General features: G+C 57.1%; 35 protein-coding genes and 6 pseudogenes (2 of these 41 running past the window's edge). 15 read left to right on the top strand and 26 right to left on the bottom strand.

What is annotated here, in order from left to right; translation table 11 throughout:
• Both FHX03_RS25910 and brxL read left to right on the top strand, forming a co-directional pair.
• Positions 1-1683: the 3' portion of a PglZ domain-containing protein gene (locus FHX03_RS25910; RefSeq protein WP_183856123.1), read on the top strand. It extends 870 nt beyond the left edge of the window; the window shows 1683 of its 2553 coding nt (coding positions 871-2553); its start codon lies beyond the left edge, outside the window; its stop codon occupies positions 1681-1683.
• Positions 1684-1685: 2 nt separating this feature from the next.
• Entirely contained in the window at positions 1686-3728 is a 2043-nt protein-coding gene (brxL, locus tag FHX03_RS25905; protein WP_183856121.1) for a protease Lon-related BREX system protein BrxL, read from the top strand.
• 24 nt (positions 3729-3752) lie between these two features.
• Here brxL and FHX03_RS25900 read toward each other — a convergent pair whose 3' ends face one another.
• The 3 genes from FHX03_RS25900 to FHX03_RS25890 all read right to left on the bottom strand — a co-directional run bounded on the left by FHX03_RS25900 (position 3753) and on the right by FHX03_RS25890 (position 7848).
• Positions 3753-4439: a hypothetical protein gene (locus FHX03_RS25900; RefSeq protein ID WP_210298725.1), complete on the bottom strand. Its 687-nt coding sequence runs from the start codon at positions 4437-4439 to the stop codon at positions 3753-3755.
• Positions 4436-7420 carry a class I SAM-dependent DNA methyltransferase gene (locus tag FHX03_RS25895; protein ID WP_210298723.1) on the bottom strand — a complete coding sequence of 995 codons (2985 nt, stop codon included), beginning with the start codon at positions 7418-7420 and terminating at the stop codon, positions 4436-4438. The genes FHX03_RS25900 and FHX03_RS25895 overlap by 4 nt, the downstream gene beginning before the upstream one ends.
• A gap of 140 nt (positions 7421-7560) precedes the next feature.
• Positions 7561-7848, bottom strand: a complete 288-nt coding sequence (locus FHX03_RS25890) for an XRE family transcriptional regulator (RefSeq protein ID WP_183856118.1) — start codon at positions 7846-7848, stop codon at positions 7561-7563.
• Positions 7849-8024: 176 nt separating this feature from the next.
• On the opposite strand from FHX03_RS25890, the gene FHX03_RS25885 reads away from it, so the two are divergent.
• Positions 8025-9169 (top strand): IS3 family transposase gene (locus tag FHX03_RS25885; RefSeq protein WP_183856116.1). Its coding sequence is split into 2 segments (ribosomal slippage): positions 8025-8274 and positions 8274-9169, totalling 1146 coding nucleotides; the frame shifts between segments, so codons are not numbered across the junction.
• A 35-nt stretch (positions 9170-9204) separates the two neighbouring features.
• Here FHX03_RS25885 and FHX03_RS34665 read toward each other — a convergent pair.
• Positions 9205-9511, bottom strand: a pseudogene (locus FHX03_RS34665) (nucleotidyltransferase); the annotation flags it as partial.
• A 179-nt stretch (positions 9512-9690) separates the two neighbouring features.
• Here FHX03_RS34665 and FHX03_RS25880 point away from each other — a divergent pair.
• The 3 genes and pseudogenes from FHX03_RS25880 to FHX03_RS25870 form a co-directional block, all read left to right on the top strand.
• Positions 9691-9876: pseudogene (locus FHX03_RS25880) on the top strand (MobA/MobL family protein); the annotation flags it as partial.
• Positions 9877-10493: 617 nt separating this feature from the next.
• Complete coding sequence (locus FHX03_RS25875) at positions 10494-12266, top strand: DUF262 domain-containing protein (RefSeq protein ID WP_183856114.1); 1773 nt, start codon at positions 10494-10496, stop codon at positions 12264-12266.
• Positions 12263-14587 (top strand): DUF262 domain-containing protein, encoded by a 2325-nt coding sequence (locus FHX03_RS25870; RefSeq protein ID WP_183856112.1) that lies wholly within the window; start codon positions 12263-12265, stop codon positions 14585-14587. The genes FHX03_RS25875 and FHX03_RS25870 overlap by 4 nt, the downstream gene beginning before the upstream one ends.
• 497 nt (positions 14588-15084) lie before the next feature.
• Here FHX03_RS25870 and FHX03_RS25865 read toward each other — a convergent pair whose 3' ends face one another.
• The 6 genes and pseudogenes from FHX03_RS25865 to FHX03_RS25845 form a co-directional block, all read right to left on the bottom strand.
• On the bottom strand, positions 15085-16194 hold the full coding sequence (locus tag FHX03_RS25865) for a hypothetical protein (RefSeq protein WP_246699296.1): 1110 nt from the start codon (positions 16192-16194) through the stop codon (positions 15085-15087).
• 101 nt (positions 16195-16295) lie between these two features.
• Positions 16296-17089: pseudogene (locus FHX03_RS25860) on the bottom strand (NYN domain-containing protein).
• Between the two features lie 71 nt (positions 17090-17160).
• Positions 17161-17364 carry a cold-shock protein gene (locus tag FHX03_RS25855; protein ID WP_183856110.1) on the bottom strand — a complete coding sequence of 68 codons (204 nt, stop codon included), beginning with the start codon at positions 17362-17364 and terminating at the stop codon, positions 17161-17163.
• 287 nt (positions 17365-17651) lie between these two features.
• Positions 17652-18251 (bottom strand): hypothetical protein, encoded by a 600-nt coding sequence (locus tag FHX03_RS34660; protein WP_246699295.1) that lies wholly within the window; start codon positions 18249-18251, stop codon positions 17652-17654.
• Between the two features lie 35 nt (positions 18252-18286).
• Positions 18287-18724, bottom strand: coding sequence for a hypothetical protein (locus FHX03_RS34655; RefSeq protein ID WP_246699294.1), 438 nt, complete (start codon positions 18722-18724; stop codon positions 18287-18289).
• Between the two features lie 272 nt (positions 18725-18996).
• Positions 18997-19494: a hypothetical protein gene (locus tag FHX03_RS25845; protein ID WP_183856108.1), complete on the bottom strand. Its 498-nt coding sequence runs from the start codon at positions 19492-19494 to the stop codon at positions 18997-18999.
• 367 nt (positions 19495-19861) lie between these two features.
• On the opposite strand from FHX03_RS25845, the gene FHX03_RS25840 reads away from it, so the two are divergent.
• Entirely contained in the window at positions 19862-20188 is a 327-nt protein-coding gene (locus FHX03_RS25840) for a hypothetical protein (protein WP_183856106.1), read from the top strand.
• 295 nt (positions 20189-20483) lie between these two features.
• Here the strand turns inward: FHX03_RS25840 and FHX03_RS25835 are convergent.
• Both FHX03_RS25835 and FHX03_RS25830 read right to left on the bottom strand, forming a co-directional pair.
• A pseudogene (locus tag FHX03_RS25835) lies at positions 20484-20675 on the bottom strand (SOS response-associated peptidase); the annotation flags it as partial.
• Positions 20676-20699: 24 nt separating this feature from the next.
• Positions 20700-21335, bottom strand: coding sequence for a hypothetical protein (locus FHX03_RS25830; RefSeq protein ID WP_183856102.1), 636 nt, complete (start codon positions 21333-21335; stop codon positions 20700-20702).
• Between the two features lie 199 nt (positions 21336-21534).
• Between FHX03_RS25830 and FHX03_RS25825 the strand changes: the two genes are divergently transcribed.
• Positions 21535-21828 (top strand): hypothetical protein, encoded by a 294-nt coding sequence (locus tag FHX03_RS25825; RefSeq protein ID WP_183856100.1) that lies wholly within the window; start codon positions 21535-21537, stop codon positions 21826-21828.
• Between the two features lie 16 nt (positions 21829-21844).
• On the opposite strand, the pseudogene FHX03_RS34650 reads toward FHX03_RS25825, so the two are convergent.
• The 7 genes and pseudogenes from FHX03_RS34650 to FHX03_RS25790 form a co-directional block, all read right to left on the bottom strand.
• Positions 21845-22096: pseudogene (locus tag FHX03_RS34650) on the bottom strand (hypothetical protein); the annotation flags it as partial.
• Between the two features lie 238 nt (positions 22097-22334).
• A complete protein-coding gene (locus FHX03_RS25820; protein WP_183856098.1) occupies positions 22335-27464 on the bottom strand; it encodes a hypothetical protein in 5130 nt (1709 codons plus the stop codon).
• Positions 27465-27755: 291 nt separating this feature from the next.
• A complete protein-coding gene (locus tag FHX03_RS25815; protein ID WP_183856096.1) occupies positions 27756-29312 on the bottom strand; it encodes a serine protease in 1557 nt (518 codons plus the stop codon).
• A 12-nt stretch (positions 29313-29324) separates the two neighbouring features.
• Positions 29325-30266: a hypothetical protein gene (locus FHX03_RS25810; RefSeq protein ID WP_183856094.1), complete on the bottom strand. Its 942-nt coding sequence runs from the start codon at positions 30264-30266 to the stop codon at positions 29325-29327.
• A gap of 209 nt (positions 30267-30475) precedes the next feature.
• Positions 30476-32266 (bottom strand): di-heme-cytochrome C peroxidase, encoded by a 1791-nt coding sequence (locus FHX03_RS25805; protein ID WP_183856092.1) that lies wholly within the window; start codon positions 32264-32266, stop codon positions 30476-30478.
• A gap of 52 nt (positions 32267-32318) precedes the next feature.
• Positions 32319-34319, bottom strand: a complete 2001-nt coding sequence (locus tag FHX03_RS34645; protein WP_246699293.1) for a hypothetical protein — start codon at positions 34317-34319, stop codon at positions 32319-32321.
• A gap of 45 nt (positions 34320-34364) precedes the next feature.
• A complete protein-coding gene (locus FHX03_RS25790; protein WP_246699292.1) occupies positions 34365-36338 on the bottom strand; it encodes a cytochrome c in 1974 nt (657 codons plus the stop codon).
• A gap of 761 nt (positions 36339-37099) precedes the next feature.
• Between FHX03_RS25790 and FHX03_RS25780 the strand changes: the two genes are divergently transcribed.
• The 6 genes from FHX03_RS25780 (at position 37100) to FHX03_RS25750 (ending at position 46999) form a co-directional block, all read left to right on the top strand.
• Positions 37100-38926: a caspase family protein gene (locus tag FHX03_RS25780; protein ID WP_183856087.1), complete on the top strand. Its 1827-nt coding sequence runs from the start codon at positions 37100-37102 to the stop codon at positions 38924-38926.
• A gap of 17 nt (positions 38927-38943) precedes the next feature.
• Positions 38944-39888: an alpha/beta hydrolase gene (locus tag FHX03_RS25775; protein WP_183856085.1), complete on the top strand. Its 945-nt coding sequence runs from the start codon at positions 38944-38946 to the stop codon at positions 39886-39888.
• A 1227-nt stretch (positions 39889-41115) separates the two neighbouring features.
• Entirely contained in the window at positions 41116-42027 is a 912-nt protein-coding gene (locus tag FHX03_RS25765; protein WP_183856083.1) for a DUF3616 domain-containing protein, read from the top strand.
• Between the two features lie 112 nt (positions 42028-42139).
• On the top strand, positions 42140-43699 hold the full coding sequence (locus FHX03_RS25760; protein WP_183856081.1) for a DUF2272 domain-containing protein: 1560 nt from the start codon (positions 42140-42142) through the stop codon (positions 43697-43699).
• Between the two features lie 209 nt (positions 43700-43908).
• Entirely contained in the window at positions 43909-44868 is a 960-nt protein-coding gene (locus FHX03_RS25755; protein ID WP_183856079.1) for a lipase family protein, read from the top strand.
• Positions 44837-46999 (top strand): hypothetical protein, encoded by a 2163-nt coding sequence (locus tag FHX03_RS25750; protein ID WP_183856077.1) that lies wholly within the window; start codon positions 44837-44839, stop codon positions 46997-46999. The genes FHX03_RS25755 and FHX03_RS25750 overlap by 32 nt, the downstream gene beginning before the upstream one ends.
• 863 nt (positions 47000-47862) lie before the next feature.
• On the opposite strand, the gene FHX03_RS25745 is transcribed toward FHX03_RS25750, so the two are convergent.
• The 6 genes from FHX03_RS25745 to FHX03_RS25725 all read right to left on the bottom strand — a co-directional run bounded on the left by FHX03_RS25745 (position 47863) and on the right by FHX03_RS25725 (position 55254).
• Positions 47863-50058: a patatin-like phospholipase family protein gene (locus FHX03_RS25745; RefSeq protein WP_183856076.1), complete on the bottom strand. Its 2196-nt coding sequence runs from the start codon at positions 50056-50058 to the stop codon at positions 47863-47865.
• A gap of 227 nt (positions 50059-50285) precedes the next feature.
• Positions 50286-51443, bottom strand: a complete 1158-nt coding sequence (locus tag FHX03_RS34225; protein WP_210298720.1) for a DNA/RNA non-specific endonuclease — start codon at positions 51441-51443, stop codon at positions 50286-50288.
• Between the two features lie 29 nt (positions 51444-51472).
• Positions 51473-52177, bottom strand: a complete 705-nt coding sequence (locus FHX03_RS34220; protein WP_210298718.1) for a hypothetical protein — start codon at positions 52175-52177, stop codon at positions 51473-51475.
• 47 nt (positions 52178-52224) lie between these two features.
• A complete protein-coding gene (locus FHX03_RS25735) occupies positions 52225-52389 on the bottom strand; it encodes a hypothetical protein (RefSeq protein WP_183856074.1) in 165 nt (54 codons plus the stop codon).
• Positions 52390-53182: 793 nt separating this feature from the next.
• Positions 53183-54544 carry a DUF4435 domain-containing protein gene (locus FHX03_RS25730; protein ID WP_183856072.1) on the bottom strand — a complete coding sequence of 454 codons (1362 nt, stop codon included), beginning with the start codon at positions 54542-54544 and terminating at the stop codon, positions 53183-53185.
• A gap of 464 nt (positions 54545-55008) precedes the next feature.
• Positions 55009-55254, bottom strand: coding sequence for a DUF5334 family protein (locus FHX03_RS25725; RefSeq protein ID WP_127431526.1), 246 nt, complete (start codon positions 55252-55254; stop codon positions 55009-55011).
• Between the two features lie 365 nt (positions 55255-55619).
• Here FHX03_RS25725 and FHX03_RS25720 point away from each other — a divergent pair.
• A pseudogene (locus FHX03_RS25720) lies at positions 55620-55945 on the top strand (cytochrome); the annotation flags it as partial.
• 294 nt (positions 55946-56239) lie between these two features.
• Here the strand turns inward: FHX03_RS25720 and FHX03_RS25715 are convergent.
• Positions 56240-57671, bottom strand: the 3' portion of a protein-coding gene (locus FHX03_RS25715; protein ID WP_183856070.1) for a UvrD-helicase domain-containing protein. 1313 nt of this gene lie beyond the right edge of the window; only the last 1432 of its 2745 coding nucleotides appear in the window; the start codon falls outside the window, past its right edge; the stop codon is at positions 56240-56242.

Genomic DNA, 57671 nt, shown 5'->3' with positions numbered 1-57671 from the left:
GACGTAGGCGTCCCAGCCTCGACTCTCGGGTCGATCGACACGTTCCGTTTTGAGGAGCGGGTGCTGCTGGCGCATTGCGGGGATCTGGTCGCGGCGAAGAAGTTCAACGAGGCCCTCGATGTCATCGCTGAGCGGGAACATAGCTTTTGGCTTGATCGTGATGTGGGACGGAAGGCTCAGTGGGAGGCCTGCCGTCGCATGGCCGAGCTGGGAAGCGTCGGAGTGGCTGTGCGAGCAGCAGTCGGGAAAGCCGGCAGTGACGCTAACGCCTGGATCGACGCCTACGTCGCCAAAGAGGGATGGTTCCGATTGGACCAGGCTCAACGCCGCCTTGAGGCTTGGGTCGCCAACCTCGACGATGAACCGCAGGAGCGCCCGCTGGGTATCGTTCGGGGTGTTTACGAAGACGCGTGCCGCGCGATGGCCGATGGCTTTACTAAGGCTCTCGTCGCGGCGAAGTGGACCGTCTCTGCCTCCCTGCACCAGACGCGTATCTACAGCGAGGTCGTCTCAGCGCAGCCCAAGCCCGTGGCGTACTTCTTCGTTGACGCGATGCGTTTCGAGATGGGCGTCGAACTCTCAGAGCGGCTTCCAAAGTCGGCAGAGGTAAGCGTGCGGCCTGCTGTCTGCGCGCTACCCAGCATCACTCCGATTGGCATGGCCGCGCTACAGCCCGGAGCATCGTCCAGCTTCAGTGTTATCGAACAGGCAGGCACGCTTGGGGTACGAATCGACGAAGCATTCCTTCCCGATCTGACAGCACGGAAGAAATTTGCGGCCTCACGCGTGCCTAGATTGGCCGACGTCGCTCTGGATGAGCTCCTGAGTCTTCAGCCCTCGAAACTTGCCAAGAAGATCGATGGCGCCCCGGTGATCATTGTGCGGTCCCAGGAGATCGACCATGCCGGTGAGCGCGGGTTCACGTTCCAGGCCCGCCAAGTGATGGATACGGTTATCGACAATCTAGCCCGGGCGATCCGCAAGCTCGCCGCGGCCGGCGTGGAGCATTGTGTGCTGACCGCTGACCACGGGCATCTTTTCTTCCCATCGGACCGCGACGATTCAATGCGGATCGACGCGCCGGGCGGCGATGAGATCGACCTTCATCGCAGGTGCTGGATCGGGCGCGGCGGAGCGACGCCGCCAGGTTGTGTCCGGGTCGCCGCCTCGGCGCTCGGGTATGACTCTGACCTGGACTTCGTATTCCCCTTCGGAAGTGGCGTCTTCAAATCAGGCGGGGACCTCGCCTTCCACCACGGTGGCCCATCATTGCAGGAAATGGTCATACCCGTGGTCACGGTCCGTATGAAGGCGCGAGAGGCAGAGAAGTCGACCGCTGGACCCATGACAGCAACAGGTCTGCCCAACGCAGTGACGAACCGCATTTTCAGTGTGACGATCCAATTCGACGAGAAAAACCTCTCCCTTTTTTCGAACGAGCTGGTGGTTCGGCCCCTATTGGTTTCAGCGGGAAAGCAAGTTGGCGGTGTAGGCATGGCAGTCGATGGCGACTTTGATCGCGCGACAGGCTGCGTGACGCTGCAGGCCGGGAAGCCCGTTACGGTCGCGTTCCTGTTGAGCGATGAGAGTTCACCGTCGCTCCGTATGGTCATTCAGGACCCGACAACAGATGCCGAGCTGTATCGCTCACCCGTCGACATCCCCGTTCGTCTTGGAGTTTGAGCATGAACAGTGGATCACCGCCGACCCGCGATGGACTCGACAACAAGGCGAACCAATTGTTCGCCGGAAAAGTCGTCCGCAAAGATCTCGTCCGGAAGGTCAAAGTCGGAGCCAACGTCCCAGTGTTCGTACTTGAGTTCCTGCTGGGAAAATACTGCGCCTCGTCAGATGAAATTGCGATTCAGATGGGATTACAGGTCGTCAATGACACGTTGGCAAACAACTATATTCGACCCGATGAGTCGGCAAAAGCGCAGAGCAAGGTCAAGGAGAACGGAAGGTACTCCTTCATTGACAAGGTGAAGGTTCGCCTCGTGGATTCTGATTACTGGGGCGAAGGCGTCAATTTTAACAATAAGTTTCTTCATATCCCCAGTCAGTACGTGCGTGATTATGAGCGCCTGTTAATGGGCGGCGTCTGGGCTCAAGTCGACATGCGGTTTGAATCCGACGAGGAGACGAGAGGGAAGAATCCGTTCTGGATCGACAAACTGGTCCCTATCCAGATCGCAACCTTCGACCTTGATGAGTACCGCAATGTCCGTAAGCAGTTTACGACTGACGAGTGGGTTGATCTCATCGTCCGAAGCATGGGGTATGAGCCTGGCGAGATGTCTCGACGGCTGAAGCTGCTGTTCTTGGTACGACTGATCCCGTTAGCGGAGCGAAACTACAACCTCGTGGAACTCGGTCCACGCGGCACCGGTAAGAGCTACGTCGTTCAGGAAGTCTCGCCTTACACCGCGCTTTTGACAGGTGGGACCACGGTCGCCAATCTGTTTGGTCACATGTCGGGCCGACAGAAGGGCATGGTGCAGATCTGGGACGTTGTGGGTTTCGACGAGGTTGCGGACCTCCAGAAGATGCCGAAAGAAGTCATCACGACGATGAAGACCTACTGCGAGTCCGGCACATTCCAGCGGGGTCAGGAGGCCGTCGCAGGTGACGCCAGCATTGCGATGTTCGGCAACACCAATCAGTCTATCGACGTCATGGTTCAGACTGGCCACCTTTTTGCGCCGATGCCCGACACCATCCGCGACGATATGGCGTTCATCGATCGACTACATTTCTATCTCCCGGGCTGGGAAATTCCGCAGATGCGGAACGAACTGTTCACAGACCACTATGGGTTTGTTGTTGATTATCTCGCTGAGGCGCTGCGCGAGATGCGCAAACACAATTTCACGGAAATCATCGACAGATATTTCTCGATGGGCGCTCACCTCAACGCCCGCGATCGTAAAGCCGTCCGGAAGACAGTGTCGGGTCTAATGAAGATTCTATTCCCGCATGGCGATGTGACCCAGGAAGAACTCTCGGAAATCCTTGGGTTGGCTCTTGAAGGACGCCGTCGCGTGAAAGAGCAGCTAAAGAAAATGGGCTCCTTTGAATATTATCAGACTTCGTTCAGCTACACGCTCCAGGAGACTGGAGAGGAAAGGTTCGTAGGTGTACCCGAACAAGGGGGGCGGGACCTAATCTCCCTGGATCCGCTTTCTCCCGGGACGGTATACACCGCGGGCGTAACGTCCGACGGAACAGTTGGACTCTACCGCTTGGAGGTTTCAGTTTCGAGCGGAACAGGGAAATTGAAGATGGCTGGCGGCGTTTCGGGAGCAATGAAGGAATCGGTTCAACGAGCATTCAGCTATATCCAGGCGAAGAAGACCGAGTTCGGCATCGGCCGCGAGTTGGACAGTTCGGATATTCATGTTGAAGTAATCGATTTGCTTGGCAATCGGGTGGAGGCTGAAATTGGAGTGGCCTTCTTTGTCGCATCCTATTCAGCCCTTAGAAAAACACCTGTCAGCCCGGCACTACTCGTGCTGGGAGACATGAGCGTTCAAGGAAACATTAAACCTCTACGATCCCTCACGGAGCCGCTGCAAGTTGCTAAAGATAACGGTGCGAAGCGCGCACTTATCCCGATCGAGAACAAGAGGAATTTCCTCGATGTGAGCGGCGACATTATTGAACAAGTCGACCCTATTTTCTATGGCGATCCTAAGACAGCAACAATAAAGGTGCTCGGAAACATCTAGTCTAGATGTATGCACATCCATTAGTCATTCGAGATGCTGGCCTTCGACCAAGACGCGTTGTAGCCCATGGAAAGACAAGACAATGTGATAGCAGTCGAAGGTTCGTGGATAAGCTTTCCCAGGCGGCACAACACGACTGTGAGTCGATTTCGACGAGGCGCGCGCGTGTTGAGTTCCAACTGGCACTAAAGGAGAGTTCAGCCGCGCCTCAACGTTCACTAGTACGTCTGAAGTGCGGCCCGCGAGAAGGTAAGCAAGCATCGCGCCGGACGGGGAAAATGGACCATAGCGACATGTTAGAAACTCGTTGCGGATATCAGCAAGATAAGGAGCTAGTGTCCTTGGGGTTTCTAGCACCTTGGCTTCGACGGGCCACATGACGCGAGGATCCGCGCGAAATACGAAGGCGAGATCGTATGCAGGTGGCTGGGCCGGAGGGCGGGCCATTGTCTCGCGCTCGTAAGGCCCGTGCTGAATGTAGTAAGGCTCATCTCCCGACATCTCGTCGCGGATCATATTATCGAGAATCTGCGTGATACTGCGTTCGAGGTCTCGCCCGTCGACTGGTGGGCGCGTTCGCTCCATCACCTCGTAACCTGCCCAGATATGTTCAATGAAAGCCTCTTCAGAGAACCGCATCCAGTCGACGACAGCAGCCACGAAAGCGTCGTCGAATTTGGTGGCGAACGTGGTCCATTCCGGTTGCTTCATGCTGGGGTTCTGCTCCCGACAGATGCTCGCATCCAGCTAAAGAAGTCCATTGCAACGTCATCTGCTTCGTTCAGTGCCGCTGTGCGCGTCCAGTACCGCACCGCGTCCGGCTTTAGGATATAGATTGTTGGATATTCGCCTTGACGATCATAGATGCGAGCAGTGCGACGGAACAGGATTGACCGATAGTTGCTCAACCCTCCCTCGGAAAGAGATTCAAACTTCTCCAATAATTCCGGGGCATCCATGGGGAGGCTGCGTATAATGCCCTCGTCGTTGTCGACGAGCTCGAACGCAACCAGCCGGTAGGGGAACTGTTCCAGCTCGGGGGGCACGAAAATTGAAGAGCGGACAGCTTTTTTCTTACCGAAACCTGCTTTAAGCACTCGGGTGAAATATTCGCAATAGTTTTCCAAGACCGTCTCGCTACCATCAGTAGAAGTCGGGAGCTGGCCCGGCCGATCATACTCGCTTCTCAAATCCGCCATGGTGATATTAACCATGTCCTCGATCAATGCGCGCTCGGCATCCTTTAAACGGAAGGCGGCGAATATTCTGGTGTCAATGTCTAGCTGAGAGCTTACCGAGGCAATGTCTACCGGACCTTCTGGCAGAGGCACCTTAAGAAGATCCCTGACTGCGACCTCCGGGCGATATGCGGCCATTCTGCCACTTGAGAGCTGCAAAAAATAAGTGGCAAGCATGCTGTTGTAGACTAGGCAAGCTGTTTCCAACAATTCCTCGGACCCGTGCACGGTTACGTAGCTCTGGTTACACAGAATCCCTTGGCTATCCGGGGAGCGGACGATACGTGCCTGAAACCGCCTAGTAGCAAGCTGCCATCCCTGCTTAATGATCAATTGGGGCATCGCAAAGGCTTCAAAGTTCGTAGAATCCCGGCTATGGACAAACAGCTCACCCGCTAGGGGCAAGACTGAAGCCATAAGTTCAGTCATCGATCCTTCCGGAAAGGACCTCCCCTTGAGAATGTGACGATCTGCCATGGAGGCGAGATGCCTCTTCTCGTCCCCAAAAATGATACCTTCGCGGGTCAGAACTGACCGGTCGATCTTGGCTGCTTCAAGGGTTTGGCATCTACGCAGTCGCTGCATGAGATTGAGGTCACGCGGCGTTCCCCACATCATTGTGGTCCAGATAAAAGGATCATTCAATGCGTCGACGGAAGAGACCCAGCGATAATCGTTGGGTTCGATTACGATCGAGAAGTCGTCGACTACCGTCGGAACCGTCTTCGGACTAACGTAAGCGATGAGCCGGTCGGCCTCCGGTGCTATCGCCTGCAAAACCACTATACAGGATGGTGACGAAGATACGGCCGTCGTATGACTTTTGCGCTTGAAGACTTTGAACCGAAGTGCTGAAAGGTTGTAGATAGCCTCGACGGCATGTGTCTCGAACAGCTGTCGTCTGAAGCCGACTGCGTTGTCGGATGAGTTAAAAAGCAGAGAGCTCGCTGATTGAATCAGTGCCAGCTTTCCACCGGCGGCAAGCAACATTGCGCCCTTCGCAAGGAAGAGGCTGCCGATGTCCTTGTTTGGGATCGGCCATTCGTGGGATGGGTCGCCTGCCCATACTTTGGCAGCATTGGTTGCCAGGTCGCTTCCCCAAGGTGCATTTCCGATGATCAAATCAAAACGATCGCTTTTATCTTCGGTGTTAAACCCCTCGGCTTCCACGAAGAAGTCTGAGCAGACGAGCTGACGATTCCGCATGGAGGGAAACCGCACCTGCGTCCAATAGTGCCGCGGTTCGATCTCGTCGCACATTGCGAGGTAAAGACTAAAGCAGGCGACACGAACGGCGTGGGGATCCTTGTCTACGCCCAGCAAGTTTCGCTCCAGGATACGGCGCAGCAATTTTGCCGGAATCACCTGCTCGCCGGTCTTGTATCTCCACCGGTGCACCAAGCGTTGGAAGGATTTTACCAAAAATATCCCAGATCCGCAGGCTGGGTCGAGGACGCGAATATCCCATGCTTCATCGTTCCATGGAAGAACGCGGTCAAGTACAAAATCTACAAGGTGCGTAGGTGTATAAAAGATCCCGTCCTGGGCCGCGCGCTCAACGACGAAAGTTTCATAGATGCTACTGATGAATTCCAGCGGAATGACGTCAAACGAATATTGCGGCCACAGACTTGCTTGACCGGTTGGAAGAAAAATATTACCTGCGATAAAATCGGCAAGGAGTGCTAGATGCTGAGCTTTTACCAGCGCCTGTTCGGCGATCCATCCCGCCGCGCGTTCTTCCGCCGTCTCGCCCTTTCCAGGAAAGAGGTCGCCGTTAAACTTGCTATTCAGCCAATCGAATAGGCGATAGCAATCGTCGTAGTCATGCAGAATTTCAGTAAAGCTCGAATATGATCGAGAGAGTGTGCCATCTGCATAGAGGAGCTTCAGCTTCTCGGCATTAAGAGCAGCGATTCCATCGCTGTCCTTGCGATCAAATAGAAATTGAACAAAGATCACGCGGGCTAGCAAATCGTGACAAACGTCGTCGTTTTTGAGGCCTTTGTTACCCAGTTCAGTACGGATGAAGCGCAGGTTGCTAAGCAAGGTTTGATCGGCGCGGCCATCGCGGCTGAACCGCGATGCGTGATCATTGAAGAACTTGCCAGAAACAAGATTGAGCCAGTGCAGGGCACGCAGAGCCCCTGCTTGGAGGCGATTGCTTGGGCTTCCGAAGAACTCCTCCGCAGCGATTGAATGGACCACAAAGTCTTCGATTAGCGTTTCGTTAGAGGGGGCCTCGCAACAGCTCCAAACTCTTACCATGTCTGGTTCGATTGTAATTAGTGTAGGTGCGTGCGAAAAATTCCACGCAAGTCGATGAAGTTCGCGCAGCGTTCCCGCTGACACCCGACCTCCGAACTCCGCCACCAGGGCGAACGGCGGATCTGTTTCGGTGCCGTCGGGATTCGCGACAAGGACACCGATCCGCTTAAATCCGTCGCTGGTCAAGCGACCAAGGCCTCTGCCGACCTTAACTTTAACGAGCCGTGCAAAGTGCGCTGGTCCCGCTCCGCTCGGCTCAACGAGAGATTTTACTGCCGGCCAACCAAGCGTTGCAGATACCCGTTCTAGGGTGAGTGGATGTACTGTCATTTTGACAGGTCCAGCACTTGCTGACGATCACCACCGAACCGTCCACGCGCAGCCCCGCCGCGAGGTTTCTTCTCCGGCATTGCGGCCCGGCTCACCGCTTCCGTGTAATCTATTCCGTGGCTACGTAGGTCTGCCATCAAGGCTGCAATCAATCCAAGGTGTGCAGGAACTTCGCGGCCCGCATAATTTGAGACAGAGTTTGGATTCATGCGCACAAGCTCCGCAAATGCGCGCACGCTGAGAGAGGCACGGTTTAATTCGGCGATGAAATCGTCGTAAATCATATCCGTCACAAAACACAGCAATTTATTGGTAGTAACACATTAAACGCTGTGCAGCGGCAAGTAAAGTGGGCCTAGCCGCCGACTGGGAGAATTCGCTAATCGCTATCCCGTTGACCTTGCCCCGTTGAAATAATCCATTTTGAAGTAAGCTCTGGCCCATTTGAGAGGACCAGAGGATGAAGCGCAATCGTTTCACAGACAAACAGATCATCGGCATATTGAAGGAGCACGAGGCAGGCACGCCGGTCTCGGAGCTTTGCCGCAAGCATGGCGTTAGCGATGCCAGCATCTATAAATGGAAGGCCAAGTTCGGCGGCATGGAGGTGTCCGAGGCCAAGCGGCTGAAGACGCTTGAGGACGAGAACACGAAGCTGAAGCGGCTTCTGGCGGATGCGATGCTCGACAATGCTGCCTTGAAAGACCTTTTGGGAAAGAAGTGGTGACGCCCGCGGCCAAGCGGAAAGCTGTTGCGCATCTGATGAGCCATCATGGGATGAGCGAACGGCGGGCGTGTAAAGCCATTGGTTTTTGCCAAATGACGGTCCGTTATGAGACCAGGCGCAACAATGATCATGAGCTTCGCGAGCGAATGAAGGCGTTGGCGCATGAACGTCGCCGCTTCGGATATCGACGCATTCATGTGCTGCTCCGGCGGGAGGGTCACCTCGTGAACCACAAGAGGCTCTTCCGGCTCTATCGGGAGGAGAAACTGACGGTGCGCAAGCGCGGCGGTCGCAAGCGAGCGATAGGCACGCGAGCGCCGATGCTGGTGCCGATGGTGGCCAATGATCGCTGGTCGCTAGACTTCGTGTCGGATCAGTTCACCGATGGGCGCAGGTTGCGGATCCTGACCGTCGTCGATGATTGCACGAGGGAGTGCCTGGCGCTCGTCGCCGATACATCGCTTTCCGGTCTTCGCGTCGCACGGGAGCTTGACCGGATTATCGAGGTGCGCGGCAAGCCGAGGATGATCGTCAGCGACAACGGCAGCGAGTTCACCAGCAACGCGATCCTGCAATGGGCGGACCGGACCAAGGTTGACTGGCATTACATCGCGCCTGGAAAACCGATCCAGAACGCTTTTATCGAAAGCTTCAACGGGCGGCTGCGAGACGAGTTCTTGAATGAAACTCTGTTCTCGTCGCTTGCTCATGCCCGGTCTGCGCTTTCAAACTGGCGTAGACCGGCCGAATTCGCTCAGACACTCAACCCGCGACGTGATGCGGTGCTGCGCAGCCGAAATGGCTCCGCACCGCAACCCGCCGCTACCGAACCAACAACAGCAACCAAAAACCGCTGGAGCGAACTCAAAACTGGATAAAACTGGGGGCAAGGTCACCGTTCAAGCATTTAAAGTTACTCCGCGCATACGTCTTTGACCATCGCGAGCAGGGGGCTGGTCCGCTCCCCCAGCCACGAGAGCATCTCCTCGCTGATCTCGTAGTGCTTCGAGTGCCGCGCCTTCACATAAGCCTCGTTCAGCGTGTTGAACCAGGCACGCTCGCGATGCTGATGCTGATCGCGCGGAAAAGCCTCGGCAAGTCGACGGTCCTGTTCTCGGCAAGGGAGCGGGCTTAATGTTGCGCGAGGGTGGGCCGTAATTCGTGAGCGTGATTAGCACGCAAGAACAAGCTTGCTCTAACGCCTGATGGAGTGCGAATGCTATGCTGGCGATCCGGAGGTTCCGCCACGGTAACCTGGAGGATAAGCCCCGCGATCGGCGCCCTGGCCTCCTCGTTCCAATACGCGTCACCGGCCATTCCCGGTTCGTCGAACACGAGGGCGTCGGCCAGCATGTTGGCGTTGTCGGCGACATCGAAGCGAAGGAAACCGGAAGGGCGCACTTACGAGTTTGCGCGGGATCTCGGGAACCTTCACGGCGCAGCGGTGGACTTCGCCATACACCAGCCGCAAGGGGAGGGCGATGTCCGTAATGTCCATGCGCATGTGATGATGACGACGCGGATGGTCGGGCCGAAACGTCTGGGCGACAAGACGCTGATCGAGCGGGAGAACAAGTGGCCGCTGAACCGTGGTCAACATCGACAGCATCTCCTCGTCGGACCAGTCACGCCGACGGTCGATACCCGTCGCAATCTTCATGCGGCCCATAGTTCATCCCTGATGACGTCTCAAAATGACGGAATTAGCGACGTAACTTCAGGTGTTCGCCGGAAATCTCAAAAGTGGTTTCACCGGTCGCTTGTTCTCGAAAGCGGGTGGATCACTTTCACGGGCTCCGCCAAGGATGAGGTGGGAGCCGAATTATTGAAACGATGGAAGCCGAATGTGCAAGAGCCTGTTACGCGGGTTCTTGCACCTGAGCGCTTTCCTGCTGCCAGGCCTCTCATCATCGGGTCAAGACGTTGTCTGGATTATCGATGAAGACGAATCGCTGGAATTTTCAATTCGCCGTCAATTGGGGGCAAAAAACTCGTATCTCGACCTTGGGGTGGAGGGTGTACCAGAGAGATTTCGTTAGGCCGCCTTGAGGCGGTTGGATTTCAATGTCCCGCAGTTGCAACTGAGCGCATTCGCAATGTTTTTGGTGGCAACCGTGTTTAACCTAAGATTGAAAAAAGATTTCGAACTCGTATGGTTGGTTGGACGGTCGCTCGATTCGAGCTCCTCCTCCGAGGTTTTCAATGCCAGCCGATTCATACGAAGTTACTCAGATCACCGTAAAAAGCCCGCGGCTTCAGAAGGTGGGAGGAAAGGGCGGGATCGCAGGCGAATTTTTCGTTCCTGCCTATCAACGGGGTTACCGCTGGGGGGGCCATGAAGTTGAAGCTCTGCTCAGCGACATTTACGCTGACGGTAGCCGCGCGCCAACCGACAATTACTGTCTGCAGCCCGTAGTGGTGAAACGGCGTGCTGGCGAAGGAGCCTACGAGCTGATCGACGGCCAGCAACGTCTAACGACGCTTTATTTGATCTACCGCTATCTCAACACCGAAGTCGGGGTGGAATCAGGTCACCGGTTTTCCCTGATGTACGAAACGCGGCCAGCCAGCCAAGAGTATCTGCGGTCTCTCGATGCTGAGCGCAGGAACGACAACATCGATTTCTACCATATGCACGAAGCCTACGAGTGCATCAGGGGCTGGTTCGCGGAGACGGCGGCTCGCCTGGTTACGCCGTCTAAACTCGTTGCGTTCAAGGTCCTAGATTATCTCGAAAACCTGGTTTACGTTATCTGGTATGAACCCGAAAACATAGATGCGACCACTCTTTTCATTCGCCTGAACGTCGGACGTATTCCCCTTACCAATGCAGAACTGGTCAAGGCACTGCTGCTTTCGAAGGATCTTGACGCCCACAACTTTCAGCGGCGTGTAGAAATCGGGTCGCAATGGGACGCTATCGAACAGGACCTTCAGCAGCCGGAGTTCTGGGCTTTCCTCAGCAATAGCGATGGTGCGGACTATCAGACTCGTATCGAACTCTTGTTCAATCTCATGGCGAAACGACGGCCAGATGAGAAAGACCGCTTCTTTACGTTCCTGCATTTCAAGAACGCATTGGACGGGCGAGCCAAAGTGAACTCATCGAGTGTGTGGGCGACGATCGTCCAGTGCTACCAAGTCCTCCGAGAATGGTTCGAAGACCGCGATCTCTACCACAAGCTGGGCTATCTGATAACGACCGGGACTTCTCTGCGTCAGCTGCTGGATCTTTCTGAGCTGGAGAAGACGAAGTCGGCCTTCGGCCGCGCCGTCGATCAATTGATAATCCGCTCGGTCGGGCTGTCTCCGGCAGGCGTCATGGAGCTGAACTATGAAACTGGTTCCCGGAAATGCGAGAATGTGCTGCTCCTGTTCAACGTCGAGACTGTAAGGCGGCTCAAGCATTCGACCGAGCGATATCCTTTCCACGCCCATAAGACCGAGAAGTGGTCTTTGGAACACATTCACGCTCAAAATGCCGAATTGCTGACCACCGCGGAGGAATGGCGTCATTGGCTAATTGATGGCAAAGGGGCGTTGGAGAAGGTGCGCTTTGACGAACAAACCGTTGAGTTCGAACGAAAAAACGTAATCTCCGAAGTGGAGAAAGCGCTGTCCTCTCAACTGACCGAAAGCAGATTCACGACGCTTTCGCGGAGGGTGACCGCTCTGCTCAGCCCGGAGGGTGATGACGACTCGATTCACGGAATCGCCAACCTCGCTCTTCTTTCCAGGTCCATCAACAGCAGTCTTGGCAACCGAGCATTCGCCGTGAAAAGATTGAGAGTCGTTGATCATGACCGCAAAGGAGCGTTCATACCGATTTGCACAAGGCAGGTTTTTCTGAAGTATTACGTGGACGCTGGAAGCGAACAAATGCACTTGTGGAGCCGGGACGACCGGCAAAGTTACCGGGAGGCATTGATCTCGAAGGATCGGGGCGTAGGACAGTATCTGGTTGGTGCCCAATGACGAAAACCTCGTTCCGCAATATGCTTCGTTCTTTCGATATCGCGACCATCGAAATCCCTATAATCCAGCGAGACTTCGCGCAGGGAAGGCAGAACATCGAGGTCAAGCGGATACGACGATCCTTCCTTGATGTCCTCAGGCAGGCACTGACGGGTGAGGAAGAAATTAGCTTGGACTTCGTTTACGGAGACACCAAGGATGGGCGCTTCATTCCGCTCGACGGGCAACAGCGGCTGACATCGCTGTACCTGTTGCATTGGTATTTGGCAGTCCGCTGTCGAGTCTCCGATGAAGAGCGGGATTTCATCAAGCAATTTACCTATCACACACGCTTTTCGTCACGCGACTTCTGCGCGAAGCTCGCAACGATCTGCCCCGTACTTAACGACCGTCGGATCTCTGAATGGCTTCAGGACCAGCATTGGTTCGCCGGTTCGTGGAGGAAGGATCCCACGGTCCAGTCCATGCTGGTGGTTCTCGACGACGTCCAGGCATTGTTCGCCGAAGTCGATGATGAAGCCTGCCATGTCGCATGGACCCGCCTAACGTCCGAGGCCAACCCCAGCATCACGTTCGAACTCCTATCGCTCGAGGAGATGGGACTCACCGATGAGCTCTACATCAAGATGAATTCGCGCGGGAAGCCGCTCACGGAGTTCGAGCACTTCAAGGCGCAATTCGAACAGGTGTTGAAAGAATTCGAGGGAGCGTTGCCTGCGACTCGCAAGCAAACCGGCCGCTACGCAAAATTCACTAGGAAGATCGATCAGGACTGGGCGGATCTGATCTGGACTTTTCGAGGTGCGAACGACAACGCCGACGAAGAGTTTCTGCGCCTTTTTAGGTTCATTACCGACATCACGATTTGGCGTCATGGCCTTGATGCCCGTCCCGCGGACGAGGATCTCGAAGCGACTGCCAAGGCGATCTACGGAGGTCCCGAAACAGAAGTCACACTTGCTGCCCAGAATAGCCTGTTCTCAGTACTGGACGGCCTCCATGCGGAGTTCGCTTTCGCAACGACTATGGCCGATATCGATAAGTGGTTTCGAACGCTGTTCGCCGAAAACGAACACAGGGCAGGCACCGTCACTATCTTCGGCGACGTCAATCTCCTCGACGATTGCTGCAGAAGCTACGGGCTAAGCCAGGGGCGTAACCGGGCCTTCAGCTTACCAAGAACTCTCCTGCTTCATGCGGTCATCGAGTACATCGTCACCGATTCCAGGCCTTCGCGAGACGAAATAAGAGAGAGGATGCGTTGCCTGCGGAACGTAATCTTCGCGTCCCAAAACGAAATTCGCGTCGAGATTTTCCGCGCGCTTCTCGACGAAGTCTCTGACTACATTGTCAGCGGAGATCTTGCGGCGCTCAAGAGCTTCAATCGAGCGCAGGTCGAGGAAGAAGTCGCAAAAGCGTCTTTTCTGTTGGCGAACCGTTCGGTCGAACTGGGCGAGTCAATGTACCGGCTCGAGGATCACGATCTTCTTCGCGGCAATCTCGCAATGTTCGACTTGAATGTAGACGAACGGGTGTTCATTCGACGCGCCCGCGCGTTCGACGCTATCTTTGCGGGAAAAACGTCATACGAGGAGATATCGCAAGCTCTTTTGGCGTGCGGTGACTACTCGCAGAAGATCGCTGGCGACCGTTTTCAATTCGCAAGTCCATCGCTTCCGAGCGTCTGGCGCGACCTCTTCGTCGCGCGGAGCAGACCGGGAGTCGATAATACCAAGGCTACGCTTACGGAGCTGTTAGACGCGGTTCACGACGAAGGCCTCGTCGATATCGAAGCGACCCTTCGCAAGATCTCGGAAGATTATCTGCGAGAGGCTGTGGCGTCGAAGAAATACGACTGGCGATACTATATGACGAAATATCCGGCCATGCGCTCGGGGAAGAGCGGCATCTTCATTTCGTCGAGCTACGAGATGGGCTTCGACCTTTGCATGATGGAGCAAACGCGGCTGAGCAGTTACTACTCCGACCCTTATGTCCGCGCAGTCCTGGAACTGGCTGAGGTGCCGCAAGATAAATACTTTTCGGTCTGGCATTACGGTTATGCCGGGTATGAGGCGGGTAGTCGCTGGAGTCTTTACTCGTCTAACAATCGGCACTTTCTGCGGATTACTCAAGAGGGTTTCCAGATCAAATCCGGTCGTAAGTCGAGGATCCAGGCGATCTTGGACGGACACGGTGTTGACGGCGACGGGAGTCTGAACGTTCGTCAATCCACTATCGCTGGTATCGTGTTCGACAGAAAGGACCGCGTTGTGATGGCGGCCGATTTAGTCAGAGAAATAGTCAAAGGCGAAGACTAGACTCGGTGCGAGAGCCGCAACGACGAGGTGTCTTTACGAGCGGCGCGACCTATAGAATACCAGCATTAATGGCTTCTGCGGAACGTAGCCTGTTCAATAGGTTGGGTGATATTGTGTGGGGGTTTTGGGTTCGATTCCCATCAAGGCGCCCATTCAAGAGGGCACAGTGCACCGGTTGTCCGCCGCGGATATCAGAGGTTCGCCAGCATTCGCCTTCCGCCGTCAGGCAGTCGCGCTATCGCTATTGAGGTTGGCTCTCGTCGGTAAAAGATAAATTTAGGGTCTCCTGCAGTTTGCCCAGCGTTCCGTCCTTTCGAAACCGAATTCCCGACACCATGAAACTGACGCTGCTGCCGCCCGAATATAGCGTTACGCCCATAACCGACAGCCGCAGAAGTCTCCCGCGGCTTTCGGACGTAACGATGTCCCCAGGCAAGATTCCAAGGATGGACCGGGCGAGCGCTGATCGTTCAGCTTCGAGTTCGCTATCCCATCGCTCAAGCTCTGTTTCGACATGGCGGAACGCGTCTCGCGCGGCCTGGAATGGACGCTCCTCCCCAAACCACAGGCGATCCACGACCGAAAGGATTTCTCCCGGGACCTCCTTCTGCATTGCGTAAGCGGCGTTGCTCATCATCTCGAGGATCCGTTCCGCTTCTTGCAGGGCGCGAAGCCGATCCGCATAGGGCGTGATTGCCACCCCCGAAATCACCGGTGAGAGCACTTTTGTTGGAAGCGGGCAGGAAGTCGACTGGCATCACCTCACGCAGGCCGATCCGGTTGGTCGCATGCCGCTCGGGCGGGTCTTCCTCGCGCCACGACTTGCGGTTCCATTCCACCCAGATCTCGCGCACCGAAATACAGAGCCAACTGTCCAGGAACAAGCGCGATTCCGGGGAATAGAGATGGTGCGTTGACCAGGCGTGATCTGCCGCCGTCAGCGGCATGACCACGTGCTGGAGTTCTTGATCCCTGACCATCTCCGAAAGGGCGGCGATCCGCTCCTGCAATGGCACTGTCAGTCGGACAAAGATCACCGGCCCGTCGGCCCTGAAGGATGTGCGCCTGATCTCGGTCTCGAACACCAAGAGTTGCTGCCGCGCCATCGGCAGCAGGCGCTCAACGAGTTTGGCAACGCTGTTGCGGACAGGCGGTCCCCAGCGCGTGGCAATGCGACCTTCCTCCACCCAGGCCTGCGCCCGACCTTGAATGAGCAGCAGGACCTGGGCTGCTACATCGCGATCGAGATTGACGAGCGGCCTGGCACCTGGCGGTGGAGCAATACCGGCGCCTCGACTGTTCATCTCCGACAACGCCATTTCAAGAAACTGGCGTTGCAGTTTCGAAAGCGATTCCGCTGTTTTTGCACGTAACTCATCGCGCCGCTTGGTGTCGAGTTCCTCGCGGAAAGCAACCAAGGCCGGCCGGCGTGGTCGCTGCCCGGCCTGCATACGAGCCCAATAACCGCGAGGCGGCTTTGGGACCTGTAACTTGCTGCAGAGCTTGCCGATCGCCACGTCCGACAGGTCGAGTTCCTTGGCGATCTCGCTGGTCGGCTTCTCCCAGAGGGCGAAGAGTTCTTCCCTGGATAGTTTCCGTCGTGGCATCTTCAAGCATCTTTTTCATGCGAGCGCCTTCACCAAGGCGACACCTTTGGTCTAGTGCGGATCATCTTGGACAGGCTGCCGCTGTCCATCGGCGTCCGAGCCTAGCCGTTGGGCCGTGGCCTTGGCTTCCCCTTCATCCGGACCGTGACGATCTTCGGGCTGTCGCCGCTTCGCTCTACGTCGACGATGCCGGAAGCCTCGACAAGGTCTGTGAGGCGGGCAAAGCCGTAGTTGCGCGCATCAAAGTCCGGCGATTGTTTCGCCAAATGGGCACCGACACGCGCCAGGTTGGCACGGCCGTCTTCATCGGCCGACGCCGTCACAGCATTTTCGAGCATCTTCAATGCGGCCGCGTCAAGCTTCGATTTTGCAGGCGCCTTTGCCGGGGATGCCTTGGTCTCCTTGGCCTTCGCCGCGGCAGCGGGGCGCGCGTCTTGCCGTATATCGGGCTCGACGGAGTTGGCGTTGAGGACATCGAAATAGACGAACTTGTCGCATGCGGTGATGAACGGACGCGGTGTCTTCCGCTCGCCGAAACCGTAAACGGTCACGCCCTGTTCGCGGATGCGCGACGCGAGCCTTGCGAAATCGCTGTCGCTCGAGACGATGCAGAATGCGGAAAAGCGGCCGGTATAAAGCAGGTCCATTGCGTCGATGATCATCGCCCCGTCCGTCGCATTCTTGCCCGTCGTATAGGCAAATTGCTGGACGGGCTTGAATGCTCCAGCAGGCACTCTTTCCAGCCGTTGAGATTTGGCTTGGTCCAGTCGCCATAGATGCGCCTCACACTGGCGGTGCCATAAGTGGCGATCTCCGCGAGGAGCCCGCTGACGATCTTCGGCGAGGCGGTATCGCCGTCGATGAGAAGAGCCAACGTGTCGGATGTGCCGGTCATCTGTCAGGCTCTTCCTGTGGCCATGGTCACACACGACGGTTAGCAGGCTGGATAGTCACAACGTCCTGGAACTACAGGACCGATACATTCTCTGCTTTGGACTTTCCAGTTTTGCGATCCTGTCCAACTTCGAAGCTCACCTTATCGCCCTCACGCAGTGAACCGCCACGTTGCAGGGCAGACACATGGACGAAGACGTCCGGTCCGCCATTCTCGGGTGTAATGAAGCCGAAGCCCTTGTCGTCATTGAAGAATTTGACAGTACCGGTTGCCATGGAATTCCAATCCTATCTAAGCGTGCCGCGATTTCGCAGCGAAGTTACAACGGGAGCTGGACCGCATCAACCAACAAAAGCCGGTCCATCGCTGGCGCGGTATGGCCAAGCTTTGTTAATGTCCGCAGAACGGTTCGGCGGGGGCAGTCTATCCTACCTTCCGCTTTTGCGCGCGTTGCTGAAAGCTCCAATGCCTTCCATCGTTTGTTCGAGACTAGGCTTGGCCTCGGCGGAAGAGTGGTCAACCCTGTAGCTAGCAGTGGCCGCGCGTCTCTTTGCCCGCGCATCTAATCTTCCCGATACTTTGATCGGTATCTCTCATCAGGTGCCTGCCACTTCTCAATGAAGTCCAGGGGATCGATGCTACCCATCATGGCCCTCGCAAGCTCCAGCCGCTCTTCGAGGCGTTGGCGACGCTCGTTGTCGAGATTATTCAAACGCTCTTCGGCGTCAGCGAAGAAGCGTTCTACTGCCATCGCCTTTGCCCATTTCTCGATGGTTTCGGCAAGCTGCTGCCGGCTATCTGAAAGAGCCTGCGCGACCTTTCGAGCGTCCTCTCGTCGCTCGTAGCGCTCCCATTCCGCCGCCCGCTCTTTCTTTCTCCTGGCTTCGGCTGCATCTTCGGCGATCATCAGCTTCAAAATGTGATCATGCGAAGCTTGCAGCGTCTCGACGATCGTCGAAACGACCTTTTCCAGCGGCTCCTCCTGCGTGCCCTGCCATCTGGCCGACCACTCGACACCCTTCTTTGGAGAGTAGGCGATTATCCTCAGGCGGCCGGAGGGCATGTCCTGCTCCGTCGTCCAGGAATGTGTCATCTGCCATGGTTTCATTGACCGGACGAGCTTGCTGTCCTCGCGATAATAATCGCCGTTGACGTATCGCATCGTCACCCTTTCAGTCATTTCCGTGACGGCCAGACCTATAGGCACGCTGTCGATGTAGAAGATGGTCGGCCGGTCGGGCCCCCAGATCCCGCTTGAATAATAACGTCCATACTCCGGTCCTTGAGCTCAACTTCCTGCTCGGACGCGGGAATCCGACCAATGTCCTCGCTTTGCGGGGCGATGTGAACGCGATAACCCCGCTCATCCAGCGCAAGGTAAAGGGCGTTCGCGATCCGGAGTGTCCTTGGCAGTGCGGCTTCCGACGAAATCAAGTCGGGGAGGAGCCGCTTGTAAGGACGCAGGAACTCGCCGTCCTTTACCGACCACGACTTACGCAAATGCCCCTCGACGCCAAAAAGCAGTGGATGATGTTCCGTCCGGCGGGCTTTTTTGGGGACGTTGTCCTTCGAGGGTTGATCCTTGTGGGTCTTCGGTCGCCGTGGCTTCGAGATCGCCGGCGTGATCTCGATCACTTCATCGGGCGCCTCCGGCAATGAAGGTAGCTCAACTGTGAGACCTAAGGATTTTCGAGTCCAGTACCCGGAACCAGGATAAGGGACCTGATGCTTCTTGCAAACCGTGGCTAAGGCGGTCCCGGTAGTACCCAATTCCACGGCAAGCTTGCTCGAAGGCCTGGCACTTACGCGCTTGTAAAGCTCGAGCCGAGACAATTGCATGCGTCAGTGTTCCTGTTTTGGAGATTCTTTGATCGGTCCCTTGCCCCTGACGAAGAGATGGAACCTCGCTACCCCAACTGCATTCGGCCCCAGTTCCAGCACTCCTCTCTGCAGGCATGATGGAAATCTAGGCCCTCGCTGAAGGACCTACCAATACGCCGCGCACCTTCGGAAAAGCCTTTCAACGCATTCTCCTCCAGCTCGCCCTCTTGTAAGCTGCCTTGATTCACGCAGATGGCCGTCAGCAATGGAAGTTTGCGTGCGTGGCAGATTTCCAGAAGCCGGTCGAGGTGTCCATTCTTTCCGTTCAGCTGATGTCGCGCCTTGCTCCACTCGACACCGCTCGCTTTTGCCAAATCGCCATAGGTTATGCAGGTCCCGGAGATGGCAGCCCACTTCAGGGCTGCAAGTGACTTTTCAAGATCAAGGCCTGCCCGCTTTCCAGTGCGGCGGCCCCTTTCTTCGAGCAAATCGAGATACAATGCGGCTTCGGTCTGGCAGCGCTTCTCAAAGTTCCTGATCCACTGATCGATCTCGACATCCGTCTTGTTGGAAAAATCAGCCATCGTCGTCTCGCTTATGGATTGCGGCTTCGCGCGACATGTTCCGTCGCTGCCACCCGGTCTCGCCCTGATTCCTAAGGGCCATTCTATCTCAACATAGCAGCGCGCAACATGACGCAATTGGATCATCTCTGACAGCGATTCCTGCCGGCTTGTGCAGCCTTCGAGGCTTACTATCTTTGGTATAACCCCAAACCGGAGCATCGCCATGGATCTAAGCGCGGCCGATACACTGTCGAAAGTCTGCAATCGAAATTCTGCCGCCGGACCGCGATGACAGGCGTGCACCGGACGCAACGACGTGCCCGTGCTGTCGTAGGTTTCGTCCGGCCTCGAGCATGGATGACGATGGCTGCGGGATCTGCGACGAATGCTTGGCACCATGACCGCCGGCGGCAAGAGACCTCCATCGGTTCAGGCGACGTTCGAGGGCGCGCTAGCGAAATTGCCGGAAGGCTATGTCGACGAACATTTTGGTAATCGACCATGGGGCGTGACCGTCAAGCGGTCGGAGGATGGCAACCGAACCTGGCTGTATGGCGAGGAGCTTAGCGGAACCGATATCGTCAGCTTCAACCTCTATCGATTTGGCAGACCCGGATCGATACTCAAGCCGTGCGAAATGTCCTCCGCCAAGGTGATCGAATTCGTTCTCGGTTTCGAGCCTGTGACTGAGAAAGCTGCGTCCCGCCCATAATGGTCGACAAATGAGCGCAGGGTCTATATTGCCTTGCAGCAAGTGCATGGCTGCACTGCGATCTGAGCGCTGGCAGTCGATGCAGCCTCCGGTATTTTCAGGTAAACGAAGCAATGCACCTCCTCCTGCAGAACTTCGTGTCTCGGGCGACCCAATCCTCCTGCCAAAGGGAGCCTGACGGAACAACGGCACTCCTCCTCCCAGCCGTTGTTCAATTTTTTAGAAAAGCCTGCCGCACCTCCTCCCGCGGCAGGCTTTTTCGTTTTCCGATACATTCAAGGTCTGAATTCAGACGTTAATGCAGACTGCCCTGTTCCACCACCTCTCCGGATTTCGACACGATTGTGGATCCGTACGGTTCGCGCAACGAAATGGTCAGCGCATCATTGGGTAATGGACGGGCTAGATCCTTGGCCTCTTCCCAGGGCGCCCTCATCCAGGTGTCCGTTTCTTCCTTCGTCAGCAACAGGACCGGCATCGCCTTTTCATCGGTTCCACAAGGTCGTAGTTCCTACAGGAAGGCGCGATTGATGACGACCTTGAGGAGCTTTGGGTCACGTGGATGTCGCGCCACACGACCGCGACCGGACAGGTTGCGGATCTTAAGGCCTGATCCACCCTCCCAGGCTGTCTGCTCCGCATATTCCGTCAGCCATTGGTACAGCCGCGGAAAATGGCGGTTTGCGCCGATATTGATGCGGCCCTTCAGGTTGTTATCGCCGAAGATTCTTTTGATGACGGTCCGCAGGAAGCTCGCGAGTTCGACCTCGATCGCACCATCATCAGAACTCTCATCCCAAGCGACTGCGGCCATCGCGGAAAGGACCTGGTTGGGCGTCAGGTCATCGACGTTGCGCAGGAAGGTCGCATCGGAAACAAACTCCACGACATGCTCGATGTCTGAAGCCGCCGTACCAAGCTCTTCGATGTCGAGCGCTTCGATCAGGCGCTCCCGGTCACGTTTTCCTGCCCACTTTGCGCGCAATTGTGCGAGGAGATCGTCGAACCGAGCACTAGGTGTCGCGCCACCGACGACCATTTCCGTCCCAAAGGCCTCAAGCCAGGCGGCCCTGATCTCACGAATGACTTTTCCCAAGGCCTTAGACGCACCAATCATCTCGTCATAGTTAGACTTCTTATCGAACATTCGGACTCCAAAACGACATTGTTGCGCTCGGCGACTCATTGCAGGATCGCGCCCGGACGAGGTCGAGTCGATTATCTATGACAACTTGCAATTTAAAAATCTCTAACCTCACAGCCCACTTTCCCCATTTGGATTACAAAACGGGACCAATCGAGCCTTCAGCGGCCAACAAGCATCCCTGTCGGCATGTCGCGTTTTATTGATCCGACATAGGGCGATCCTGGAGGCGATCGCGCTTGCCCTGATAGGTACCGACGCTCGACCAGACCTGGTCGAGGAACCGGGTAGCCTGAGGCTTAACCCAAGTTTCATGGGTGCGGAGGACCTGCCGCAGAAGCCATCGGCGAAGGTCCGGCTTCAATTCGACAACGGGCAGGTCTCGACGTTGACGATCGGCGCCAAGCGCTATTCCCAGACCGGCGAGAACCGACTGTCCATGGTTTTCGGCTACGGCGCCGCTCGGGCTGCAAGACGAACGTTCCGTCAACAGTAATATCCAACCTCAACCCTCAGGACCGATCATGTATATTGCGAGGCGAACTTGCAACTATTAAGTTTAGTGGGAAATAACTTCCGGCGTCTTGCGAATTCAGGTAAGTGATCGGCGCGCGACCTCGACCACGAGGCAGCCGGTCCGTGGCGATACGATTGATTTGCCACGAGAGCGGCACGTCCAGTGTTTGCCCCGGAATCAGTTCAACAAGACGTCAGTCCTTCAGATGCTGCGCGACCAGATGCACCGGGTTCATACCCCAGCTCATGCACCGGTTTTCTGGATGTAAATTAATATCAGAGAAAAGCTCGGTGAGTTCCATGAACTGCGATCACGCGCGGCCAAATTGGCGGGTCGACGGTTCTGATCCCTTCAACTGCTTTACGATAGCTCAGCTCTGACAGGATGCCCAAAGCGGTCGCTGAAACCGCCAATCGTAAACAACTGTGGAGACAGCCATGGCTATCAACAGAGTGATTGGCAGTGTTGAACAAATCGGACAAGTCTCATCGGCTCGCACCGATGCCTCCCGCTTCGGCTTGGATCCGCATCTCAATGTCGTGTGCTTGCGACACTCCTAGGCTGACTAACTGGCCGAGTGTAGCATCGATCCTCGCTCGTTCGAGATGACCTCGGCGAAGCAACGACAGGTCCTCGAGTGCAGCTTTTTCAAACCACTGCGCAATCTTTCGCCCGATGCCGAGCGTGTGCCACATTGACGGATCATTTCGCGTGGCTTCCAGCCAGGCTTCCACTGCGAACAGTAGGAAATCTAAGTGCCGCGCTGTGGGCGCGACCAACAACGTATTCATCGTGCAAAGCGCGACGAAAGCGGTTGGACCGCCCGGCAGGAGTGGTCGCAGTATTTCTAGAAGGGGATCCACACGATCGAAAACTGCCGGGACCAGATAGCTCTCGGTATTGCCCAACGGATTGTAGAGGTTCATTAGCAGCTTCGCGATCGGCGGACCGGTGACATAATCTATGCTGCTGCCGCGCTGATCCCGTGACCAACGAGCAAGCGCCATTATGCGTGTGACCAGACGCTCGCGAAGTTTAATGGCGTGACTGGCCGGCTGGCTTCGATCGTTGAAATAGAGTACGTCGGCAGCATGAATGACGGAAGCGGCGACATCGCAAAATGACTGGTCCGGAAGCTCCAGTATCGGATTGAGCAGCAGCTCCAACTTCTCCTTTGTCGCGTCCATCAGCGCCACCGCGACCAGGATATAGAATTCGTGGTTCCAGTCGTCCGGCGTCCGGTTCAGGTCCGTCTCGGCCGGATGGCCATGGCCATTCAGGCGGGCGGACCATAATGCATAGGCGTCGACCAGCTCCCCATACCATTCTGGGGTCGCTTTAGCCTCGGTGTTCAACAGGCCCACAAACTTCGCGACGGCCTGCGTATCAACATGAACGGAAGCCTTTTTAGACCGCGTTGTGACAGAACCGTCATCTCCGTCGGCCTGCGAGACTGTACGGGCTTCGGAACGCCGCGCAGGTTGCGCATCTCGCAAAGACGGCGCCTCTTCGGGCAGGATCGGCCAAATTGGTTCTGTTCCACCGTCGAGCCAGGTGATCTCGGAACCGACGGTTCCTGCATCGAGACGTTCCTTCTCGGCCTCATAGGCGGCCTGGTTCGCCGGATCCTCGTCGTAAGGATGCCAGACCCAGCGGCGGCATGCGAAGGCCACCCGAACAGCCGATTTAAGAAGGCGTGGATCGGTCTCGTTGAGGGCAGCCAGCGCCGACTCGAAGGCCAGGACAGCGGCGAGATCCTTGCGAGCTGCGGCTTCGACTAGAAGATTGCGATCGGCGTGTAGTTCGCGCCTGTGCCAGAGATGGACCAATGCACAAATGCCCATCGCCGGCCGGTTGTACTCGAGTATGTCGCCAGAGCTATAGCGATCGCCTTCTTCTTTCAACGCCTTTGCAATGACCTGTCTGACCCAGGCCTCATGCTCGTCCAGAAGGTTATCGTCACCGTCACGGGCGACAAGCATCGCCGTCGCAATCAGGCGGGTCGATCGCGACTTGAGGCTATCGGTATCGCTGCCGTCGGGAATACCCCCAGCCGCATAGTCCACCGCCTCGCGTGCGGCCTCCGCGGAGCCTCGGGCCGGATCATTCACCGCCAGCCGGATCTTCGCTTCGATCTCGCTTGAATTGACGAGATTGCGACGGCCTTCTTCGAGCTTCGCCAGATGCTTGGCTTCAGCCGACGGAGACCGATAGGAAAGTAATCCGTCAGCTTCAATCCAATTTGCCCTGTCGAGCCTATTGAGCGCGTAAGCGCCCATGAGAGCAGGATCAGCAAAGTTTGAATCGGCGGAATATGATTCGAGCTTCCCGACTGCACTGCGAAGAACTGTGCGAAGACTGCGTCCGGCCTCGTCATCGTCAAGATAAGCGGGAAGAAGACTTTCGAGCATTATCTGACGCGATGGACGCTTCGCAAGATCGGCAAGCCTGATCCGCCCATTCGGCTCCTTCCCCACCCTCATGCCGGCGAGCGCCTCACGCGTCACTCGCGTGCGGTCATTAGAGAGCAGTTCGGGGTTTGCCAGAAACGGGGCGAGCGCATCTCTCGTAGTAGGCCAGTGGGACAAGAGCACATCGATGGCAGTCAGGAGATAGGCCGCGCAGCTGCCCTCCGGCCCGAGAATATCGCCGAGGACGGCCTGAACGTCATCGCCCTTATCCAGCCGCTCCTGGGACCAGGCCTCAAGGGCCATCAGGCCTGACGCGACCGAATACTCCTGGGCCTGCCCGCGAGCCCAGAAATAGGTTTCAATCCACGGAAAGAAGCGCGGCTTATCGTCGAAGACGAGTGTGTAACCATTGCTCGTCGTTATCTTGCCACGCGCGTGAAATGTGACCGACGTTTCGACAAGCTTTCGAATGAGAGCAAGACCGGTGTCGGGCGCAGCTTCGAGCAAATCGAGGAACGGCGGCTGAGCTGGAGAAGGCGGCAAGTAATCCGTATCGGCAAAACTGAGTGCGCGGTCCGTCCAGCTACGGCTTGCCTCGTCATGATGCGGCGTTTCAATCAGATTTCTCTCGACAAGCGCAGCAAGCTCGCGAGGAGCAGGCTTCGCCAACGCCCGGCCAAACGGTCGGATTGCCTTGAACTTGTACGAATTGTTCTCGGCCTCGACCGCCGTGAGATAGGTCTTTGTTTCTTCCGGCGCGTTGCCTGCGAGCAAGAGCGTCATGGAGCGAAGATCACTGATCAATTGTTGACGCGCCTGCCCTTGAATTTTGGGGGCATCCAGCGGCGACGGAATATCGATCTTTGCGTCCGGAAGATCGAGCTGCATTAACCATTTGAACAGCATCCTGGACGTCTTCCGACCATACTGAGAGACTCCTAGGGCCAGGAGGAACTGAATCTCGACCAATTTGACGATGGCGGGGATCGCCTGGATGGGTATGTCGGCGACATTTGAAGCACACCACAACACGACAGTCGGTGCCGACGGCGTTGTCGCGGCCCGCACCGATCGCGGTGCTTCGAGAATTTCGCCGTACGCTCCAGCCTGTGCGAATAGCTCGGCCACAGGCGCAGTCTCCACCGCCGTAATCGCCGTGCACAATTCGGACAGCAGCGCGCCGCCCTGGGCGAGCAACGCTGCCCTGCAGCGATTTAGAAGCTGCGGAGAGAGCTCGGACCTAATGATAGCCATCAGCGCTTGGCGTCGCCATGCATCATGCGCGCCGGCTGCTGACAGGGCCGCCAAAAACGCCTTCCACGCGGAGCCGTCCTGTCCCTTTTCAAGCGCGAACCGGCCCGCGAACTCGACGCCGCGCGTCAGGCGCGGGGATGGCGCAACCGTCAAGTCGATACCTTCGATGAGCGCTGTGTCTTCATGCAGAATGGCACCGATTGCCCAGTCGCGTAGCACGTCATGATAAAAGCCGAGGCGATCCCGCTGGGGCTCGCCCAAGGTAAGACTGTTCAACATGTGGTCGCGGGCTGGTGAATCAGCCGCTGCCTCGATCGTGTCGCTGCCAGAGAGCGCGGCCTTTGCTAGGTCGGCAAGAATGCGCTGAGCGGCTCGGACGTCCGAATTTTGCGCGCCGTCGGCAGTTTGCCACCATCGATCGGCGAGCGCCGCCTCCGTGCGGATCTCGACTGTGCTTGGAACTTTGAGCAGCTGTGTCAACCGGTAGAGGTTGCGAGCTATGCTGGCGGCGGGATGGCCGGGTGCGAGAAGCGCGCTCAATTCCGGCGCCAGTTCGCTGAGTGCTGCGACCTCCTCGTCGTCGAGTTCGCCGACTAGCACTTGGCAAGGGGGGCCGAGGACAGCAAGTGCGTCTTCAGCCAGCCAATTGCGACCATCCGCATCGAAATCCGGCCTGTTCGACACGACAACCGCGAAGCCATCTATCGCGGCAACCTCTCGCAAGAGATCATTGATGGTGCGGCGTCGTTCTGGCGAGGCGAGCATCTCGAGACCGTCGATGAACAGGACACCACCGCCGCTGGCGGCAAGGTCGGCGAGGAAATCCCTCGCGGTGCCGGGTATATCGAGGCGCTGCGCAAGAGCCGCCCAGCCGCCCCCCGGTGTTCCGATCGGATCAAGGACAATGGCATTCGCCTCGCTTCCTACCCGCTCGGCAAGATGGCGCAGCACATAGGATTTGCCGACACCAGGCTTTCCGGTGATCTCGATGAAGCGATGTCGGTCGCGGGCTTTTTCAAGCGAAGCCATTGCGCGGAGGCGGGGGAGGTTTACGCCACCGACCGTCGATCCGATGTCCCTGAGTGCGAAGCGCGACATTTCGGCCAGCCGTGCGCGGGCCAAGGTATAGTCCCGATTGCCAGTCAGGCGAAATCCACGGTCAGCCAGAATGCCTGGCAGCTCGTCTCGGGAGATTGCGCCGCCGGATTTTCCGGTTTTGATGACAAGTTCGATGAGACTGCTCCACAGCGCTTCGGCGCGTGACACGTCTTCTGGCGCAAGCACCTGCGTCGCCATCGTGAGCGCATGGGCACGTGCCTGTGGCGCACCCGATTCAAAATCGAATTCGAGGATCAGGAACTGCCTGATGATGCTCCAGATCGCTTCGTCATCGTCCGTGACACCCTTGGCGACGAGATTGGCGCGAAATGTCCGGGCAAAGCTGCGCATCGCGTCGCTGGCGACACCTTTGAGCGCAAGCCGCTCGAAGAGCTTGGCACCCGTCTTTGACACACGTGCCCATTCCAGCACATCCTGATAGGGGCCAGAAATCGCAAAGCTTGTGCGCTGGGTCGCCACCGCGAATACATGGCGGTCGGTCGGCTTGTTCGTCGGTGCGCTGCGCACGATCTGCTCGCATACGCTTTGGAAAATCCTATCCTTCGGCGCGAATGTGATCGTGCGCTTCGACTGGATTTCGAGAAGCGAACTGCCTCTATCCGACAAGCCGTGTACAATCAGGTCGTCCAGCGCGTAGCCTTCGTCCACTCCCTGAAACTGAATTTTTTCAATCCGGGCATTGGGCAGTCCGCGCGCTTCGCTTCCGGCCAGCATCTGCAGGAGGTAGAAGGCACCAAGCTCGCCCTCGATATAAATTCCGGCGCCTCCGCGCCCGACCGGGCTAGAGCCGTCATCTTCCTCTTTCGATTCATCCGCCGTGAGTTGATCCATCTCGTTTGATCGTCTCTCCACGGCCCGGAAGCCGCCCCGGTTTGTCAATAGCGCGAACGCGATGCCAACGCGACTGTTTTTAGACGCAAATGTGGATATAGCTTAGCCCGCGTATCGCCATACCGGCCTGCGGTTCATGCAATGCCGTAACGTGTGGCCCGACAAATGACCGCACCCGATCGCAGCTCAAAAAAGGCTCGATGCCTACTTGCATAGCCGGGAGCATCCACACACGCCGGAACACAACCTTCACACATTATGGGCCGCGGTTTTCACGGCCCCCTTGTTTGTCTAGCTAGCGCCTGCTGTACAAATACTCTGTATCCAAATGCCTTGGTTTGCAGCCCACTTGTCAGTTCTCCCGTTCAGGCGCCGCAGACCTTCGTCTCTATCGCCCTTCTGGTGGAGGGCAATTACCTGCCAGTTTCTAGCATTGAAAACGGGGCTACCTGAACTTCCGGGCTCAGTAGGAGCCGTGTATTGCACATGGCGCACAGTATTGTCTACCGGCGTGCCTTCGTGAGGTCCTTCGTGATCGATCAGGTGATTATGCTGCAACGAAAAAGCTAATTCTCCGCCATTGGGGTAGCCGATCACGTAGACGCGTTGAGTACCATCTCTCAGGGGAAGCCGCGGCGCAAACGACAGAGGTTTGACGGCGGGTATCATGCCGTCGATACTCAACAAGCTCGCATCGAGATGCTCCTTAGGCCAAGTCTTATGCAATTTCGAAAAGCCAAATGAAATATTTTTGTCGGCTGCCTCAAAGACAATCTCGACCTCCTCGGGAAAGCAGGCTTTATCGCTTGGGTTATCACTGACTACATGGGCATTTGTAAGCACGCAAATCTCATCACCGAGGGCCGGAACTACATCGCCTCCGCGAACTATAAAACCCGTGCCAACTCTCGTATTCACGCCTTTGATCCTGACGACGCCAACGGATTGAGCGGACTCCATACCTCTCTTCACCCATTCGTATGAGAGTGGACCGTCTTTGCCGAGAATTGACTCAAGTTGGCGGTCCGAGGGAGCAGGCGCCTCGGCCAAAGCCTTCACGTCCCCGGCAGGCAGCAAAGCGACATCGAAATTTCGAGTAAGAACCGCCGCGCCCATCGTTTGGATGATTCCTGCGCCCTGGTTGCTCTGGGTACCAAGCTGCCACAGATCGCGAAGCTGTCGAGTCACCGCACCAAGAGTTTCGGCACTTGTAGTTTTATTCTGGACGATTCTTGCCAACTCGGACTGCGCACGATCCAAGTCATTGAGAGCTACGAACGCTTCCGCTTTGGACGCGTAAAATCGTGCTCCTCGGAGCTCCTGCGGGGTCTTGTGAAGATCTTCCAAGACTGTCGTTGCGAGCTTGATGCGATCAATATCGACAGGGACAGGGACATCAAATTGCCGAGCAAGGGTTGCCAGACCGATAAGGTTCAAGCTTGAGCGAACCCTTGATTCCGGGTCGCTATCATACTGGCGCCGGTAGGCTTCCATGGCATTTGCGATTGCTTCTCCTGCACCGGAAACGCCGGCTTCGGAGGCCTTCATCGCGAGTTCTTTCCACGCCCTTGCACGTATCGCCTCGGAGATTTTCCCGTTGGTATCGTGCTTATGGACGAATTCTGCGAGCGTTGATGCCCCGGTCGACAGACCGTTATCCACTAGGTTTTGGACCTGAACGCCTCTAGCTAGCAGATCTTTCACATCTGTTTTTCTTATAAAGTCAGACACCGACTTCAGTGTGTCTGACCTTTGCAAGGCCTTAAAGTGATCAACGGCAGACACAATCTCTCGAACGCTGAATGTCTGTTCGGAAACGGCTGATTGTGGCGGCTTTGGTTCTTTCATCACGGACTCCCGTCACAACGCTAGCAGCTTTTCGACGCCTCTCCGCAGGTCCGGTGCTCTTAGGTATTTCACTATGCTGTGACGCCAGGCGCCTTCGTTGAGGACCGCCACGTCCTCGATATCTCCCTTCCCGTCGCGTTGATAGTCGTTTTTAAGAAAAGGGTCGAAGCCAGCCACTGGATCGAGACGATCAAACACATTGACCCATCCACCTTCGACCCGCTCGGACGGGAATCCATTTGGCCGGGACCATTCGGGACGCAACTTGTCTTGGATCTCATCAAGACCGAGCGGGCTTCCGATTGTCATCAACCCGCCAATTTTCTGTATGCCTGGCACGCGTTTGAGGCAATCGTACGCAATCACCGTTCCCATACTGTGGCTAACGACAATTTGCGGCTCGCCTGATTTGGATCCCTCGGCAACTGCTTTCACGAAGCGTTTCCTAATCTCATCCTGAACTTTAAACGTGGTGCCGGGTCGCGGAGTGAACTCCACATTAAATAGGTAGTGATGGACGTCGCGGAGAAACGTTTCCATAAACGCTTTCTTGATAGGCCAAGGCAGTGGGATGCGCTCATAAGGCATTCCATCAAGTTCGCGGTTTGGCGGGATAGCCTCCACTGTCTCAGCAGCAGCGAGAGTTCCGCCGAGTTTCAACGCCAACCCGCTGATAAAAGTTGCTTCATCAATAGTGGCGGGAATAGGTGTGCGCGCAGTCGCGTCAGCCTCCACCTCTTTCGCAGTCGTCGCCTCGAAGCTTTCATAGGCGGCAACATTGGGATCTGGATCGGCGTACAAAACGTCTGCCCAGTACACCATAGACGAAGTCACGCCTTCGCCACCCAGATCTATCCCGCCGGCTCCTGTAGCGAGGCTGCGCAACCAGATGTCATGCAGTTCCTTGGCCTTCGGCTTGTTGCCGATCCCATGAATAAACGTCACGTGCGTCATTGTATCTCCCTCAGCCTATTCCTTCTTGATTGGTGTCATTTTCAGAATAAAACTTCAAGTGGTGCATTTACACTTCACCATCGTTTGAGACGCGAACAAAGCTGAAGGGTAATTACAGGAGAAGAAATGGCTATTCGCAGGATGCGCACTCCATCGCCGTTTGCCTCTGCGCGCGGCGATGTCATGTTCAAGCGGCTCCTGCCAGCTGCCTACAACGTCTTCAGGTACGCTATAAGCGCCGCCTTCTCATCCGGCTTCAGCGCCGGGCCGATTACGCCCGGACCGGGGGTGTCGCTGAATTCATGGCCGGTATTGCTGTTGCCCGGCTTCGAGGTGTCGAACTTGAAGCCGCCTGGCAGCTCCTCCGTTCGGTAGCCGACCTTTTCCGGGTCATATTCGCGATTACCAAGCCAGAATGTCTTCGGTCGTTCACCAACCGGCGATAGCAGAGCATTAATGGTCGGCACCGAGCCGTTGTGCAGAAAGGGCGGTGTTGCCCAGATGCCGTCGAGCGGCCGGGCCTTGTAGGCGAGCGGCGCCTGGATGCCATTCTGGCGATTGCCGTTCATGATCTCCCGTTGCTCCGGCGGCACCGGCGGCGTCTGGCTGCCGTACCAGCGAGCGCTCGTCTTTGCGACGAGCTCGCCGAGCGCGTCGCCGAAGGAGTCGGTATCGATGCCGAGCTCGACGGGAACCTTGACCTTGCGCTCCGCCATGCCCTTGGCCTGGGCTGGATCGGTGCCGATTTTCTCGATCTTGATTGTGGGCACACGAAGATAACGCTCGCGGGCTGGATTCTCGTCCGTCCAGTGCTTCTGGTCCCAAAAGCCATCACTGCCGACCGGTGGCAGATGGCAGCTCTGGCACCGGTCGGCGTAGAGCGCGGCACCCTTGGCCGCGAGCTCCGTATTGATCGGGCCCAACAGGTTGGACGGCCAGCGCGGCGGACGCAGGCCGGTAAAGCCGGTCTCCGCGGTCGGTTGCCTGCCCGCCAACTGCTGCTCGATTGCGAAAATTGTGTCGACTTTCACCGTCGAGGCAAAGAGCGGCTGCTCCGGCTTGGTGAGGTTGATGAAGGCGCGGACCCCCAGCGCTTCGCCGGCATTGCGTATCATTGGCTGCATAATCGAGGCATTGTACTGTACCCAGTCGAACCAAGAAGTGTCCCAGATATGCGGGAAGGCGACCGGCGCGGACTGGGCGGCGTAGTTCTCCGGCCGGTCGAGATCGAGCGAGAAGACCTGGTTGCCGATCCGGTTGAGCGCATCCAGCCGGCCGAATCCCTCTTCGATGCTCTTGGCGGCCACTTTCTTGTCGAGATCGACTTCGATCTTGCCACCTGCTAGCGCCTTGTCGAGCTGCGTCTTGAGCCCGGCCTTGGCAGCGTCATCCGCCTGCGGCCCGAGCACTGCCGTGGCGAAGCGGTCGAAACGGAAAGGCGCGTAACGGGTGAATAGCAGGGCCAGTCCTGTCGCCTTGCGCAATTTCCCGAGATCGGTGAGCGCCGGCCCGCCCTCGACCATCACGGCGGTGCCCTTGTAGGTGAAACGGCCAGTGTGGCATGCCGCACAGGTGAGCCCAATGGTGGTGAGCGGCTTGCCGGTTGCCGGGTTGATCCACGGTTGGGCGGTTTTGGGATCGATGAGGTCGCCGCCATGGGCGAAGCCGACCGGAAGGCCCGTCGAATCCGCCGTGATGAAGCCGAAGCGGTCGAGATAGTCGCTGGACAGGAGGGGCAGCCCGGCCGTCAGCGTGAAGGTGGGCTGCTCCAGCGCCGCCAGCCATTCGTAGGGTATCGAGAAGGTCACCGTGCCCTGGTCGGCATGGTGCATCCACTCGCGTTGTGATTGTGACCAATTCTGCTCGAGCGAAGTGACCTTTTCCACCTTCGGATAGTCAGGAAGATCGACGCTGAACATCTGGACTATATAATAGAGGCCAGCGGCGACCAGCACGATGACCCCGAGCAGAATAGGCCAAAATCGCGACTTGCGTTTCATCGTCTCCACCCCCAAAGCGTTGAAAACGCCTGCTTCAGCATAGCGCGGCCCTCTAATTGTTTTGAGGCGATGGCACGGCGGCCCGTGCCGCGCGCGCGCCCGGATAGACAATCGCCCGTGCGTGGCCGAGCGATGCGTAATCATCGGGGCTGGTCGCCAAGGGAATGCGAATGCATTCTGGGCTCCGATTCGGATTCATCTCTAATCGGCTCACGGCCGTCTGGTCGTCCATGACCTCGGTCAGGCGGATTTCGAACATGTCCGCCCAAGGGAACCAATATTCGTTCCACGGCTGGGACGGGTCGAATAGCTCGTGATTGCCAATCGGCGGCGGCGGCGCGTCACGCAGCTGCGCCTGCAGGATGTAGCGCACGTCGCTGTGCCTAACGCGGTGAATGAAATCCTTGCGCAGGAAGTCGGGCGCCCGGTTGTCGTCGGGTGTAGCGTCCATGGACGGATGGCCGCTGGCCCTGAATTCCGGGCGCGGCAGCCCGCGGTCGAGGCCGCGGTCGGCGTTGATCAGCCGGAAGCGGACGTAGCGGCTGACGCCAGTCTTGTCGGTGAATTGGAAACAGACCCAGGTGTGATACTGAGAATCCGTGAACGAGCCGCGGATCCGGTAAGCCTCGCGCAGTTGATCGTCGAGCATCAAGCCGGACTCGACGAGCTTGATCCTGTCTTCGTCCGGCGTGTGGACGAAGGTCGAGAAGTCGCGGATGCTTCGCACGAAGAGCTGCCGGCCGGCATTCATCAGAATGTCGTAGAAGCCGCCGCCATCGGTGCTGGCGCCCGGCGCGAAGAACTTGATCGAAGCTGCGACACCATCGCGGGCGCGGTCGTCGGCGCGCCCAGGGAAGCCGGCCGGCGTGATGCAGCGCGCCTCGCCTTTTGCCACAACGCCGTAAGTGTGCGTCGCGCGCCCGTGCTGGAGATTGCCAGCCATGAAATTGAACGTCGCTTGCAGCTTGGCAAGCACTGCCTTGAAGTCGTCGTTTATGCCGACGGTCAGTTCCTCGGGTGAAAGGCGCATGTTGAAGCTCCAGTGTTCGTTGCCGGTGGGTTCGCGGCGAACGACCCGGTTGGTCTCATGCCGGAGGCCGGAGCTGCTAAGGTAGACCCGCCGGCGAACCTCATTGATCTCGCCAAGCGGCCGGTGTTCAGGCATCGCGTGCCACGGCGTAAAGGAGAGGTTTTCTCCGAAGGCGAGCTGCGCGGCCGACGTGAAGGTCTGCGGTGGTATGGTGATGCGAGCGACCAATTCGACGGGCGTCGTCCATTCTACGGTTGGATTGTCGATGACGCTTGCACTTGTCTCGTCGTTGAGTTGGACACAGAAATCGAAGACCGCCGGCCGCGCCGCCTGGGTGAGATGGCCGGTCATCGCCTCACGCAGATAGCCGGCGCCGCAGGCATCCGAGGGAATGGGCGAAACGAGGTTGTCCTTCGAGGGAACCACGGAATAGCGGCAGACCTGCGCGCTGCTCAGTCCGTAGGCATAGGGCACCTGGCTCCAGTAGCGTGCCGCAAGCGGGCTGTGCTGCACCTGCTGGCGGAAGCCGAGAAGCACGGGCAGGTCTTCGGGGCGGTTTTCCTTCAACCATGCGATGAAGGCGAGCGGCGGTTCGCCGCGTGGCGCCGACTGGGCGAGATCGGCCATGAACCGGACATAGTCGCTGGTGTTTCTGATGAAGAACATCGGCTTGTCCGCCAGCACGAAATCGTGGGTTGCTGCGTCTTCCTCGCCTTCCAGAATCTTTCGGCCAGCAACCCCGGTCAGCTTGATCGCCATACCGTGAATATCAGGCTTGGTGTCGTCGAGCTGCGCGCCGTTGGAAAACCGGATATAAGCCGTGTAGGCCTTCGGCTCGGCGAAAAGCCCGATCTTGAGGCGCTGGGGAAGGTCGGCAAGCACCTCGAAGGTCGCAGAGACGCAGCCATGCTGCTTGTAGTGCTGGCCACGCAGGCCGGGGCCGGTACTGCGCATCAGCAGCCGCTGCAACTCGTCGATTTCGGCGATCCCGGCATCAATGTCGGGCGAGGCTGCTTCGGTCATTACACCAGTCCTCCAGGCTGCGAGTGGGTGAATGCGGGGCCGGTGCTATCGGGTCTTCAGATATTCGATGAGGTCCTTGAGGGCGTCGGCATATTGCGGGCCGCTCCAGTCAAGGCGACGGAGCTTGCCATCGACCACGAGGTTGCGATCGTGGCCCGTACCGGCATGGCCGTCCTTTCGCGTGTCGTAGACGGTCAGCGTCGGCGAGGTGTCGGCAACGAGCCCGGTAACTGCCGGATCCCAGGCATATCCGACCTTCGCGGTGTCGTATTGGGTCGCACCGCGCAGGAAATGTGCCGGACGGCTCGCGGGGGCCAGGAGGTGGTACAGCGTCGGAACGGAACCATTGTGCAGGTAGGGCGCCCGCGCCCACACCCCGTCAAGCATCTCGGCGACATAGCCCTGGTCAGCCGGCGTCGTACGGGCGGTGATCACGTCCTCGCCCGCCATCCGGCATGGCCGGACTTCTTCCCCCGTCGGGATGCGATAGAGGAAATCCTGATCGTGGCAGCTCGCCTGGAAGCCAGCAGCGAAAAGCTGGAACGCCGCGCCGTTGAGGACGGCCGCGCGGTTCATGTCCGTGCCGATATCACGGAACTGATAGATCGTGTCGTTGTGCGGCCGGTGGCACACGGCGCAATTTTCTTTAAATAGCGCTTCGCCGCGCGCGGCACTCGCCATATCGACGTCGAACGGGTAGGGGGCCGGCGGCAGGCCATCGAGGAAATTGGCGACGACACCGGTATTGACGAGGTCGATCTTGGAGGGATCGCCGACGATCGGAAGCTGCGCGGCGATGTTGCGCCAGAACGCCATCTTCACGCTGCCGTCCCACTGGGCGCGCGCGCGCGCCTGTTGGTTCCACACGCTCGGAATGTCGGTGATGGTGGCAAATGGTGGGATTTCCGGATGAAAGCTATCCTTAAATGCTGTGACGTCGAAGTTCCGGTTCAGGCCTCCTGCGGCGTTCGGCTGACATTCGCCGGGGGGCATTGCCTTAGCGACCAACAACTGGAAAATGAGGTCGCCGCTACCGTCCTGCTGTCCGGTGCTGAAGCCGGAAAAGCCGGGTGCGTTCCAGTTGCCGTAGCTCGTCTGTTTCTGAAGCTCGATCCCGGCTTCGCGCTGAACGGTGCCGCACGCAAAGGTCGCCAGAATGCCGACTAGACTCTTCTTTACGGCGGCGCGTTGGTCGGATTCGACATTCGGCGTGAAATTCAGAAATCCGGGCTGGCCGAAATAGGCGGGAGGATAGAAATATCCGCCCGGTTTGGCATCGATGATGGCGGCGATGCGCTCGGCCGACGCTTTGATCTTTTCAGGAGTGGAGAAGTAGACCGCCACCGTTCGCGAGTAGGCATCCCGCCACTTGCGCACGTCCATCTTCGTGTTCGGCGCACCCTCGACGACCGCCGATCGATCCGGCGTCTGCACCTGTCCGACGTGGCAGGCGCCGCAGGCAAGCGTCACCACATCGAGCCCAGGCTTGGCGAAATCGATCTCCCCCAATGGATTGCCACCAGCATCGAGCGGGCGGCCCGCGGTCGAGGCGATGCCGAGGCCGAGCGGAAGAGGCCGCGATTTGTCTTCCGGATCGGAAAGGAAGCCGAAACGTCCGAAATTCTCGTCGTTCGGGCCCCAGATTTCGGGCGCGAGATCGGGCAAGACGCGCTGGAGCAAGTAAGGCACACCGGTAAAGCCATTGCCCGCGTTCATGAACCACGACGAGCCAATCGGATTTTGCTTTCGATAGGTGGTCCGCTCGGCGTCGCACCCTTCGCGTATATCTGTCCAGGTGATCGTCGAATTTGCACTCAAGTCGTCACGTGACGAACAGGCGGGACTTGCTGCGGCTGGCCCGTGGCTCGCGAAAATCCAGAGTGACGCGCCGCTTGCTAGCCCCAAGGAGCGCAAGGCGAAAGAGAGACGTTCTCTATATTGAGACGGCATTCCGGACCTCGGTCTGAGCTTGCGCGGAACTGACAGTTTGATAGGGCAGAATTTTGGGAATGCCGGCACGTGAGAGCGCGTCAAGGATTGAAATCCCTGCATGCCGTGTATACACGCATAAGTGATAGCATGAGCCTGGAGGATTGCAACTCTTAAAACAAAAAGCAGGCTGCGTGGGGTCTCGATTACCGCTGCGGCTGCATACGAGGCGATGGAGCCAGGTTAACGCAGGGGCAGATTACCAGCTAGATTTCTCGGTCTAGGTTGAGCTTCTGCGAAATTCATTGACAACCAAAGGCTGTTGCGGAATATTCCTTCCATATTCTTCTGCTCTATTTTCCTGGTGACGCCAATGACGTTCATCCAGGGATGCGATGCTTTCGTGGCCAGTAGATTTGTTGGGAAAGGCAGGCTTATTCCTCAAACATCTGCGCATTAGCTGCCTTTTCACGGGAGTAACGCGATAGCCGGTCGGTACACTTGTTCCGCTGGTTGTCGTGCTCGCTGGGTAGATGCCGTCGAAAAGATCATTCGACCTACCAACGTCAAAGCAGCAGCGATTGCCGTCCTCTTCCGTTCACCTTGTACGGTTGGAGGCATGAGTTGCGTCAACCAGAGTGCGTGACTGAGTGGTATACAGTCAATGGCAACCTGTGGGTGGCGGGGCTGGACTGCAAGTATCGAGCGACAATCCCGCAGACGAACCTTTACGTCAGACGCAGCGTAGATGGCTAACTGGCGGCCTCGTTGATTTTCGCAGTTACCTCACTTCGGATGCCGAGGTGGGTAAATGGAAGAAGCCATTCTCTCATGCCTTAAGGACTGAGCCAATGAAGCGACGTCAGTTTCTTTCTGCCACCGCAGCTTTGAGTGCATTTGTTTTGGCGTCGCATAAAGCGCTCGGGCAAGAAGGCTTGACAAGGGGTGCAATAGTGATCGGCGTCGACATGGTCGTCGGACTTCCGAAACTCACTGCGACTGACAGCGCCAAGGCGGTGGCGACCTGGCTTGGCTCGGAGAATTTCGAGGTTAAGCTGCTTGCCGATGACGCCGGCAAGGTCACGTTGCAAGGGGTTTTTGACGCTGTTGTCGATTTCGTCAATCGCGGCAACATGGATATGCTGGTGATCTATTTCGCTGGGCACGGGTTCATGAGCGGCGACAACGAGTGGTGGATGTTATCCGGTGCTCCTGTCAATCCGAATGAAGCGATAAGCTTGTTGGAAAGCGCAGTGCTGGCGAAGGACTGTGGGATCCCTAATGTTATTTTCATCTCGGACGCCTGCCGCTCCTCGCCCGACAGTTTGAACGCCGGCCGAGTGCGGGGCGGCTTCATATTTCCGAACAATGGACCTTCGACGAGTATTGCAGATATCGACAAGTTCATGGCGACGCGCGCCGGTGGCTCGGCGTTTGAGTTGCCTGTCGCCGATAGCGTGCGCCAGGGCTATCAGGGAATCTTCACGGCCTGTTTTCTTGAGGCGTTTCAGCGGCCGGAAACGGATATGGTGCACACTTTGCCGGGCGTTGGTGTGGTGGTTCCAAACCGTGCTCTCAAAAACTATCTCAAGCGAGAAGTCTCCCGCCGAGTTCAGCAACAGTCGATAACCTTGCGGCAGCTGCCCGATGTCGAAGTGACCTCGAATGACGACGTGTACATTGGCAAAGCGCATGTCGTCACGCAACAAACGTCGTTCGACATTAAAGTGGTTCCGTTGAACTCGGTCGTCGATCTTGCTCTGGAAAACATTGGAGCGAAATTTAACAATGATGCGCTTTCGTCATCCAATCTATCCGCTAATGTATCCAAAACCGATGTCTCCAACTATTCGGTGACCACGGGTTTCGACGCAACTAAGGATCTAATCCTCTCTTCAGTAGCACCCTTGAGCTTTGAGTCACAGACCGGTTTCTCAATCATGGGAGCTGTTGCTGCGGAGGCTTTTGCGCTGGGTGGCAGCAAAGCAACGATCACCCGTGGTGGCAGCGCAAACCAATCTGCTCTTGTGAGGATCGACCTCGCACCTGGAGGTCCGGGTGAGACGGTGGTCATTCGTTTCGCTGATGGATCTGGAACTGTGGTGGCTGCCATAAAGGGATTTGTCGGTAACATTGTCGTCTCTGAGGCGGGCGTCAGCAATGTCAGCTATACCCCCTCTAGCAACAGTTCGCGATGGTCCGAATATGCGAGCGAGGGCAAACGTTTGAATGAACTACACGCGGTCGTAGCGTCGGCTGCGTCGCTCGGTGCCTTCCGTATCGAAGGGGATCGGGCAACCCGCGCGATCAAGGGTAGAAAGATGGGCGACGACATTCGCGTTCTGAAATCTGTAGACCCGACGCTTGGCGTTTATGCCGCCTATGCCTATTGGGATGCCGATCTCATCGAAGATGTTCGTTCAGTCTCGCAGTTCATGAGCGGCGACTTAGAGCTGGGTTTGTTCGATGTGGAAATGCTTGCGTGGAAGGGGAGAATAGCGGGTAAAGTGGTCCCTTTTTGTCCCATGCTAACGCAGGGATGGGAATTCTTGCGCGTGTTGGGACTGTCTTCGCCGCAGCTGGACAACCTCAAGAGCCATCTGAAGCCGTCGTTGTGGACGACTTTTGACACCGCAGGGATGGACCACCTGGTGGTATCCGCTCAAAACATACCTTGAAACTTGGGAACTGTTCCATGATTAATCGCCGTACATTTCTGACGGTGGCGTCGGCCATCGCCTGCATGCGAGGTATGAAAGCCGAGGCCGCAACTCCATTGCGGCTCGTGTTCATCCACGGCCGTAGCCAGCAGGGCCTGGATCCGGTGGTTTTGAAAAAAACGTGGAGCGACGCGTTGATATCCGCGCTGGCGATACAGAATCTCAAACTCCCGGCTTCTATTGATATTGAGTTCCCTTATTACGGAGATGCGCTGGACAAATTCGTCAATCAATCGAAAATTCAAGTTGCTTCCCAGGTTCGCGCCCGAGGAAGTGTTCAGCAGGACGATTTCTTGGCATTCCAGGCGCAGGTTGCAAATGAGCTCGTCGTGAACGCGGGCGTGAGTGATGCGCAAATTGACGCCGAATACGGAAATAATCCAAAGACCCGTGGGCCACTGAACTGGGAGTGGGTACAGGCGATATTGCAGGCGCTTGATAAGAATGGCGGCGGACTAAGCGCTGATGCGATCGAGGCATTCACGCGCGACGTGTACCTTTATATCACCTCCGATCTGGTGAGAGACCAAATTGACAAAATCGTTCTGAAAACGATGAACCGCGAACCGACGATCGTAGTTGGCCATTCACTGGGCTCGGTCGTTGCTTATAACGTGCTGAAGACAAATCCAGATTTCAAAGTCCCGATGTTGGTAACGATTGGCTCGCCGCTGGGCATAAGGGCTATCCGGACGCCTCTCAGCCCGATAGGCTTTCCAAGAAGCGTCACCAGTTGGTTCAACGCATACGATACCCGGGATGTCGTGGCGCTAAATGCCCTGGATAGTGCCAATTTCGCGGTTCGGCCACCGATCGAGAATTATTCCGGTGTCAGGAACGGTACATCCAACCGGCATGGGATCACCGGATATCTTGGTGACCCGACGGTCGCTCGCAAAATTAACGAAAGTTTTGTGTAGATCGTGAGCAAACAGACGTGGGATGGATACGCCAATGGGTAACCGGCCCGCTTACTTCGTGTTCAAGAGCTGGCCGGATCGATGCGAAGGTGCCGACGGACCTGGAACGCTTGCGCTGGACAGCCTCGGACTGTTGATCTTCCAAGATCACACCCAGCGGCTTATGCGGAACATCGCCAGTGCGCCGTTTTCATCCACTGTTCCCCGAGTATCATCGTTTTGACTCGGAATATGAGGCGACCATAGCCCCAAGCGGAACGGCTTGCCCGGGCAGTCGTCCCGGATGCCGCACGTTCCGAGCGGCGCTGCGCTAACCCTCCTGCGCTGCCCTTTTAACCGGTCAAGCCGTGCGCGAACTGGCGCCGGCGCGGGAGCGCCTTCGCCTGGTATGCTCATTGCTTTGGAGCACCTGGGCCGTATGGAAATCGCCATCAACGGCGGGCTGAGGGGCGTCGGCCGCGACGATCTCGGCAGGTGAAGTCCCGCGCCGTGAACGGCATCGCTCAGGATATCAAGCTCAACAAGGCCCTTTGGCTCTTCGGCGAAAGGATGGCGGCGCTGAAGGGCGCGACCAGGCAAGCAAATGCGCCGCCGAAACAGGCGGCGCAATGCCCTCGCGCTCGGTCTTTTTGTGTTTGCAAGGTGAGAGCCTTGGCCACCGATGCTTGCCGGCTGACTGCCCGTCACAGCATCAAGCCACCTCAATAGAATAGAAGCGTTTAACTAATTGATATGGAGCAAATACTTCCAGAGTGGAAGCTGTCAATCCCAACAGCCTTAGAAAATATCGATCAAGAAGAGCCGAGAGAGAAAGGCAGGCCCAGATCTGAAACAGGAATTTCGCGCACTTACTTTGGATTAATGACGATCCTGTGCCAGAGGAGGTCGGGGCCGAAGCTAAGTTCCTAAAGGACAAGAAGTATGTTTCCGGGGCGCTGCGGAGAGACATATATCTTCTGTATGTCTGTATTATATATTTCGCTTTACTACTTGTGTAAGTTAAAATATTTGCTATGATGCAATCATATGTAGCATGGTTCAATCGCCTTCGCCTTTACTATTGTGGAATGGCATCCCTTCGGATGCTTGGGAGGGACGCTGCGACGTCGGCCGTTTTCTACAGGACGGCGAACGGACCCTACTGATTCTTATCTCGGCTGCGGTGGATGCTCGTGGGATTCAAGAACCGGTCAAGTCAGCCGCAGTGGAGCGCTGATAGGGGGAGGCATGCGATTCCAGATCTGGTTATTAAGTGTGCTATTGGTTTTGCCTGGGGCGGCGTCCGTTTCAGAGCTCGCTGACGCGGTTCACTATAAAGGTCTGTGCGAGGCTTCAGCCGCCACGTGCATAGATGACAATCATTTCGTCGTTGCGAGCGACGAAACAAATATTCTGCGGCTTTATACGAGAAATGACCAGTCCGAGGGAGTCCCTGTCGATTTTCAGGGCACAAGTGGATTTGACAAATCCGACGTCGAAGCTGCCGCCCGAGATGGAGACGTCGTCTATTGGATTAGCTCGCACTCGCTTAACAGCAGCGGTGAGGACAAGGACAAGCGCAAGAATTTCTTTGCCACAAAGGTTGTCGCCGCAGGCAATTCAGTCAGCTTGAAATGGGAAAGGGAATTCCTCCGGCTTCGCGACGCGATCCTTGGCGTGATCGGCGACAGGAAATCCGAGCTTAATATCGAGGGACTGGCGACGGCTCCAGGTGGGGCGCTGTTGATCGGCCTTCGCGATACAATCGACGACAAAGCTGTGGTGATCCCACTCACCAATCCTGCCGAAGTTATCAGCCATCCTGAAAGAAGTGCCGTGCTTGGAGAACCCTTCCGCCTGGATCTCGGTGGGCTGGGTATCCGCAGTGTCGAACGGGTTGATGACCACTACCTGATCGTTGCCGGACCAGTTTCCGATGAAGGACCATTCGCGCTGTACCGCTGGCTTGGCGGGAAATCATCGCCTGAGGAGTTGAAGGCGCCGGGATTCGGGTCGTTGCGGCCGGAGGCATTAATGCAGATCCCTGGCTCAGGGATGGTTCAAATCCTCAGTGATGATGGCTCGCAGACCTGCGACGACGAAAAGACTCCGCTTTCGCAAAGAGCGTTCAGAAGTACCGAAATCAAGCTCGGTAACTGAAGCAGCAGCATTCGACGGCATTGCATTCAAGAACGGCGATCTGTGCTCAGATTTTGCCGAAGAGGACGCGTTGCCTTCACGCCACCCTAGACCCTTACTTTAGGAGAGTTCGATGAGCATCAAAGAAGAGATCAAGTGGTTCAAGACCAATTTCGCGTCAGACATTGTCCCGGCGCTGGCCGGAACGCCCCTGTCTTTCGACTTGATCTGCGCCATTGCGTTTCAGGAGTCCGGTGAACTCTGGAGCAAACTCCGACTGCACCTGCCGCGTGTGGAGATATTGAGATTGTCTGTCGGCGATACGCTCGACACGCCGAACCGTAGCGCCTTTCCAAAGAACCGGGCCGAACTTGTCGATGCGAACCGCGGTGGGGAAATGTTCGACTTTGCACATGGGCTGCTTGGCGAAATGGCCGAAGCCACCGGTATCGAGGCGTATCAAAGGGTGGCGCGGCGACCGGAGAAGTTCGTCCACGGTTATGGCATCTTCCAATATGATCTGCAGTTTTTCAAAACCGACCCTGATTTTTTCCTCGAGCAGCGTTGGCAGAACATCGACGCCTGCGTTGACAAAATGGTCACGGAGCTCAAGCATGCTCTCCGCCAACTTGACCTTGACGATAAGCAATCGCTGACGGATCTGGAGTCGGCGTTCACTGCAATCGTTTATAATACGGGCTTTGGCAATTTCAGGAAAAGTAAGGGTCTTCAGCAAGGGCATTTCGACGGAACGCATTTTTATGGCGAGAACATCGACCAGTTCATCAAGATCGCGCGGGAGATTCCAAACCCGGCGACAGGGGAGGCTCCTGGCCATATCATGGTCGCCGCCGCGGTCGTTGCTGAACCATCGATTGTAAGCATTGCCAAGGCGGAATTCGATCGGTTCAACGGTATCGATGAAGGCGACGAGCCGCTGCGAGGACACATCGCAGATTATTATGAGGCTGGGGGCGGCAGCCGCGATCTCAATCCCACGCTCAATGACAATGCGTGGTCCGCCGCGTTTCTATCCTTCTGTGTCAAGAAATCAGGTGCGACGCCGCAACAGTTTAAGTTCAATTTGAGTCACAGCGTGTTTGTTCACGCCGCCATCGCAAATGGTGACGCGCATACCGGCGTATTCCGCGGTCATCGTATCACTGAATATGCGCCGCGGCTGGGAGACCTTATTCATCACAATCGGGATGGTGCCACGCTGAGTTTCGACTTTGCCAAGCGGAACACTGGTTACCCTTCGCACAGCGCCATCGTCGTCGGCTTCGAGACACGCAATGGCGTGCGGCATGCCGTGACGATCGGCGGAAACGAGGCCATTCCTCAGGGGACCGGCACAGTCGGAAAAAAGTTCTTCGCGCTGGACGTTAACGGCTTTCTGGATCAATCGGAGATCAGGTCCAAGCTTATCTGCGTTGTCGAGAACCTGCTGGCGGCCGGCGCGCAGGCTGTGGTGCCTGGCGCGTTTGTCGTCCGGGTGCGGACCGACCTCAAACTGCGGGGCGGGCCTGGACCGGAGTTTCCGATCATCAAGGAACTGCTCGACGGCACGCCTCTCAATGTCCTTGAATTCGAGGAAAACACGAGGGGTCGATGGGCGCTCGTAGATCTCGAGGGCGATCGGGTGAAGGATGGGTTTGTATTCGCAAAGTTCATCGAGCCTGCAACGGTGTGAGATGACGCTGTGCGCTCTTCGGCCGCCCGAAGAAGCCTGACGGTATCGGGCCGGATGCATGCGCAGCGCCGAGGGCCTTAGACCATCATATGATTGCGTCCCTTTGTCATAATGAGAGCTGTCGCGTTGCGAGGTGGGGGTTATGCAGATTGCCGATCAGGAGAGGGTTGTTTCAGATCGGATTGGTCCGGTATGCGGAGATCAGGTCAGTGACGAACGGTTTTAGCCAAAGCATATTGCTCGGAGTGGCTCTTCTTGCCACCCAAGCATGTCAGGTGCCGCGGGATACGAGGATCATTGTTCGCGATCCTGATGCGTCTCGCAAAGCTGTTGACATTTGGCTGCGTGAACCTCGCGATCCAGCTCTTGTCCACCTGTCAGACTACGCTCTTCTTGCGGCGGCGGCCTATAATGCGAGGCTGGCAGGGGGCGCCTATTGTCCAAGTGTTGTGGTGCCTCGACACCGTTGGAAACAACTTCCCGACTATTTGGAGAGCGACCCAGTAGTTGAAACTCCCGGCGGCCCTATTAAGATCAGAGGACTTGGCTATCAGCTCTGGCGCGATACGGAGGCAACTGGCCGAATACGGCTAGCGCTTGTTTTCCGGGGGACCGATCTCGGTGATTTCGGAGACTGGATTGCTAACTTGAGGTGGCTGACGCGGCTAAATCCCTTCACACGCGACCAGTATGCCCAGACCCGTGATCTCGTTGAAGCACTGACAAGCCGTGTAGATAAGGACTTCGGCCCGAATGCTGAGATAATAGCAGTTGGGCACTCGCTGGGTGGCGGGCTCGCTCAACAGGCTGCGTACGCCTCCCCGCGCATACACACCGCTTATGCATTTGATTCCTCACCTGTCACAGGCTCGACGAGCGCGGACCCAAGAGTAAGTGCCGCCAACAGAAAAGGCGACGAGATCTTCAGGATCTATGAACGGGGCGAGGTTCTTGCACCCCTCCGTTCAATACAGCGGCAACTAAAACCGATCGGAAAAAACAACCCTAAGGAGACGGAACTCCGGTTTAATTTTCGTTCGACGTTCCGATTGGGTAATCCCGGTTCGGGTCCATTTAGCCAACACAGTATTAATCAGCTTGCCTGCGATATCATCTGTTGGGTCGATATGAAGGGCGATGAAGACCAGTGCGGCCCGGCTGTACCATAACACTGAAATGTATGCGGTTTCTGCAGTGATGCAGGCACGCTCGTGCACCGGCGGACCCACCGAGGAGGAGATTATGACAGCAAGCACCGTGAATGCCGCAGCCCGTCGGCTGATGGATCCTGCCACGTGGCCCGCCGGATGGCTCGTCCTCCTGGGGCTCGCTGCGCTAGTTCTTTGCTTTTGCCTCGCGGCCGCCTCCGGACCGAATGTTGGGGAGGTCACCAGCACGGAATGCGGGCAAGCCGAGACAACAGTCAAACAGAGCCTGACCGAAGCTGAAGCCGCTAACGACCGGGCCGGTATCCTGCGCATCGTGCGCGTGATGCCGGGGGAGACGGAGCCCGGCCGGAATATCTGCGTCCTGGTGGCCGGCGTCGTCTCCAGGGAAACGGTGGAGGAGCGGGGAAACAACGTCAAACTAATGCAGGAAGCGCTGACCGCGAGCCAGGCCAGGCTTACAACGGCAACGGACGAAGGCAAGCCGGCCAGCGAGATCACCCAGTTCCAAAGCGCTATTGACAAGGCGAAGACCGATCTCCGCACGGCGAAGGCCGCGTATGCGAAGCCGCTCGATCCGGTGCCACTCTCTGTCTTTCTCAATGACAAGCTGGCCCCATTTCTCAAAGTGCAGGCGCACGCGACTGACGCAGTGCAGCGGCTCTACTTCCCCCTGTGGACGCCCGAGGACGCGACTGACCCTGCGGCGAAGTTTTGGCAGGAACTATTGAGCGAGGTGGCATTTGCCGAGCCCTTGGGCAAGCGTCAGGTCGATATCGGTCTGTCGCACGCCGGATCGACAGCGTCCATCCCCGAGACCGCCCGGAACGGCACCATTGACCAGATCACGATGTACGTTTTCTCGCTGACCCCGGTGCTCGTCGGATTGCTTGCGTTGGCCCTGTTTACCGCGGCTTTCATCGCATATGCCGCGCGGACGCCGCTCCTCCGCGACAACAGCTTGACCTGCCGAGATCTTTTGTATCGGCTCGAGGCAGTGAAGCTCGAAGAGAAGCGACGGCAGCGCGAGTTCGGCCTCGCCGAGACCGACCTCGCCGCAGCCCCCGGCGACCCGGACAAGTTCGCCGCCTACACCGCCGCACGGAGTGCCCTCGTTGCCGCCAGAGCGGAAAATGGCAGACTAGAGACGGTTCTCGACGTTGACCCTGCGCACAGAAACGCAAGGGTGCAGCGAATGAGGCTGGAACACCTGCTCATCAAGCCGCAGGAGGAGGTCGCGAGGCTGCAGGCCCGACGGAACACGGCGCAGGCAGCCCGCGATGCGGCTGGGAAGACCTTCGACGAGGTAAGCGGCCTGACCGCTGCGCAGGCTGCGCTTGACCAAGCAGAGGCTGCCCTCACTGCCTCGCCCGGTGCCTCGACGCAGGCACGCGACGACGCCAAAGCCGCAAGAGATCGGATCGTCTCGACCAATGAAACTCTGATCAAGGCAACCGAAGCAGAGCTCGAGACTGCAGGCACGGACATCAAGGAAGCTGTATCGGGTATTAGGCAAAAGCAGGCCGGAATTGACCAGGTCGCGCAGCAATTGAAGGACGCCGAGAAAGCTCTAGATGACGCGCAACTTGCAGTCGACCCAGCGGCCAGCAAGGTGGCCGATATCCAGCGGAATTACCCCACATCGCAATTTGCAGACCGAGCCACCGGCCCCTACAGCCTCGGCCGCACCCAGATGGCCTTCTGGCTCTTTCTGGTGATAGCCGGCTATATCTTCATCGCCATGAGCTTCGACCTCTACTACGGCCTCCTCAGCAACGAGATCCTGTGGCTTCTGGGCATCAGCGGGGCGACCGGTCTCGGGTCTGTCCTTATCAATGCCGGTACCGCCGAAGGCCGCACATCTCGCGGCTTCGTTAGCGATGTCCTGAGTGTCGATGGCGCGCCGCAACTGCAGCGTATCCAGGCGATCGCCTGGACTCTGATCCTGGGGGCGCTGTTTGTGTGGACCGTCGCACGCAACTTTCGCCTGCCTGTCTTCGACCCCACGCTGCTCCTGTTGATGGGGCTGGTGAGCGGGCTTTACCTCGGCTTCAAGGCTCAGGAGGAGGCGAAGGGGGAGGCCGCCAAGGGAGACGCAGCCAAGAACGGGAGCAAGAGCGGGGGAACGCCCTGAAGCGACCGACGCACTGGAGGTGGCGCGCGTGGCCCTGCCGCGTGTGTCGGCTCGGGGCCTAACAGCCTATGTTGCCGGAGAAATCATCGGCGACTGGGGTTCCGATGATGAAGAGTGGTGTCATTTTACCGCGCTTGATGCCACCAAGGTCGCGCTAAACGCGCCTTCACCCTAGATGCTAGCATGACACGATCGCAGATTGGATGACTCCGCCGACGACACAACGCTCGCCTCACCACAGGCATAGCCAGGCGTGCAGCCTGGCTGCGATCGCTCCGGACCAGCGCTTTTCCGCCCCGCGTTGGCCGTTGCCTCGACCGCCCCATAGGGCCGGTCATACGTCTCCCACGGATCGACAATGTAGTAACCGGATCATCAGTTCGATTCTCCTCAAGAGCTAGAAGCTCTTCATCTCGACCCCCCTTTTGAAACATCGCGAACTGCGTTGAACGGCAGCCCATTGCAAACGCAGGCGGTAGACACGCGCTCGCAGAGTCGATCGTCAGTCGGGCGGCCGATCTAAATTCGAACCATCCTCACCCGGCGGCTGGCCGGGTTGGGCCTGGGACGGATCAGCACCCGCATGTTTCGGGTAACTCGTTTGCGGTTGGCTGCAGAAGCGGGTTTCGCGTTGCGCTTTCCACCGGCCCCGAAGCGCAGGCACTCCAATCAGATGATGGACGGCATAGGGGTATCGACTCCCTTCATTTCGGTCTCATCGATGTCCGGCGAGCTCGAAGTGTCCCGCGTTGGCCGGCGCAGAAGCTCCACTTGCGAAGTCGGCCCCGCCCTGCGAAGGTGCGAGGTACGTATCGGCCAGCGAGGTAGTCCAGCCTCTGTCCAGCCTGCCTCGCCCTATATAATTATCGAAAAGGGCATTGTGTCGTCGGATCCTGACTCTCCAACGCCCACCTAACGTCCCACGGACCGCAGTCGTTGCTGTTGCTTCCTGACCTGAGCTGCTTTTGACAAAGGGAAGCATGGGGCACGAGGGAGTCGAGCATCCGTTCCGTTGTTCGCGACAGTTGCCATGAAAGCGGTAGATCAAACATCCCGTGATCAGGGTCAAACGCCCGGAAGGCCGTTGTATCCAGATAAATCGGAGCTCTAGGAAGCCCGCATGGCAAATTGCCCCATGACTCACCGATCTCATGGACCAAAATGTCATTCATATTCTGCTTCCACGATCCTCGGATCGAGGTTATGCCCGCGATCACGGTGGCTAGTGAGCCATAAACCTCGGACCGCGTCCTACCTTCAGTCCCGTTAATCTGGATGGCATAAATTTGAAAAGGCTTGGCGAGGCAAGGGACGTCAGCCGTGCTGCGGACACCCTGAGGGCAAGGATCGCGACTACGGGCTTGGTGCAAAGACGTCAGGAGGCTGTAAATTGCGCCCGCCCCGTTGTTGTCGAAATAACCGCCATCCACAAATCGCAGCACCTCAGTTCGCTCAATGTGGTTTTCGCTAGAAGGGGGACCTGGAGGTGATCCCGGCTTCGTGTAAAGTACGGACCTGGCATACGTTCCTTCCGGTGTTACGATGGGGAATCGAGCACTGAGACCCACAGCGGTGCTGACGCGAATATCGTTCGGATAGCTTCCGTGGAGGTCGTTCAGAGAATAATCGGTGGCCGCCTCGTAAAAGTCGCCGACAACACCGAGATTCAATCGGAAAGGTGCGACGCTCACCGGGCCGTAACCCGTCAGATCGTATGTATTCAAAATGAGCGCGGGTGCCATTCCATCTGGCCGCCATGCCTTATGCATGGGGAGGGAAAGTAGGCCGCCGGAGGGTTGCCCTGACCAAAGACGTTCAATTGCGTCATCGAACACGCGGCCCCGATCCAGTGCAGGGATGGAGAAAGGCAGCACCGACGAGAAGAAATCATAAAAGAGAGTGCCCGCCATAAGGGGCGTCAATATCTCCTGTCCAAGAATTTTGGTTGCTCGCTCCTTGAGCCCCTGATCCTTGACGGCGTCGAAATTGCACGCGCTGAGAGGTTGGACAGCTTCCGACGCCAAACTCGCATAAACGGCGGCTCCGAGCGAGCCGCCGGAAACTCCACTGATGGCGAATACATGTGGTCCAAAGCGCGGGCACGTATCCTGTAAAGCTCCCAATACCGCTGCGGTGAAGTATGCAGCGTACAGCCCACCGCCCTCGGCGGTCACAACGAATACGGGGTAGGGGCGATCCTCATAGGCTTCGAGGTCCGGTCGATTGCTCAACCACTCAAGAAAGGCGCCGTCAGCTAGAGGATGGTCAGGGGCTGAACCGCCTCCGTCCTTTCGAATTTCATGATTTCTATTCCAGCCCAAAAGGGTAAATGCGAGCCCGCATAGAACAAGCAAAGACAGAATTGGAATACCGGATATCCGACGCAGATGACGGAGGTACATCGATATTGCCGCGATGCAAGCAAGCCATGCCGCAAACACGGAGATCGCCGACACGAAGCCGGGAAACTGCGCGCGTGGTATGACATAGTATATGAAGAGAACAGCCACGACCGCTGGAACGACGATGTTCGATCTATGTCTCGCACCTTTAGTTCGGGAAAGACAAAAAATACCCACCGCCAACGCCAGGGCGAGGCACAATGTGTAGCGCTCAAGCCTGGTCAGCGCCTCAGTTGGATTTCCGTAATCACCTAACTCTGGAGACGCTGTTGCTCTTGCAATTGCAAGAGCGATGCCCACAAGCGGCAAAGCCGACGCGACAGCTATACTTAAATCAATCCACACGGAGCGGAAATCCGTCTGTGAAGGCGTCGTGCGAGCGCCACGTCCTGGTTGCCTTCTAACAGCCTGAACTGTGGCATAAAGCAATTGGGAGGTCGCAAGGCCGAGGATACAATACGTAAAACCTGCAAAAAGTATCCGGCCGAGCGCCAGGTCTAAATCCTCTGCCGCGCTTCGTAAGACCTCAAAAACCGCGTCGCCCAGCAAAACAGGCGCAAACAATCCGATAATGCAAAAAACACAGGGCCAAAAGAACTCTCGAATTGTATGACCGGTAGGAAGCCGCATCTGTTTCAACTTGCTAAGAATTTCCATGATCTCTCCTAAAGCACTTTCCAGCTTAATCATGGCCGATTGGACTAACTCGAAATCTAGCCGATCCGTCTCCCATACGAGAAATCGTCCGGGAGTGATTGCATCGAACCAGAGAAGCCGAAGCCAGCTCCCGCTTGCTCGACTACGCGGTTAGTCGCTGCGTCAACCGCGGTGCCCGGCCTGGGTGTCCAAGGACGAGCCCGGTCGAGATTTCATCGTCCACCAGATCAGAGTCGTATGTCGCGCTCGGAACGGATCTCTGTCACAGCCTTGGTGGTGTCGACCAGGGATTCAGGGCCGACCGGTCGGGTAACTAGCTCGGGACGACTAATGATGTCGGCATCCGAAAGCAGATCGAAATTGAGATCGGTTTTCCGGGCAAGCTCGGCAAGCGACACCTGATAGATACGGAAGGGATCGAGATCGAGGCTCTCAAGATCGTTGAGCAGCTTTTCCTGAGACAGGATGAAAGCTGCACATCGCAACCGATCATCCTTGCCGAGATAGGCGATCATTTTCCAAAATGATCGAGGAATGAGGGCATCCCTGTACTCAATATCTTCCGTTCCGAATACCGGCCCACCAACGACCGAGAGCTTGAGGTCCTTGAGGTCGGCCTGGTCAAAAACGAGATTCTCGAGCTCACCCCACAGCCCCTTTCTGGATGACTGGTTGAAACGCTCGTGCTGCGGCGCAATATTGGTGAAATAGAACGAATCCCGATTGGCCTGTTCCGCTTCCGCAACGGGTCCCCAGCAGACGTCGGCGCGGCGCGCAATATGTCCACGGTCGACGCGGTTCTCGAGATAAAGCGCATCTCCGAATTGGTATTTGGCATCGATCCTCGGATCGATCGAAAAGCCGCGGCGTGGCAGTGCCACCATCCTCGAGCCATCTATGTTCCAGGCGACATAGCGCGCCATCCGGCGCTTTGCGCTCAGGCAGACCGAAAAATGCGTGTAGGGTATCGTTTGGCCTCGTCCGAAATTGACAGCGTCACGCTTCTGCGCGGCAGACAGGCCTGGCTCCGGGACGGCTGCTCCAAGAAAACCCGCATCGTAGCCTCGTCGAGCCACGATACTCTGGATCTGGACTGCGGTGGGCGCCGTGGTCAGTGGCTCCAGGACGAAATCGAGTTTCTTCTGGATGGAGGCTGGGTAGCAGGCGAGCGCGTGCTCGTCGCTCGTGCCATTGGTCTCCCCAGCAAAATGGAGGCCGGCAAAAATGTCGGTGGCCTTGCCTTTGTCGAAGATGAGCCACGCCGATCCGGAATCGCCGCCCTTGCTGATCTCGCCGTCTGCGGGAACGTCCTGAGGATCGGGACCGATTTCAAAGCAGCCGATCGCCTGTTCGCCCGCGGGGATGCCGTAGTTGATCTTGGCCATGACGTCGACGCGACGCACGACGCCTCTGGTTACTGCGGTCGTCCGCCCGGATTTGACCACCTTGTCGCCGAGTGCGACGCGCGCCATTCGAGCCGGCACCACATTGAGTTCGAAAACCGAGCGGTCATACCCGCGTTGCTGAACTTTTGATAGCGCGCAATCGCCGGCCGCGCCCAAATGGCTGCGGAGCAGGGTTCCCGCGACGTTGAGCGTGATATTGTTGTCATCGTAGGGCCCGGGCTGAACGATCTGTCTCCGATCTTTCCGACGTTGCCGTTGAGAACATGCCAATTGGACAGCACGCAGGGCGCTCCGGTCGCGCGATCGAAAACGATCAAGCCAAGCGTCCCAGCAGTTTCAGCGGTATGCGCGATGCTGACACCTGGCCGGATCGGATCGAGCCTCTGGCGGCGCAGATCAATTTGTTCCTCTGCGACAATTTCGAACGACGGACGGAAGGCGCGCTGCAAGACATCCGTCGGGACCATCTGCCCTTCGACCTCGATTGCCTCAGGAATGCGGCGGCTGCCGAGTGATTCAATCGCAGAATCTCCCTTGGTGCCGACCGTGAATTGAATGCAGATCGGGCCGTCCCCATTCTTCAGGCCGATCCCTACCGATGTGACGTTGGGATCCTGCAGATAGTCAGCGCCTTTGGCGCGGATGTGTCTGCGTAACGCCTCTTCGGAAATCCCCCCCGTTGATTGCCGGCTTCCACGAGTAACCTTTGCCATGACTTGCCTCCCAAAGTGTTGGTTGCAGATGTATTCGCGCTGCGGCATCAATCCGGGTCGCGTAGAAGGTCGTAGGAATTGCGAATGACCCGGTAGGAGCCGAGCTTTTGTATGATCGCCTCCATATCGCGAAGATCCGTATCGTCCTGCCGGTTGCCATGGCGGGGCAGGTGAGCTGTGGATTGTTCCAGGCGCCGCGGACTGCGTGCCACAAGAAGTTGCGCAAGCGATGGCGCCGCGGCGCAAGCATCGCGATGATCTGTGAAGGCAGAACCCGAATTGCCATGACCCCTCCGGACAAGACATAGGTAAGACTGCTTGAAGGCGTATAATCTGACGGCTATCTATAAATCGCGGTAGCCCGACCGCAGATCGTTGCCGAACGACCAAGTCTACCCTGCCGCTCCAGCCATTTTAGCGTACTTTTTTCTTGCAAAAGCTCTGAGCGAGCATTCCCCAGAATGCAACCGAAAGTCAAGGCCGCAACCGACGTTGGCATCATCAAGGGCTGAAAAGCCTGATCACTCGGCACCGCGGCCAGCGTCATAAGTGCCGAGCGCATTCAGAAGCACGTCCTCATCTGGATCGACAAGATTCTGCAGATCTGCCCAGAAGCGTTGCGCACGCCGATCGTCCGACAGGAAGCCACCAAGTAAGGGAAGCGATCAGAACGTGGTCGGCGTCGAACTCGTCGTTCGAAATCCCCTTCGGCTTCAAAGTTCGGATCCCATAGGAGCGCGCTAACTTCCGTTCCTTTTGGAGGTCGTCCGATGACGACGATGAAGCCAGATGCCACCCGGCCAGATCGATCAAAGCGTCAACCGGATAGGGCTTTTGCAACCAACCGATCGGCGACGCTGCCGCACCTCTTGCGCGTTTCGGCGTTAGCATGGGCGGAGGCGAAGATCGATCGGAGGTCGAGGGTAGCATGGAGATGTCATGGCCCCCGAGCTTCTGAAGCAAGCAGGAGCCGCGTACGAGGGGTTCACGGAAGTTGCCTGCGTGTCAGTACGTACCAGTATCAATTACCGGAAGTCGTTGCACGAGAGCGCCAGTCAGTGGGCTCGCGGTTGGCGATACAAGAAGCCGAGACACGAGATTTTCGACCGCGCTTCTGCCTTGCAGGTCCAATGCTTTCCCGAGCATGTCCAAAAGCTTGTTCTTGTTGTCGTATAGAAGGAGAAGTTGCTCGAAGTCCCGCGCCGCCAAGACGCCCTGATATTTTGAGTGAAAATCAGAATAGATCGAGGAGGGGTCGGTTTTAGCCGTAAGCTCAGCGTAAATGCGCGACAACTCATTGATGTTCTTGGCTTTCGCGCCGACTGATTTACCGGATTGCCAGATAACATTGCTGGTGTGTCTCAGGCTAACGCGGTCCGCGTCGCGTCCTGCCGCTTCAAAGACGTCACTCGTCAGCGTGTCAAAGCGGCGCGTCGCCTCACGTTTGTCGAGCTTGAGTTCCTCGGCCAACGCAAAGAAAACTTCGGGCGCGAGAAGCAAGTTTTCGACCTCGTGAACGGGAAGTGTAAAAATCCCCTCCTCAAGAGCACCGTCCGCCGCTGGATGGCGATTGTCGCGATCCACCAAACCGGCACAATGCAGCCAATGCAACTCCTCCTGCTTGCGGAAGCTGCGGACAAACTGGATCACCTGGCCGCAAGATCCGGACGGGATGACGGTGAAATTGCCATAGATCGCCCTATAGATCGTCTCGTCCAGGCCGCCTTGTTTCCCTTCAACAAACAGGATTGGTTTGCGGCTTCCGACCATCCGCACAAGAAGATCGCGCGGGAGCTCAGTCGCCGAGGGCAAGGGCTCGATCGTCCACATTGCCGGCGTGTCCTCCTCAAGCCGAGTTCGTGTGCGAACAAGCACCTCCTTATAGGTCGCCGGCACATAGTTTAGAACGGCATATAGTTGAGCGCTGCGACGGGACGCCGCGAAATCGATGTCATGTGTCACATAGAGAAAAGAGCAGTCCGGTCGGGCGCGCTCGACAAGGTCCCATAACCGCACAAGCAGCGAGCGGTTCATGTGCAGTTCGGGTTCGTCAACAATCAGAAGGCTATCGGTCTCGATCAGTAGGACCTGACCGAGAATATAGAGAACAAGCCTCTCTCCATCGCTCATCGCGGACGCTTCGTATGACTCGCCATCGCCATCGAGCCTGACCGCCCGGACGGTGGCTTCCGAAAACAGAAGGCTTTGGCTGGGGATCAACTCATGCCAAAGCTCTTGAAGTCTGTCGATCACGGTAACCGGTCGAATGGAATTTTTCCGCCCCTTCGATTTTTCGTGCGCAAGTTCCAATGCCCGGAGGCGTTCGGCAAAGAGGGCGACAAGTACTTCATCGTAATTATGCTCCATTGATCCCGGCGAGGCCTGGACGCGCCGGCTGTCACGGCGAAGCAAGCCGATGGCTCGTTCGTACCTTTCCGAAAAAACTTCATCCGGGAGCTCAAGTGAGCGTTGTGCCCCGATACGATAAGAGGCTCCTGTCTCCTCAAGATTATCGATGTGGATGCCAAGGCGACTCTTTCCAGTACCGTTAGGTCCGAGGAGGATGATAGGCCTTCCAGGAGCAGGCTCGATGCTGCATTCACCAGTCGGCGTGAGGGATACCAATAGACATGGATTACTCTGGTTTTCGGTGTGACAAGCAACCCATACCCCGCAAGCAAGCGTGCAGGAGCTACGTAGCGCAACTATCTCCGCGATTTTTGGACCGGGGTTGGGAGCCGATCGTCAATTTCTGACCGCGCCTTTGAAAACTTGATTCAACGCTGTGCAACAATATGAAGCAGGCGCCACCATGACGCCTGCTCATGGCTTCAATCATCCATCTCGAGAGTGCGATATTCGCCGCTCTCACTGTCGTAGACTTCCACTTCAACGGATCCACCGGAACGTTGAATGCTTTGGACGTCAACGTCGCGGTATTCACCGGACCCGTGGTCGTAGATCTCAATAGTCTGGCCGGATCTAACAAGATTACCTTTACCGATCTCGACTGAGGCCCCCGTTTCGTTATCGACGCCATCCCAGCCAAGGCAAATATTGCTCGAGGCGAAAAACATTCCAATCCGGTCTTGTGATTGGTATGGCACCCGTTCCCGTCAGTTCCGCCGCCGTGTGCGGTAGCCGAACTTGCTGATAGCGTAAAGGCAAGAAAGAGCGAATAGATTAATTTCATAAGACCCCCCTGAACGGCAACAGGTGTTCACTCCGCTGAAGTAAAGCGGCGTTGCCGTGCGAAATTTGCTTCCACCCGATGGATGTTTAACCGCTGATGCGTCTCTTAGTCGAGAGTAGGGTCGGACCTTTTCTGCACTTTTAGTTGTATATCCACCAGTATCATTAACCGATTGCTGGTTGCGGAACCTGAAACAGCCCGAGCGCCTGCGATGACCGGACGAATACGCGCGCTCTCTTAAGCCGAACCCTGGTCGGCGATCCATCCCTGGTGGACAAGGCGTTGGCCGGGGCGCGGGCTGGGATGGCATCGTGCGCTATCCAAGGGGCGGCCGCGACCATCGCGGGCGTGCATATTCCCGCGGAGAGCAAGGTGCTGATCGGCTACCGGCGAAGTTGTTCGATCGAAGCCATTTCGACGACCCGGAAATTCCACATCGGACGCGCCGTCAAGGTGGTGTTCGGTACGATCTTCAGCGGTTCCCCACGCTGCGCCTGGTCGTGGCGCTGGAAGAACTCAAGTTGCGCAAGGAGATCATCAATGGCGGGTTCGAGGAGTTCCCGGTGCTCTGGTGATGCGCGGACACCACCGGGATCCGTGATCTTTTCCGCAATTTGCCGGCCCGCCTGGCGCGCACTGGACAATTAGTCAACTATGAGGTCATCGGAGCCCGGAACGACTCCGTTCGACCGTCATCCCAGTCCCAGCCGACCGCCGCGACGAAACGGCGAACGCTCGTTACCCGGGGACATCGTAATCGCAACGACTATTCACTTACGCGCTATCGGGTCCACGGTTTCCAAGGGTACCCGTGGGAGTTCTTGAGCCGGTTCTAGCATTTTTGGTTGTCCACGATGATCGGATGTTCTTCAGCGCACACCAAGTTGCGCTGTGTAACTGCAATCTGGGTACTGCGTGCACCCCATAAAGCGGTCTCCGGTCTTGCTCTTTCTTTCGATGACATGCCCGACATGGCATGTTGGACATTGAGGCAGCGCCTCGCCGTCAATTGTCTCCAGTCGGAAGTTGCCACCGGCGATGTTTGCCAACTCGTGAATGTAACGTGATGGCTGCCGATCGTTCATCAGCAGGAAGACACCTCGGCTTGCCCGCGTTAGCGCGACGTAAAACAAACGCCGTTCCTCAGCGTATTCGAAGGTCTCTGGCTGCGGCATGACGAGGTTTAGAAGCTCGTCATCTTCAATTCGGCTGGGAACACCATATTCACCCTCGCTGACATCTAGCAGGATTGTGTAATCCGCCTCCAGCCCCTTCGCGCGATGAAATGACAAACCCGATACCTCGATGTTTTCAAACCGGGGGAGCCCGCCGGCAAACGGATCAAGCAGGTTATACCGCCAAAGCACCATGACCTTCAGCCGGGCAGCGCTGCTCGTGCGCCATTGGCTTGCGATCCCGCCGAGAAACCGGTCAAGCCGGTCCAGGAGCCGCAGGCTGGCCTTACCGAAGTCGGGCTTGCCTTGCTCGCCCGTTATCGGAATTGCTCTGATGGATCGCGCAATCGCCGGTCTGGCCGAGCGAACTGCCTTTCTCAGCTGAGCGGGGTTTCGCTGTATGAAGTTTGCGGCAGCATCGGCGATCACCTGATTGCATCGGTAGGTCGTCTCGAGCCTGCCTTGCCAGCTTGCGCCGAAATTTTCCTCGAACTGCGTGAATATGCTGATATCAGAGCCGGCAAAGCGATAAATCGATTGCCAGTCGTCTCCGACCGCAAAGATCTTCGAGAATGGCTTCTGGTGCTTCAGTGCTTTAATCAGATTGGCGCGGGAATCTGAGATATCTTGGAATTCGTCGACGAGGATGAGGGAGTAGGGGCTCTTATACCGGGCCTCCTCCACCAAACGGGTCGCGTTGGCGATCATGGCATCGAAGTCGATACGCTGGTCGTCTTCGAGCTTCTTCGCGTAGGCCTCGGTAATTTTCGAGATTGCCTGTGCGAACGTCTTGGCACGCTTCTTGTCGTGAAGGGAATTTGCGCGCTCAAGGAGCATTTCCAAAGTCAGATCGCCAGCACGGATATGCTTGATGCAGATGGCGATCAGCTTCTGGAAGTGTTTGATGACGATCGGTTCGACCGTCTTCAAGATTTCCTCAAGGCTGCGCTGACGGAATTGAATTTCTCGTTTGGAAAGCTCGGCCTCAAGCTGAAGGAGAAGCGTTCCATCGTTTGCCTGAGCTGATTTTGTCGTGAAGACGTCCAACTCTGCGCGGCTATAGGCAGCTAATTTGCTATCGGCATGTTCTACGTAGTCGGCAAATGGCGAGGAACCGTCGCTATCG

The organism is Rhizobium sp. BK456 (assembly GCF_014194045.1).
GTDB classification, from domain to species: domain Bacteria; phylum Pseudomonadota; class Alphaproteobacteria; order Rhizobiales; family Rhizobiaceae; genus Rhizobium; species Rhizobium redzepovicii.
Note: the sequence above shows the minus strand (reverse complement) of the source record. Positions and strands in the feature narration are given on the sequence as shown.

Bases quoted from the DNA above. Each gene is read 5' to 3' on its own strand.
- brxL (WP_183856121.1), top strand. From the start codon at position 1,686: ATGAACAGTGGATCACCGCCGACCCGCGATGGACTCGACAACAAGGCG.
- FHX03_RS25900 (WP_210298725.1), bottom strand. From the start codon at position 4,439: ATGAAGCAACCGGAATGGACCACGTTCGCCACCAAATTCGACGACGCT.
- FHX03_RS25890 (WP_183856118.1), bottom strand. From the start codon at position 7,848: ATGATTTACGACGATTTCATCGCCGAATTAAACCGTGCCTCTCTCAGC.
- FHX03_RS25875 (WP_183856114.1), top strand. From the start codon at position 10,494: ATGCCAGCCGATTCATACGAAGTTACTCAGATCACCGTAAAAAGCCCG.
- FHX03_RS25870 (WP_183856112.1), top strand. From the start codon at position 12,263: ATGACGAAAACCTCGTTCCGCAATATGCTTCGTTCTTTCGATATCGCG.
- FHX03_RS25865 (WP_246699296.1), bottom strand. From the start codon at position 16,194: ATGCCACGACGGAAACTATCCAGGGAAGAACTCTTCGCCCTCTGGGAG.
- FHX03_RS25855 (WP_183856110.1), bottom strand. From the start codon at position 17,364: ATGGCAACCGGTACTGTCAAATTCTTCAATGACGACAAGGGCTTCGGC.
- FHX03_RS34660 (WP_246699295.1), bottom strand. From the start codon at position 18,251: ATGCGATACGTCAACGGCGATTATTATCGCGAGGACAGCAAGCTCGTC.
- FHX03_RS25845 (WP_183856108.1), bottom strand. From the start codon at position 19,494: ATGGCTGATTTTTCCAACAAGACGGATGTCGAGATCGATCAGTGGATC.
- FHX03_RS25840 (WP_183856106.1), top strand. From the start codon at position 19,862: ATGCTTGGCACCATGACCGCCGGCGGCAAGAGACCTCCATCGGTTCAG.
- FHX03_RS25830 (WP_183856102.1), bottom strand. From the start codon at position 21,335: ATGTTCGATAAGAAGTCTAACTATGACGAGATGATTGGTGCGTCTAAG.
- FHX03_RS25820 (WP_183856098.1), bottom strand. From the start codon at position 27,464: ATGGATCAACTCACGGCGGATGAATCGAAAGAGGAAGATGACGGCTCT.
- FHX03_RS25815 (WP_183856096.1), bottom strand. From the start codon at position 29,312: ATGAAAGAACCAAAGCCGCCACAATCAGCCGTTTCCGAACAGACATTC.
- FHX03_RS25810 (WP_183856094.1), bottom strand. From the start codon at position 30,266: ATGACGCACGTGACGTTTATTCATGGGATCGGCAACAAGCCGAAGGCC.
- FHX03_RS25805 (WP_183856092.1), bottom strand. From the start codon at position 32,266: ATGAAACGCAAGTCGCGATTTTGGCCTATTCTGCTCGGGGTCATCGTG.
- FHX03_RS34645 (WP_246699293.1), bottom strand. From the start codon at position 34,319: ATGACCGAAGCAGCCTCGCCCGACATTGATGCCGGGATCGCCGAAATC.
- FHX03_RS25780 (WP_183856087.1), top strand. From the start codon at position 37,100: ATGAAGCGACGTCAGTTTCTTTCTGCCACCGCAGCTTTGAGTGCATTT.
- FHX03_RS25775 (WP_183856085.1), top strand. From the start codon at position 38,944: ATGATTAATCGCCGTACATTTCTGACGGTGGCGTCGGCCATCGCCTGC.
- FHX03_RS25765 (WP_183856083.1), top strand. From the start codon at position 41,116: ATGCGATTCCAGATCTGGTTATTAAGTGTGCTATTGGTTTTGCCTGGG.
- FHX03_RS25760 (WP_183856081.1), top strand. From the start codon at position 42,140: ATGAGCATCAAAGAAGAGATCAAGTGGTTCAAGACCAATTTCGCGTCA.
- FHX03_RS25750 (WP_183856077.1), top strand. From the start codon at position 44,837: ATGAAGACCAGTGCGGCCCGGCTGTACCATAACACTGAAATGTATGCG.
- FHX03_RS25745 (WP_183856076.1), bottom strand. From the start codon at position 50,058: ATGGAAATTCTTAGCAAGTTGAAACAGATGCGGCTTCCTACCGGTCAT.
- FHX03_RS34225 (WP_210298720.1), bottom strand. From the start codon at position 51,443: ATGGCCAAGATCAACTACGGCATCCCCGCGGGCGAACAGGCGATCGGC.
- FHX03_RS34220 (WP_210298718.1), bottom strand. From the start codon at position 52,177: ATGGCAAAGGTTACTCGTGGAAGCCGGCAATCAACGGGGGGGATTTCC.
- FHX03_RS25730 (WP_183856072.1), bottom strand. From the start codon at position 54,544: ATGGAGCATAATTACGATGAAGTACTTGTCGCCCTCTTTGCCGAACGC.
- FHX03_RS25725 (WP_127431526.1), bottom strand. From the start codon at position 55,254: ATGTTTTTCGCCTCGAGCAATATTTGCCTTGGCTGGGATGGCGTCGAT.